A 57032-nucleotide genomic window follows, 5' to 3' on the forward strand; every position below is an offset into this window, starting at 1 on the left:
GGCTTCACTCAATTGCGTTCTTAAGCGACGCGGCGTGATATTCAATTGTGCAGCAACCGTTTCCAGTGTCGTTTCACCACTTTCCAAGGTTGAGCCAATGGCACGGCGCACTTCACCGACCAGATCGTATCGCGCCAGTTCCTGTAATTTTTCAATCGCCAGTTGCTCATGCAATTGCAGTAATTCTGGCTCAGCTTGCCACAATGGATAGTCCAGCACGGCAGCATCAAAATAAAGACGTGTTTCTTTTTGTCCTAAGCTGACTGGGCAACCATAGACCCTGAAATATTCATCATCAGCAGCACCTTCACTGAAATTAAAATCAATGTAGATTGGCTCAAACTGCCCTTCGGTAATAAATTTAAAGAAACGTAAAATACCCGACATGGCACATTCGGAAAAATGGCGATTGACCAAATTATCTGGCCAGAACTGTTCACCATTGGTCAAATAGCAGCGGCCATCTTCAATAATCAGCTTGGCATCAAAGGCATCACTAATCAGACGCTGGTAGGCTAAAGCGCGCTTTAATCCTTCACCAAAAGTTTCACTACTGATAAAAAGGTGTTCAATCACCTGACCACGATATAAAGGTAGATGCTCGCCAAGGTGCAATCCGATATCCGGATCCTTGCTCACGTCCTGTGCCGCAATCCAGAAGGCATTTTGTGCACTCAGGGGCGTTCTCGCATTGGTATCAACCTGATTTAGCGCCACGCCGGCTTTTGTTAAAATCTCTTCGGTTGGTAATCCTGCTTTACGAATTGCCTGATAACCAAAGCGCAATACAACTGATGCATCTGTTAGCTGACCCACGCAGTGCCCTTCCCTGTAGATACGTTATTATGACAATGAACAACAATTTTAGATTAACGTTGATTGACCAAACTGACAACAATATTCTGCTTATTTTGTTAAAAAAAATCCTAAATTGTCTGACAGTTTCTTTCGGTTAATATGTGACAGCCTTACCGCGACTTGATCTTGTAAATTTTAAATAAATTGACTATAATTTGCGCCTTCCCAATTTGATCATCAGGTAGGCTATGGCCAATAAAGAGGAACTCATTGAGTTCGAAGGCGTTGTCACCGAAACGCTTCCTAATACGATGTTCCGTGTACGTTTAGAAAACGGTCACGAAGTTATTGCTCACATTTCTGGTAAAATGCGTAAACACTATATTCGTATTTTGACAGGTGACAGTGTAAAAGTTGAAATGACACCTTATGATTTAACCAAGGGTCGTATCACTTATCGTGCACGCTAAGTCAGATTAGTGAATGCAAAAAAGCCACATTTGATGTGGCTTTTTTTATATCCGGGGATTTGTTTACTCACTCAAACGCGTGGTTTTACATGCGCCCGCTTCACATTCACGCAGGCGCTCTTGTAGCCAGTTGTTGCGCTCTTGGGTCATGCTTAAACGACATTGAATATTCGCCACGCTCTTCAGGTCCTCACTACACTCGACATCGCGATAACGGATCCATGCCAGCTGGGATTTCTTCAAGATTTTTTGTTGGGTTTCATTCAGGTATTTGCGTAATAGCTGATAGTTTTTATTTAAGTCCGTATCTGCACTCAGATAGACTTTATTGGTACAGAAAACATCATCATAACCATCACGCGTTTTATCACAATTATCCGCATAACTTAGTGTCGCCATCACACTACCTATCAATCCGAATATCAACCTGTGCATGAAACTTTCCACATCTTTTAACTTTCGGGCCCATCTAAGCATATTTTGACGCTGTTTAATATTACCCAAAAGTAGACAAGTTTGTACATTTTTGTCTTTATCCACGCTATGATGAGAACAGAAAGGATGCCGCATCATTCAGGAAAATAACATGGCAAATTATAAACTCTATCTAACCGCTTTCATGCTGGGCTTATCAGGATGTGCAACCTCAGGATGGCAATCCGTGCAACTGCAAGACTATTTACAGCCCTATGTGGGCCAATCCGCCGACCAGATCCAGCAGAACCTGAACTTGCGAAGTTTAGGCTTCCAGACCTTAAAACAACCCCAGCGAAGCAAAGAAAGTTTGGTTTTTACTGTACTTCGTCCGATTAATATTCCCGTTCCGATTGCACAGGCTTATGGAGATCCGAGTTCACCGGCCAGTGGCTCGGTACGATTAGGATCGATCTCAACCAGTCAGCAATCTTATGACGTGAATTTCTATTGTCATATTATTTTCGAGCTGGATCAGCAGCAAATCGCCCGTGCTATCCGTTATGAAGGTAAGGCCTGCTAATTTCCACCATAAAAAAACGCAGCCATTGCTGCGTTTTTACTTGCAATACCACTTAGTCCAGCGCTGAAACAACCGCTGCACCCATCGCATCCGTACCCACTTTGGTCATGCCTTCAGACATGATGTCAGCGGTACGTAAACCTTGATCCAGTACCTGACCGACCGCATCTTCAATTGCCTTAGCAGCCGCTTCTTCGCGGAAGGTATAACGCAACATCATCGCAACGGACAGTACCGTCGCCAATGGATTGGCAATGTTCTGTCCTGCGATATCAGGTGCAGAACCATGGCACGGTTCATACATGCCTTTGCCATTTTCATCTAGAGAAGCCGAAGGCAACATGCCGATCGATCCCGTCAACATTGCTGCTTCGTCAGACAAGATATCACCGAACAGATTACCGGTGACGATGACATCAAATTGCTTTGGTGCACGCACCAGCTGCATCGCGGCATTATCCACATACATGTGCGATAACTGGATATTTGAATAGTGGGCTTGCTGTAAATCAGTCACCGTTTGCTTCCACAACTCAGTCACTTCAAGTACGTTGGCTTTATCGACCGAACATACTTTGCCGCCGCGTAATCCCGCCAGTTCAAAAGCAACCTTAGCAATACGCTTGATTTCGCTTTCTGAGTAAACGTCAGTGTTATAACCCTGTTTCTCACCATTTTCCAGTTCACGAATACCACGCGGCTGACCAAAATAAATCCCGCCGGTTAATTCACGAACAATGAGAATATCCAGACCTGCAACAATTTCTGGCTTCAAACTCGAAGCATCGGCCAATTGCGGATATAGAATGGCTGGACGCAGGTTGGCGAATAAATTTAATTCACTACGGATTTTCAATAAACCACGTTCAGGACGGATTGCGCGCTCGATCGTGTCCCATTTAGGTCCACCCACCGCCCCCAGTAGAATGGCATCGGCTTGTTTTGCCTGTTCACTGGTCACCGCCGGATACGGCTCGCCATGTGCATCAATGGCTGAGCCACCCAGTAAACCATGTTCCCATGTCAAACCTAGATTAAATTTATCATTGACCTTGGTTAAAACCTGTTCTGCTGCAGCTACGATTTCAGGACCAATGCCATCACCCGCTAAAATTAAAATATGTTTAGACATCTACTTTTCCAGTTTTCATATAAGCAGTGTTGCCACTGCGAGCCGATTAAACCTTTTTCTCAACAAACTCGCCCAGACCTGTACTCACGTCAAAAGGACGACAGAAACGGCGAATGGTATGTTGCTCTTGCTGTAAATCTACACATAGCGGATCAGGTACAGAAACGTTGAGTAAACTGCCCGATGAGCGATGTGTTCTGTCTCGATACATTTTAAAGGTATAGCGCACATGCGGTTTGAACGCATGAATGACATGGAAAGTTTCTGCGCGATCTGGAGAAATAGGATAGAAACGAATAACCACTTCATATTGCTTGGCAGGTACACTTAAATACACCTGCTGTTTTCGGCTGAATACCGAACCATGCAATCGTACAATTCCCCGTCCCATCGCCTGCTGGCTGATCCGGTGAGTCTTTGCATCGATCACGGCAATATCTCCGATTCGTTCAAACTCACAATTCTCAACGCCCGAACAATATAAAGTTGTGTTGTCCGCCTTACTTTCCAGCATGTTCTGTGCAATACGAACCTGATCGACCACGTTCGGTGCATTTTGACACGCGGTTAAGGTCGTACCAACACATAGACACAGTAAAATACTGCGAGCGAGTCTTCTTCTCATTATTCAAGCCCAGTCCTCATGCCTTGTTAACATGGAAGCAAAAAATTAGTCGCTAGCATGTTAACAAGAGTTCAATGTCTGCGCTATGGCTATGTTAAAAATGTCCAAGACGAAGTGTAATTTCGTCCACTCAACTTAAGCCTGAATGTCCTGAAACACCCAAGGACGCGCCTGTTTGGCTTTCGCTTCATAGGCACGAATATCATCTGCAACCTGTAAGGTTAAGCCGATATCATCCAGACCATTCAATAAACAATGTTTACGGAATGGATCAACTTCAAATTTAAATGCCTGACCTGATGGCGTACGAACTTCCTGTGCATCCAGATCAATGGTTAACTGATATCCTTCGGTTTCAGCACATTCCTTAAATAACTGATCCACAATCTGTTCAGACAAGATCACAGGTAACATGCCATTTTTAAAGCAGTTATTAAAGAAAATATCGGCAAAGCTTGGCGCAATCACGGTACGGAAGCCATATTCGCTCAAAGCCCACGGCGCATGCTCACGACTTGAGCCACAACCGAAATTGGTTCGTGCCAATAAGATGCTCGAACCTTGATAACGCGGCTTGTTTAACACGAAATTAGGATTTTTTGGACGCTTGCTAATGTCCTGCCCCAAATAGCCTTCATCCAGATAGCGCAATTCATCAAATAAATTGTCACCAAAACCTGTCCGTTTGATTGATTTCAAAAACTGTTTTGGAATAATCAAGTCGGTATCGACATTGGCACGATCTAAAGGTGCAACAATACCTTGCTCTACAGTATATTTTTTCATGATTGTTTCCTAGAAAATCTGTAACCTCTCCCTACCCCTCTCCTTAAAGGAGAGGGAACTCCTTCTCCCTTTGGGAGAAGGTTGGGATGAGGGGGTATAAAGGCTTTAATTAAAATGAACGAACATCAACAAAATGGCCTGCGATTGCTGCCGCAGCCGCCATTGCCGGACTGACCAAATGGGTACGTCCGCCATTGCCCTGACGACCTTCAAAGTTACGGTTTGAAGTCGAGGCACAATGCTCACCGGGTTGCAATTTATCAGCATTCATGGCCAAGCACATTGAACAACCAGGTTCACGCCATTCAAAGCCTGCTTCCAAGAAAATCTGATCCAAACCTTCCTGTTCCGCCTGCTGTTTCACCAAGCCAGAACCTGGAACGATCATGGCCTGCTTGATACTCGCAGCCACTTTACGACCTTTTACCACGTCGGCAGCTGCACGGATATCTTCAATCCGCGAATTGGTACACGAACCGATAAAGACGCGATCCAACTGGATATCAGCCAAGGCCTGTCCAGCGGTTAAACCCATATATTGATAAGCACGGGTCCAGTCATTGCGTTGTACCTCATCTTTAGCTTGCTCTAAAGTCGGCACGGCTTGTGTCACCGGGATCACCATCTCCGGTGAGGTGCCCCAAGACACTTGCGGTTCAATCTCGGCACCGTTCAATACCACTACCGCATCAAATACTGCATCTTCGTCTGAATGCAAGGTATTCCAGTACTCAACCGCCTGATCCCACTGTTCGCCTGTTGGGGCATAGTTACGGTCTTTGACATAGGCAATGGTTTTGTCATCAACAGCCACCATGCCTACACGTGCACCCGCTTCAATCGCCATATTACATACCGTCATACGGCCTTCGATTGACATGTCACGGAATACTTGACCACCAAACTCGATGGCATAACCTGTACCGCCTGCAGTACCAATCTTGCCGATAATCGCCAAGACCACGTCTTTAGAGGTTACGCCCTTGCCCAATACGCCATCGACACGCACCAACATGTTTTTCGACTTCTTCTGTACCAAGCATTGCGTTGCCAAGACATGCTCAACTTCTGAAGTTCCGATACCATGTGCCAAGCAACCAAAGGCACCATGCGTTGCGGTATGCGAGTCACCACACACGACGGTCATACCCGGTAAAGTCAAACCCTGCTCTGGCCCAACCACGTGGGCGATGCCTTGGCGAATGTCATTAATACCGAATTCAACGATATTAAATGTTTTACAGTTATCGTCTAACGTCTGAACCTGGATACGCGAGGTATCATCCTCAATGCCGGCAATCCCCTGTTCACGCTCTTTTTTAGAGGTCGGTACGTTATGGTCAGGCGTTGCGACATTGGCACTTAAACGCCACGGCTGGCGTCCGGCAAGTTGTAAGCCTTCAAATGCCTGAGGACTGGTGACTTCATGCAATAAATGACGATCAATATAAATCAGGCTAGAACCATCATCACGTTGTTTTACTAAATGGTCATCCCACAATTTGTCGTACAAAGTTTTGCCTGCCATGTCGTCGCTCTCCATCGTGCTTGCCATCGGACTGGGTATTTTTTATCTTGAATTGATTATAGCAACTGCTTCACATAAATCTAATTTATCATTTTTATAAATTAAAAAACTTTTTGGAATGATAAATTTCTGCCAAGTTCAAAATTGTGTTTATTCAATGAAAAGCATGCCAAATCAATCTGATCCGGTCTTATCTTAGCGTTAATATGGTTTTTTTGATCAAATTTAAGTGAATCTTCATTCTATTTATAAAAACAATCGTCATAAATTGAAATTTCTTTTTTACATTTTAAATGATAATGATTATTATTTAATTAAATAGAGATTTATTCGGGTGACGACAATGGCCAATATCCAACAATTTGTACTCAACAATCGGCGGACTTTGAAAAAAACCTTGAGTTATTACATTATGCATATTAGTGTGGCGATGATGGTTGCCTATGTCATTACAGGGAATCTGATGATGGCAGCAACGTTGAGTTTAATCGAACCGACCGTACAAGCCTTCGCTTTTTTCTTTCATGAGAAAGTCTGGAATTATTTCTAATTCAAAAAAAATTGCACATAAAACCAATTTAAAATCTCCCTCTGGATAGGCGTGTATGAACCTCGCAGCTTTTGAAGCATTTGTAAAAGTGATGGAAACCGGTTCCATTTCTATTGCAGCAGAACAATTATTTATTACCCAGCCTGCAGTCACTAAACGGATTCATAGTCTTGAAGACTACTTTGGCGTCAAGCTCTTTGAGTCCGCAGGCCGGGGCATTCAACCGACCCATGCGGCACACTCACTTTTGCCCAAAGTTCAAAGCTGGCTGAATAATCTGGGAGAGATTCACCATACCTTGAGCCATGAGCAGGCGCAGGTACAAGGTCGTCTCAAGATTGGCACCAGTCACCATATCGGTTTGCATCATCTGGCCGAGCCACTTAAAAACTTTGTGCAGCATTTTCCCCAAGTCACTCTCGATGTGCATTTTGTCGATTCTGAACAGGCGCATGAACAGGTGCTGGCAGGTGAACTGGAACTGGCCTTTTTAACCTTACCTCCAGTTGGGGATGACCGGCTCAACTATGTCACCATCTGGAATGATCCATTGGTATTTGTGGCTGCCCCCTTCCATCCCTTGGCACAGCAAACCCAGCTCAAGCTCGAAGACCTGATTGCTTACCCGAGCTTATTGCCAGCCGCACAAACCTATACCAGCCAGATTACCTTGGCAGAATTTGAAAAGAACAATCTCAAACCTAAAATCACCATGAGCAACAATCCGTTAGAGTCCATCCGCATGTTGGTTTCGATCGGTTTAGGCTGGTCCGTTTTGCCCAAGACACTGGTCAATCAGGATTTAAAACAACTGGATTTACAGCTGGATATGCAACGTCAGTTGGGTATGGTCTGGCATCCAGCCCGTATCCAGTCTAAGGCGGCTGAGGAGCTGATTCGGATGATGCAGGTAGGATAAGTAATCCATCCTTTGCTGTAGAAACATTCGTAATATAAAAAACCTCCATGGCTAGGAGGTTTTTTTATTGTCTTCAAAACAGACACAGATAAGGAGGTTTTAGATTGACCAGTCCTGAATGTCCCAAGCCTGGACTTGCGCCAGTTTTTCTAAACGATCATCTGGATTGACCGCAATCGCATGGGTGGCGTATTCCAGCAAGAAACGGTCATTGATCGAATCTGAATAAGCCCAAGACTCATCCACCGTACGTCCAGCCAGCCATTGATCCAGACGGGCCAGCTTGCCTTGTTGATAACATGGGATTCCTGTGACCTTACCTGTGTACTTACCATCAACGACTTCAGCACTGGTGGCAATAATTTCGGTAATACCAAATTCCCGGAAAATTGGCGCGGTAATAAAATCACTGGTCGCGGTGATCCCTACAATCGCATGCCCTAGATCCTGATGCTTTTTAATCGCCTCAGATCCTTTTGGACGCATTTGTGGACGAATGACTTTTTGCATAAACAACTGATGTAACTCAGTTAAATAGGCATTGTCGTGTTGGGTAAGAAATTCAAATACAAATTCATTATAAGCAATCGGATCAAGTTGCCCGGCTTTATAGTCTTCATAAAACTTGTCATTCATTTGACGATGATGAACCGGATCAACCAACGCTTCACTGACCAGAAATTCACCCCAGGAATGGTCAGAATCGGTATTTAACAGGGTATGATCTAAATCAAACAAAGCCAATTTCATATAAATGCTCATTTAAATGCAAATTAAAGAAAAAAAACGTAAATCTATTTCCGTAAGTCACTAAAAATTCGTTAAGATCATAGCAATTTAAACATTTTACTTTGACCTTTTTCGAGTTGGACATGGAAGATAGTCTGTCCCCGAGATCAAAGTCAACGATATAGATAAAATTTAGGTAGCCAAATGATCGACTCAGAAGGTTTCCGACCCAACGTCGGGATCATTTTGGCAAACGATGATGGACAGGTTTTATGGGCAAAACGCATTGGTCACAATGCTTGGCAATTTCCACAAGGAGGGATCCAATTTGGTGAAACCCCTGAACAGGCACTTTTTCGTGAACTGAGAGAAGAAGTCGGTTTATTGCCCGAACACGTCCAGATTATAGCGCAAACAAAAGGTTGGCTGCGTTATCGTTTGCCACATCGGTACATTCGGTCAGATTCAGATCCGGTATGTATTGGACAAAAGCAAAAATGGTTTTTACTGAAGTTAACGGCCTCGCCTCATCATATTCAGTTGAACCTGTCAGACCCACCCGAGTTCGATGAATGGCAATGGGTGAGTTATTGGTACCCATTGGGTCAAGTGGTCAACTTCAAACGTGATGTTTACCGTAAAGCCATGATGGAATTATGTTTACAACTACCTCAGCGTTAATTGTCATAAAATCATCATTTTAAGCAATGATTTTTGACAAGAGAGCTGTTATAACTAGGCCTATAACGATTCAATAAACTGGAGTAAACATCCATGTCAAACATGCAGCTCGACACCCTTAGACGCATTGTGCAAGAAATCAATGCGTCCGTCAGTTTGCATGATTCTCTGGACATTATGGTCAATCATGTGGCCGAAGCCATGCATGTGGATGTCTGCTCGATTTATTTGCTGGATGAACGCAATCGCCGGTATGTGCTAATGGCATCGAAAGGCCTCAAACCAGAAGCCGTCGGCAATGTTTCCCTGAATATTGGTGAAGGTCTGGTTGGTCTGGTCGGGCAACGCGAAGAGATCGTGAACCTCGATAATGCGCCAAAGCATGACCGTTTCGCCTATTTACCAGAAACTGGCGAAGAGCTGTTTAACTCATTCCTTGGCGTTCCGGTGATGTATCGCCGTAAGGTAATGGGCGTACTGGTGGTTCAGAATAAGGAATCCCAGGACTTTAGCGAAGCTGCCGAATCCTTTTTAGTGACGCTATGCGCACAACTTTCTGGTGTGATCGCCCATGCCCATGCGGTCGGGAATATTGATGTATTCCGCAAGCCAAGCACTGGTTCAACCTATAAGACTTTTCAGGGCGTTTCAGGGGCCGGGGGTATTGCACTGGGCCGTGCCATCGTGCTCTACCCGCCTGCCGATCTGGCTGCCATTCCAGATCGTGAAGCAGAAGATATCAGCGAAGAACTGGATTTACTGGATCAGGCCATAGCCTCGGTTCGTCAGGAAATCCAGTCTTTAGATGAAAAAATGCAAGACTCTCTCATGTCGGAAGAACGCGCGTTATTTAGCGTGTTCTTACGCATGCTGGATGAAAATGCCTTACCCAATGAAATTAAAGATCATATTCGTGCTGGAAGCTGGGCCCAGGGCGCAGTACGTAAAGTCATCGACAAGCATGTGGCGCTATTTGCGCAAATGGAAGATGACTACCTGCGTGAACGTGTTTCTGATCTGAAAGATCTGGGCCGTCGCATTCTTGCCTGCTTGCAGGAAGCGGATTCCAGCCATCGTGAACTCAGTCCTGACAGCATCCTGATTGGTGAAGAAATCAGTACCGCCGCGTTGGTAGAATTACCAGTAGATAATATCGCGGCGATTGTGACTTCTGAAGGCGCTGCCAATTCGCATATGGTGATTGTGGCAAGAGCCTTGGGCATTCCAACTGTAGTCGGTGTAACCGAGTTGCCAATCACCACACTGGATGACATTGAAATGATTGTCGATGCCTACCAAGGTCGTGTCTTTGTCAATCCACCGCGTCGCTTACGCCAACGTTATAAAGAAGTCCAGAAAGAAGAAGAACAGATCGCCAAAGATCTAAAGCAATATGAAACCAAAGATGCGATCACGCCTGATGGCATCTCTATCCCGTTATTCGTCAATACTGGTTTAATGATTGATGTGGTGCGTGGCGTTCAGCGCGGTGCCAAAGGCGTAGGCCTATACCGTAGCGAGATTCCCTTCATGCTACGTGAGCGCTTCCCTGGCGAAGAAGAACAACGTGCCATTTATCGTCAACAGCTTAGCCATTTTGCCAATAAACCGGTGATTATGCGTACCCTGGATATTGGGGCGGATAAAGACTTGCCGTATTTCAGTATTGAAGAAGAAAACTCGGCGCTGGGCTGGCGTGGACTGCGTTTTACACTGGATCATCCTGAGATTTTCTCTGCGCAAATCCGTGCCATGCTCAAAGCCAGTATTGGCCTGAATAACCTGCATATCCTGCTGCCGATGGTGACCAGTGTCAGTGAAGTGGAAGAAGTGCTGTATCTGCTTGAGCGTGACTGGGTGGCGGTACAGGAAGAAGAACAGGTCAAGATTACCAAGCCGAAAATCGGAATTATGGTCGAAGTTCCAAGCGTGCTACTGCAAATTGATGAGTTTGCCGAACTGGTCGATTTCTTCTCGGTGGGCTCGAACGATTTAACCCAGTACTTACTGGCGGTGGATCGTAATAATCCACATGTTGCCAACGTCTATTCACACTTCCACCCATCGATTCTACGGGCCTTGAAACGTCTGGCTGAAGACTGCCATACCCACCAAAAGCCGGTCAGTGTCTGTGGTGAAATGGCCGGTGATCCATTGTCTGCGATTTTATTGATGGCGATGGGCTTCAATACGCTCTCGATGAGTTCCAGCAATATTTTGCGTGTCCGCAAAGCCATTTGCCATGTGCCAATGAGCGACGCCAAAAAACTGCTGGAAGATGTGCTGCAAATGAACAATCCGCTGGTGATTAAAAGTTGGCTGGAACACTATTTCAGAACCCATGGTCTTGCCGATATGGTGAAATCGAATCGACTGGTCAGTGTGTAAACAATATATACACTGCCTATAAAAAAGAGCGACTCTCTGCAAGCGTCGCTCTTTTTTTACAGATAATTTTTTATTTTAAATAAACCTGTTGCTTTCCTTGCCCCAGACTCACCTTCGGAAATTGACGGTCATAATCAATCGCAATCGCATCTTTACCCGTTAAATTTTTGGCATCGGATTGCCAGGTCACATAATAGCTCACTTCGGCATCATCACGGACCTGTGGCTGAATACGCTGACGATGGTCTGCTGGAATGATAAATTCAACCCGAAAAGGGACTTGAGAGACTTGCACTGTCTTTTTCTCAATCAATGTCGCAGGCACATCGGCCATACGACTTTCCACAGCATATAAGCTGATTGTGCCCTGTTGCGGCTGCACCGCATGGTTGCCTGCTCCCACAAACTCAACGGTCAAGGGTATGGCTTGATTGGCTTTAAGTTCAGTATCCTGCGGCATGGCTGTACAACCTGTCAGTACAGTTAAAGATAAACCAAGACCGGTGACTATTTTTTTCATTGTTTTTTATCTCATCAAGAAAGAACTCAAACATAGCATGCCCTGCATTAAAATCATGCTCACTTACATATTTTCAACCCAATCGCCTGGTTCAGTTCTCTCAATCCGAAAATTCACTTAAGCATGAGCACGCAAGTCTTGATGAATATGCATTTTTTTTGCGACTCAATGCTATTTTACATAACTGCAACAGGCCATTGCTCCAATTCCTGTCTCAACTACCGCCATTTTTCATTTCTTGTTTCGAGGCCGTGCATTCATTGAAATACCAACAACAAATTATAATAAAACTTATATTTTTCATAAGCTTTCTTGTTTTTTTAACAATTTTTATATCTACAAACACTCAGCTCAAGCTTAAGCTATAAACAGCTTCAATCGAATAAAGCATTTATGACATCAACTTTAATCCATTGGAAAAAAAGCTTTCATCAACCTAGAGTAAAAATACAAAGGCTGAACTGATTCATTGCAAATCTCACTTAGGCATCTGAAATTTTGATACCCAATTTGTATATGTCCCAGCGAAGCACTCATATCTTTGAACGGTCAAATGATTGAGATGACCTCACTTACAGGTCCTCTTGATGGAGATAGAACATGAGCCAAGACGAAAAAAAATGTCCATATAGCCACCTTACCACTGATTTTGGTGCGCCAGTTGTCGATAACCAGAACAGTATGACCGCGGGTGCGCGAGGACCATTATTAGCCCAGGACTTATGGCTAAATGAAAAACTTGCCAACTTTGTCCGTGAAGTGATTCCTGAGCGCCGCATGCATGCCAAAGGTTCTGGTGCATTTGGTACTTTCACCGTTACCCATGATATTACCCAATATACCCGCGCTAAAATCTTTAGTGAAATCGGCAAAAAAACTGAAATGTTTGCCCGTTTTACCACCGTTGCCGGTGAACGTGGTGCAGCAGATGCGGAACGTGATATTCGTGGTTTTGCCCTGAAATTCTATACCGAAGAAGGTAACTGGGATATGGTCGGGAATAACACCCCGGTCTTCTTCTTGCGTGATCCACGTAAATTCCCGGATTTAAACAAAGCGGTCAAACGTGACCCGAAAACTAACCTGCGTAGTGCCACCAATAACTGGGATTTCTGGACGTTATTGCCAGAAGCATTACACCAGGTCACCATCGTCATGTCAGACCGCGGTATCCCTTCAAGCTACCGTCATATGCATGGCTTCAGTAGCCATACCTATAGTTTCATTAATGCCGCCAATGAGCGTTTCTGGGTGAAATTCCACTTCAGAACCCAACAAGGTATCCAAAATCTGACGGATGCAGAAGCCGGCGAGCTGGTGGGTCAGGATCGTGAAAGCCACCAACGTGATTTATTCGATGCCATTGAACGTAAAGACTATCCAAAATGGACCCTTTTTGTTCAGGTTATGCCAGAACAAGATGCGGAAAAAGTCCCATATCATCCGTTTGATTTAACCAAAGTATGGCCTCACGGCGATTATCCGTTAATTGAAGTGGGTGAGTTTGAACTGAACCGTAATCCTGAAAACTTCTTCCTTGATGTAGAGCAATCTGCTTTTGCACCAAGCAATCTGGTGCCAGGAATCAGTGCTTCACCCGACCGTATGTTGCAGGCGCGTTTATTCAACTATGCCGATGCACAACGCTACCGTTTAGGTGTGAACTACCAGCAAATTCCAGTCAATGCGGCACGCTGTCCTGTACACAGTAATCACCGTGACGGTCAAGGCCGTATCGATGCCAACTATGGTGGTTTACCGCACTACGAACCAAACAGCTTTGGTCAGTGGCAAGAGCAAGCTCAGTATAAAGAGCCACCATTAAAAATTAATGGTGATGCCGATTTCTGGGATTACCGTGAAGATGACAATGATTACTTCAGTCAGCCACGTGCCTTGTTCGAACTGATGACACCAGAGCAACAAGACGCTTTATTTGGCAATACAGCACGTGCCATGGGTGATGCGCTCGACTTCATCAAGTATCGTCATATCCGTAATTGCTACGCTTGCCACCCGGCCTACGGTGAAGGGGTTGCAAAAGCATTGGGCATGACCGTTGCTGATGCACAAGCTGCGCGTGAAACTGATCCGGCGCGTCATTTACCAAGCTTTCTTTAAGCCAGCAAATACTTAATAAAAAAGCCATCTTCGGATGGCTTTTTTAATGCCTTTGAGGGACAATTTATTCAACACCGGATAAGAAGAATAAATATGTCAAAACCTTTACAACACTTGATTCAAAACCATAACATCATCCTGTTCGATGCGGTATGTGTACTCTGTTCAGCCTGGGCAGATTTTATGATCAAACATGATCGACGCTGTCAATTCAAACTGGTGTCGGTACAATCCAGTCTAGGGCAGCAATTGTTAAAGTATTACCATTTCCCGACCGATCATTTTGAAACCATGCTATTGCTGGAAAAAGGTCAATGTTATACAGAATCGACGGCCTTTTTGCGTATTATTCAGCGGCTGGATTTTCCTTATAGCAGCTTAAAATATGCCCGTCTTGTTCCTAAAACCCTCCGTGATTTTGCTTACCGGCGCATTGCGTTAAATCGCTATGATCTGTTTGGTAAAACTGAACAATGTTATGTGGTGACTGCGGATATTCAGCAACATTTCCTTCAGGATGATGTCTTGAGATGAAGCAGCGTCACCCGACCATCCACAGGATTTTAAAATTTTGTCAGTCGATGATCGCCTTGCTTTGGATCTATCAAGGCCTAATTCCTAAACTGATTTTTCAGTCACCGACTGAACAAGCCATTTGGCAACAATTACCGATAGCTCATTTCTATATAGGATGGCTGGTCATGCTGTCCGGAATCAATGAAGTCATTTTTGGTGTTCTGTTTCTGTTCATCAAACATCCCTGTTTACACTGGCTCAGTATCATGAGTTTGACCGGGTTATTTATTTTTATTCTATTCATTGACCCGAATCAGCTTTACCAAGCGTTTAATCCTGTGGTCATGAATATTGCACTAGCCAGTCTTTCATCTGGTGCCTGAATGCCGAGGCTGATGCTAAGCCCTTAAAAAGTGCCCTTCGCGAATGCAATAGAAAGGATTGACCAGTTTCGAAGAAGATTTCATGGCATGCTGCAATTCATGTTCAGGCGAATCGCGCTCTTCATCTGTCAACTGGAAGGTACGATAATGAATCGCCAGTGAGCGATGCGCATGCAAGTCTAAATGTGCATGAAAGGCATCTTGTGGATTCATATGCACATAACGCATCAACATCCGCGGTTCATAAGCCCCGATCGGTAATAAGGCAATTCTGGCATCGCCATAGCGCTCATGGATTTGCTTGAAATGCCCTGAATAACCGGTATCACCTGCAAAGAAACAGTGTCCGGTCTTGGCAAGCACGGAAAAACCGCCCCACAAGGCACGATTCTGATCGCGCACGCCTCGCCCGGAAGTATGTTGTGCAGGTGTATAGGCAATCTTTAACTCATCATGAAACGGAATTTCCTGCCACCAGTCCATTTCAATCACATGCAGATGTTTCGGCAGATAATAGCCATTGCCTAAACCGGTATAAATCGGCATTTCAAATTTCTGATGTAACCAATCCAGCGTCGCCAGATCCATATGGTCATAATGATTATGACTGAGCAAGACCCCGTGAATGGTCGGAAGATGTTCCAGCGCAATACCTGCGGGACAGACACGGCGTGGTCCATTGCCCTGTTTCGGACTGGCATATTCAGACCAGACCGGATCGGTGAGGAAATTATAAGGGCCGATTTGAATTAAAATTGTGGCGTGTCCCACAAACCAGATTTGCCAGTCATTTAAGTCGGCATGCGGTCGGTTTTGGGGCAGTTCCAGCATTTGGTTGCGTAAATTAGACTCATGAACACGGTCAACATTCCAGGTATAGGACTGACGGGTCGCCAGCCACTTTAATAGCCCTTTACGATCAAACGGGGTTAACGGTTTCTGCAAATTATAGAACCGGTCTATGCCGCAATGATCAGAAGCCTCATGTGGAAACGGCGGTTTCACCCAAGTATGACTCAAGCAAGATTGTGTCGGCAATTGATAGGTTAATGTCGGCTTATCTTTCATGTACTTCTTCTGTGGTGGAATCTAATCGCATGAGGTCCATTATGTTATATCCCTGAGATTACGGCGTGTTTTCAATGTTATCGCGTTTTAAATCATCATGATTTTTTGACTAGAGCTTAGACATTTCATCACAGCATAATCGGACCTTGATCCTAACATAAGGTATTCAGTTATGCTGATTTTCTAGAGCTGAGTCAACACAATTTTACTGAACTAATAAGGCTCAGTGACAATTGTAGTGAAAGGTTAAACCAGACGTTTTTGCTTCACGTTTTTCTGTCTTGGATTGAAGATTCATCGGGATGACAAAATAAAAAAGCCGAACAAGTCGGCTTTTTATAGTGATGAAATCTTAAACATTGCTAAAAAAGGCAGCAAACTTTTGATAGCTCGGACGCTGCTTAATATTGTCCAGATAGCGTTCAATCGCAGGATGAGGCTCAACTTCTCCCATCTTGAGCTGCCAGAACAGCATGGCAGCAACGGTCACATCCGCAGCAGTAAACTGTTTGCCACATAAATACGGATCAGCTTCACTCAGGCCTTGTACAAAGGCATTGTAGGCATCGTGGTAGTCTCCATATCCCACAGAACCTTTCTGGTCTGGTTTGACCTCGACACCCAGCATTTTATTGGTTGAAGCTGCTTCCCAAGGCCCTGAAATAAAGAACAGCCAGCGATAATAAAGACCGCGTTTCGGATCATTGAGTGCAGGTGCCAGACCTTTGTCTGCGAACTTATCGGCCAGATAGGCACAGATCGCATCCAGCTCATACACCACAATATCATTGTCCACCAGCACAGGGACTTTGCCAAAGGGATTGATTTTTAAATATTCAGGCGCTTTCATTTCAGTTTCAAAGGCCACTTCGATGCGCTCACATTGCACGCCCAGTTCAATCAGCAACCAGTCCACTACAACGCCACGTGAGAAATTATTGGTATAAAGTTTAAGTGCCATGTTGATATGTCCTTAGTGAGTTATTCTTATTTCAATGTAATTGTCTGGATTGTCAGTTTCTGTCAGTAGTCGAACATACCTCTTGCCTCCACCATTGTTGAAACAGTTGCTGCTTGAATTGCGGATAAAGCTCCTGACACAGGCTGAGCTGCTGGATACGGTCAATCCGGAAGTGTCGAAAACTCTGTCGCAATTCGCACCATGCGGCCAGCACAATCCGATCATTAAAATACCCTAGGGCAAAAGGCCACACGGTACGGGAACTGATACGCTGCTGCTCATCGGCATAATCCACCACAATTTTGACTTGCTGGCGGATAGCCAGACGTACCAGCTCCACCAGTTGTGCATCTACAGGAAGCCAGGCATTGATGGAACGTAAGGTGGTGTGTTGAAGTAAATGTCGGCAATGTTCAGGCAATACTGCATTGAGCTTGGCCAGAACCGACGTGGACGCTGATTTTAAAGCCAGATCAGGAATTTCACTCAACCAGTTTAAGGCCAGAAAGATGGCCTCGATCTCGGTTTCATTCAAGCTCATTGGGGGTAACAGGAAATCTTCTTTGAGCTGAAACCCCAACCCTGCTGCCGCATCAATACTCACACCTTGGGCGCGTAATGTCTCAATGTCCCGATAGACACTACGCTGACTAATCTGCAGTCGCTCCGCCAATACCTGTGCAGTGACGGGATAGCGATATTCTCGGAGTAGTTGTAATAAATTGAGCAAACGGATCGATCGGCTCATATAGTCCCTATTGTTATTATGGATGACGGGAAAGCGAACTCTCCCCTCATTGTCATTTTATCTTCAGTGGATTAACTTTCGGTTAAATCAGCAACCTTGAGCAGGCTTTGTAAATAATGATGCAAGTCCTGCACGTGATGTGCAATGGTTAAAGGCTGATATTGCTGTAACGTTTCAATACTGTGCACTCCATAACTGACCCCGATACGCGGCATATTCAGATTTTGCGCCATTTCCAGATCGTAGCTGGTATCTCCCACCATAATCGCATGTTCAACCGCCACATCCATCTCGGCCAGAATTTCCTGCAACATCAGTGGATCTGGCTTGGACTTGGTTTCACTCGCGGCACGGGTAATATCGAATAGTGCATGACTATTGGTTTGTGCCAATACACGATCCAGCCCCTTACGGCTTTTCCCGGTTGCGACCGCAAGCTTGAGACCTTGCTGCTTTAAATCCATCAATAGCTCTGCGACCCCATTGAACCAGACATCGCCTTTCGAGTTCGCCACATAATGATCGGCATAACATTGCAAAAGCTCCTGATGCAAATGCGGGACTTGCGGAAACAGAATCTGCATTACCTCTGGCAAACCTAAACCAATAATGCTTTTCGCGGCTTCATCCGTCAGTGGCTGTTCAAATTGCTGCGCTGCATATTGCAAACTCGCCACAATCTGGCCCACCGAGTCGAACAGGGTGCCATCCCAATCGAAAATGACGAGTTCAATCTTCTGCTTCATTTCTGCTTTCTCAATTCGTCTATCACCTGCTGCATATCTTCAGGCATCGGGGCTTCAATCACTGGATAATTCGGAATTTCCAGACGCATGGCATGCAGGCACAAACGGCGTGCTGCCGGGCCGTTATACACCGTATTGTGTCCATATTTATCGTCCCCCACCAATGGATGACCAATACTTAAACCATGTACCCGGATTTGATGGGTACGGCCTGATAAGGGTGAAGCATGAACCAGAGTGGCTGTTTTAAAGCGCTCAACCACTTTCCAGTCAGTCTTACTTGGCTTACCTTCAGAAGTCACACGGACACGACGCTCGCCATTGGCCAGTTCATAACGCAATAAAGGCGCATCAATCATTTGGCGATCCAGACTGACCTGACCTTTAACAATAGTGACATAGGTTTTCTGGATCTTATGTTCACGTAGCAGGTCCTGTAGCAATTTTAAGGTACTGCGCTTTTTACTGACCATCACCAGACCTGAGGTATCACGGTCAATCCGGTGAATCAGTTCCAGATATTTTTTGCCTGTCGCCGCACGTAATGCTTCAATCAGGCCATAGGCCACACCACTGCCGCCATGCACGGCAATTCCCGAAGGCTTATTGATTACCAGCAAGCCTTCATCTTCATACACCACTCGGCTCAACAGGCTTTGCGCGACGCTATCGCTGACAGGTGCAGCCGTTTCATCCTTCTGTTCATAACGGATTGGTGCGACACGAATCTGGTCGCCAATGTTCAAACGTGTTTCTGCTTTTATTCTTTTTTTGTTTACGCGTACTTGTCCTTCACGAATCAAACGGTAGATGCGACTTTTTGGAACACCTTTTAATCGGGTAAATAAAAAATTATCTATTCGCTGCCCGTCTTGATGCTCATCCACGTCAAACCAAGTGACACTTTGCCATTGTTGTGTAGAATTCATACGCTCGATTAATCCAAGATTTGCTAAATATGATTAAAAAATGATCATTTAGCTAAGTTATTTCACAAGAAACCTAAACTTAGCCCATAGGCAGATGCTGCAAGGTTTGGTATATTCAGCGCACGGATACCACCGTAAGTGAGCATCAAATCAGAAATTTTATTTAGATAAAATTTTAAATCGATGAGATATTCACCAATAACTCGGATAGGTCCTAAAGAATTATGCCGACGCCGAAGGCTTATTATATCGGCAAAATGGCAAACTGTTGCGTTTAATTGTGCATCAGCACATACAGTTTGTTCAGAAAAAATATGTCGCCAGCAATTTGCTGGTTATTAAACGTAAACTGATCCACATCAGACAATTTGCTCCCTGATGTCGCATTCAGGCTAAAGCGTTGATGCATTGGAACTGCCAAGCAGAGATACGATGATCATTCCGTATCAAGACTTCCAGATGGATCGACTTCAATGCTTAATGACAGTGAAAGTCACCATCCAATGCACCGCTCACCCGCCAGTGAAGCGTACAGGAAACTTTGATTATGTCGGATCTAGTGATATTTCACAGATGTCAGACATGCCATGAAATATCAACGGATTCAAGATTGAAGCAGTATTGCTAACATCGAAATAACCGGATCAAAGCCTCCAGCTGGATACTTACAGCCAGTGGTTTCAGAGCTTGCTACACAACGTTGCTTCTGAGTCTTGATCGTGCCAATGAGATGTTTGCTCAAAAATATTGGGCTTATTGTTTGTGTGCATCACTATTAGGTGTCACACCCATGAAACGTATGTTGATTAATGCAACCCACGCCGAAGAAGTTCGCGTTGCACTTATCACTGGTAATCGTCTTTACGATTTCGACTTAGAGAATCGTACTCGCGAACAAAAAAAATCAAATATTTATAAAGGTCATGTCACTCGCGTTGAGCCCTCTTTAGAGGCGGTTTTCGTTGAGTACGGCGCACAGCGTCAAGGCTTTTTATCTATGCGGGAAATTGCAAACTCGTATTTCAAAGCTGACCCTCGTCAAACTTCAAATATTCGTGAACTGATCACTGAAGGCACTGAATTACTGGTTCAGGTTGAAAAAGAAGAGCGTGGCAACAAAGGTGCTGCCCTATCGACTTTCATTTCACTTGCAGGCCGTTATTTAGTTTTAATGCCGAACAACCCGAAAGGTGGCGGTATCAGCCGTCAGATTTCAGGTTCTGTCCGTGAGGAACTCAAAGAAATTTTAGCCTCGTTAAATGTACCGCGTGGCATGAGCGTCATCGTTCGTACCGCCGGGATTGGCCGTACTCAGGAAGAACTGCAACTCGACTTGCAACACTTACTTGACCTGTGGGCACAAATCCAGGGTTCGGCAAGTTCAGGTCCATCACCAATGCTGGTTCATCAGGAAGCAGGCGTGGTAACACGTGCCATTCGTGATTATTTACGTGATGATGTTGCTGAAATTCTGATCGATAGTGAGCAAGCCTACAACGAAGCCTATAACTTCGTAAAAGCAGTGATGCCACGTCAGCTCGACAAATTAAAAACCTACACCATGAATGAGCCTTTATTTGCTCACTTCGGAATTGAAAGCCAGATCCAGACTGCCTATGAGCGTGAAGTCAAACTTCCTTCTGGTGGTTCAATCGTCATCGACCAGACCGAAGCCTTGGTATCGATTGATATTAACTCGGCGAAATCAACTCGCGGTCATGATGTTGAAGAAACAGCACTCAACACCAACCTGGAAGCAGCCGAAGAAATCGCACGTCAACTGCGTTTACGCGATATCGGCGGTTTGGTAGTCATCGACTTTATCGACATGACCAAAGACCGTAACCAGCGTATGGTTGAAGCCAAATTACGTGAAGCAACGCAAAGCGACCGTGCACGTATCCAGTTCGGTCAACTGTCTCGTTTTGGCCTGATGGAAATGAGCCGTCAACGTTTACGCCCTTCTTTAGAAGAAGCGACAGGTTATGTATGCCCACGCTGTCATGGTACCGGTATGGTGCGTGACTTACGTTCATTGTCACTTTCGATCATGCGTAAGGTTGAAGAAATTGCATTACGCGAACGTCAAGGTGAAGTTCAAGTTGAAGTGCCTGTTGAAATCGCAGCATTCTTATTGAATGAAAAGCGTCACAGCCTGGTGTATTTGGAACAAACCTCAAATGTTCGTGTAACGGTATTACCGCATCCGCACTTGGAAACGCCACACTATCAAATCCAGTTCAATCCGGATGGTTTTGCACCGTCTAGTTATGAACGTACTGAAGCAACCCGTTCAAGTGAAAAAGAACTCGGTTACGAGTCTTCTGACTGGCATCTGGAAGATGCAGAGCATCACCATGCACCTGCACAAAATCAAGCAGCTGCGCCACAGAAGAAAGCTGCTCAGCAACAGGCTGCGCAAGCAAAACAAACTCAACAGGCTGTTGCGCAAAAGTCAGCAAGTCCTTGTGCATGGTTAGAAAACCTGTTTGTTCAAAAACAGGCACAAACTACAGATCAATCGCGCTCGGCACAAAATGCGGCAGCTGCGATTGAGCAAATGGTCAACAATGGCGCAGTAAGCCGTGGCCAGTTTGGTCAGGTCAATGCACCTGTTGCATCTGTTGCCGCTGAAACTGCTGCACCAGCGGCTAACAATGCCTATATTTCACAGAATCCTGTGAAACAGGAACCGCGTGAAACGTTTGAGAAAGACGAAAAACCACATCGTCCAAATCAAAACCAGAAGAAACGCAAGCACAAAGAGCAACGTGAACAACACGCGCATGCACATGAACAACAAAATCAAGTGCACGAAGAAGTCGTTCAACTGTCACGTCAGGAACAGCGCCAAGAGCAACGCGAACTGAAACGTCAACAAAAACGTCAGCAGTCGCAAGAGCCTCAAAACCAGCAGCAACATCATGAGGCTGCGCAAGCGAATGACAATGCGCCATTACCACGTCGTGACCGTAACCAGCAACGTCCGAACCGACCAAACCGTCACCGAGACCAAAGCGTGTTGAATGACGCACCCGCTGCAACTGCAGCGCCTGCGAACCCGCAACAGGTTAAAGTTGATGTGGTGGATGCACCACGTCCAGAGCCAATGAACACGGCATTGATCGTGAACATTGATCAAGGTCAAAGTGAGATCGTGGCACTAAATCCACAACAAGCTACTGCACCTGCCGCAAAAGCGGAAGTTGTGCCTGCTGTTGTAGAAAAAACCGAGAGCAAACCTGCGGCTCAAGCAGAACCAGTGGTTGCGAAAGAAGCACCTGCTGCAACTGCAGAAGAAGCAGCCCAAGCGCCGGTAAAACGTGCCAGCAATGACCCACGTTCGCGTCGTCGTCAACGTGGTGCTCAAGCACCGCAGAAAGCAGCAGCACCAAAAATTGCACCATCGCAGATTCCAGCGCTGGGTCAATACACGATCGGTAGCCTGATTCGCCATGTTTATGGTGAAGACTGCACTATCCTGATTGAGCAATTTGGTTTAATCACTACGTTTAACCGTGCCCTACAAAAGTTTGCCGAGCAATATGCCAGCACGCTAGTGGTAGACACCGTGGTTGAAGAAGAAAAGCGTCCGGTAACACGTGATGCTGAACTTCCAAGCAAAAAAGTAGCGGAAGAAGCTGAACCAGCGCCAGTGTTAGCATTAACACCACCTGAAGCTGCTACTGTTCGAGTTGCAAATGACCCGCGTGAACGTCGTCGTTTAGCCAAACTTGCTGCAGAGCAAGCCAAAGAAGCGCATATTGCTTCAAACGCAACGCCTGCTCCTGTTGAAAATACTGAATCGAAAGAAGAGGTGAAAACAGAAGAAGTCGCTAAGCCAGCAGAAGAAACTGTGGTTGCAGCGCCAGAGCAACAACCTCTAGAACTTGCTCAAGAAGCAGTGGCTGCTCCGGCAGAAGTAGCACCGGTTGAAGCGGTGAAAGCACCAGCGGCTAAAGCTGAAGCCAAGCCTGAAGCTGCGAGCAAAGCTGCTGAGAAAGCTCAAGCTGCTGAAAAAGCAGAACAGGCAACAGCTGCAACCGAAGCGGAATCAGAAGATGAAGCTGCAAAAGCAGAGAAAGAAAAATCAAGCCGCCCGCGCCGTCCACGTGGACGTCCACCGAAAAAGGCTGCAGCTAGCAATGAATAATTTGCTAAATTGCACTCAATAAGGCTAAGCCTAGTCATTTCGGTGACTAGGCTTTTTTGTTATTTTGTCAAATTAGGTTGATTGCTCTAGGAACTTACCATTACAAAACAGCATCAACGACAATGGTGTGAATGGTTGTGTTCTTACGGATAGCCATTTTTGGATTGATCGAAAAATAAACAGGATTGATATGAGCCAAACTACGCAGACCGATATTATTACCCTTGGTGATGTCGCTACTCGACTTCCAAACTTCATCACTAAAGTACCTCATATCCTTAATGGTCTTAAACAGGCATATTTACGAACGCCATCTTCTCCTGCTGGTTTAGGTATTGCCTTTGAAAAAGCAGTCAAGCGTAACCCTCAAGGCATCGCTCTGTTATTTGAAGATCAAAGCTACAGCTATCAGGCTTTAAATGAGTGGGCCAACCAGATTGCCCATTACTATTTATCTCTGGGTGCAAAAAAAGGTGATGTGATTGCAGTGATGGTTGAGAACCGTCCTGAATTAATTGCCAGCATTGTGGCTTTAGCCAAAATTGGGGTCACCATTGCGCTAGTCAATACCTCACAAGTGGGTAAAGTACTTGCGCATAGCATTAATCTGGTCAATCCGATTGCAGTGATTGCCGGCGAAGAAGTCCGTGCTGCAATCGATGAAGCACGTCAGGATTTAAAAGTTGCTCAAGACCGTTTCCACTGGTTTGCTGATCAGGAAACCCGTAAAAATGCGGGCACAGCACCAGAAGGCTACGTCAATCTTGCCCTGCAAATTGACCAGTTTCCGAAATTTAACCCATCAACCACACGTACCGTGGCGGGTAAAGATGGCCTGTTCTATATCTATACCTCAGGCACCACTGGTTTGCCAAAAGCCGTGATTTTTACGCATAGCCGCTGGACACTGGCATACGGTACCTATGGTCACATTCTCAATCTTGGTAAAGATGATGTGATGTATGTCACCCTACCGCTTTACCATGCCACAGGTGTGGTGGTGTGCTGGTGTGGTGTGATTGCAGGCAGTGCGACACTGGCAGTACGTCGTAAATATTCAACCAGTGCCTTCTGGAAAGATGTACAGAAATTCAATGCTTCTGCGATCGGTTATGTCGGTGAACTATGCCGTTACCTGATTGATGCACCAGCAACTGAACTGGACCGTGCGCATCGCGTGACCAAAATGATTGGCAATGGCATGCGCCCAAATATCTGGGGCAAGTTCAAAGAGCGTTTCGGGGTGGAAGAAGTGCTTGAACTGTATGCTTCAAGCGAAGGTAATGTCGGTTTCAGTAATATCTTTAACTTTGACAATACCGTCGGCTTCTCTCCTACGCCTTATGCCATCGTTGAGTTCGATAAAGAAAAGAACGAACTGGTCCGCGACAAAAAAGGCTATTGCAAGAAAGTCAAAACCGGTGAAGTTGGCCTGTTAATTGGCAAGATCACCAGCCGTTCGCCTTTTGATGGTTATACCGACCCTGAAAAGAACAAGTCTGTGATCATGAAAGATGTGTTCACCCAGGGCGACTCATACTTCAATACCGGTGACCTGGTCCGTGATATCGGCTTCCGTCATGCCCAGTTTGTGGACCGTCTCGGCGACACCTTCCGCTGGAAAGGTGAAAACGTGTCGACCACCGAAGTTGAAAACATGGTCTGTGAGTATGAAAAAATCGCAGAAGCCGTGGTTTATGGCGTAGAAATTCCAAATACCAACGGACGTGCTGGTATGGCAGCCATTACCTTGGTGGATGGTGCAGCGCTGAATGATGCAGATTTGAGCGAAATGGTGAATGTATTTAAAAAATGTTTACCTTCCTATGCCATTCCGGTGTTCTTGCGCGTTCAGGAAAAGGTTGAAACCACCGGTACATTCAAATACCAGAAAAATAAACTGAAAGAAGATTCGTTCGATCCGAGCAAAACCTCTGAACGTTTACTGGTGTTATTGCCTGGTGCAAGCAGCTATTGTGATGTAAATACTGAGATCTTTGACAATATTCAAAGCTATCAATACCGTTTCTAGTTTATTTTTTAGCTAAATAAGAGGAAATCGTGCTTTTTATAAACAATCATGCACATGTTTTTAAATTTCCTCTTGTGTTAGCTGAATAACTTGCTAGAATACGCAACATCAAAACGAAGACGCATTTAGAACTGATTAGTTTTTCTTGCGAAGCCAGTTGAAATACTTGCTTAGGGTCGTTAGCTCAGTTGGTAGAGCAGCGGACTTTTAATCCGTTGGTCCCGCGTTCGAGTCGCGGACGACCCACCATCTAATGTTTTGAGAGTTTGTGAAATGTATTTTACAAACGCCTGTAAGAGGTTAAGCTACAGAAAATCATAGATTTTCTCTTGCGCTCAGGTAAAACGTTGTTTTACTTCTCCTCGCTCAGGGTCGTTAGCTCAGTTGGTAGAGCAGCGGACTTTTAATCCGTTGGTCCCGCGTTCGAGTCGCGGACGACCCACCAGATTCGAAAAAGCCTCATCATTTGATGAGGCTTTTTTATTTTGTCATCGATATCTTTCCAAACGATGACAAAAACCAAAACTAGTGCTTTAAGCCTCTCTACCCAAAGCACACATAATTTTTAAACTATAAAAATCTTTCCAGCACCGAATTTAAAAAGATATGTCCCTGCTCGGTACAGGCAATTCTGTTCTGATCAGCGATGAGAAGTTTTTTCTCACGCAAGTCATGCAATGTCTCATTCAAATCTTGCAACGCAAGTCCTGTACGCTGGGTATACGACTCGGTCGCCACACCTTCATTTAAACGCAATGCATTCATCATAAATTCAAAAGGCAATTCATCTGCTTCAATGCGTTTCATTTGCACATGTTCAGCAGGGACTTTGGCTAAATAATCTTTAGGTAAACGGGTTTTCTGGAAACGGTAAATCCCGTCAGGACACGTGACCTTGCCATGCGCACCGGCTCCAATCGCCAGATAATCACCAAATTGCCAATAATTCAGATTATGTGCCGATGGCTTTTCCTTACGCCAGGCCGAAACTTCATAATTGACATAACCATTGGCTTTTAAATACGCCTCACCTTTCTCCTGAATCTGCTCTAGCACCTCGTCTTGCGGCAATACAGGCTGGGTACGGAAGAACACCGTGTTGGGCTCAATAGTCAGCTGATACCAGCTAATATGCGTTGCACCATGCTCTACCGCCAATTGAAGATCGGTTAAGGCCTGTTGTTCTGTTTGCTGAGGTAAACCGTGCATCAAGTCCACATTTACACGCTCAAAGCCGGCCTGGCGTGCCTGCTGAATCGCATCCAGTGCATTATTGGCGGTATGAATCCGTCCTAAACGCTGTAAATGCTCGGGATCAAAACTTTGTACGCCTAAGGATAAGCGGTTAATCCCTACCGCCAGATAATCCGCAAATGGATCATGTTCAACGGTTCCCGGATTGGCTTCCAAGGTAATTTCACAATCTGGCTCAAACACTAAACGTGCTTTCAGTTGTTCAAATAACCATTGATAACCTTGTGCAGAAATCAGTGAAGGTGTTCCACCACCAATAAAGACACTGTGAATCGATCTGCCTTGCGCCATTTCAATCTGAGTTTCAAAATCTGCCACCAAGGCAGCCAGATATTGCTGTTCCAGTTCCAAGGACAACTGACCATCAGGCACCGCATGGGAGTTAAAGTCACAATAAGGACATTTACGTACACACCACGGCATATGGATATACAGGGAAAGTGGAATATTTGCAGGGTTTAAATGACTCAAAATCGCAGCTCAATGACAGAACCCCGCCATTTTAACATGACTCGCCCGTTCGGCTTATCATCATCTACGTATTCAGTTAGACTGGGGACAACCAACAACAATTAGACCGATAATATGATGAAAATTTCTAGCCAGTTACTGTTTATTCTTCCCCTGACTCTAGGCATTGGTATTGCCATGGCCTTTCAAACCGCAATCAATACACAACTTCGAGAGTATCTGAATTCTCCCCTGCAAGCGGCGCTATTGTCTTTTTTCATTGGCACCATTGTGCTGGCGCTACTGGTCTGTTTTCAAAGTGCCAGTAAACCCAGTATAAGTGAAATTTCACAAATTCCCTGGTTTCTATGGCTCGGCGGCTTTCTTGGGGTTTATGCGATTAGTTTGAGCATTTATACTGCTCCCAAACTCGGATTATTAACGTTTTCAGGTTTAGTGATTTTCGGGCAACTGGTGATCTCAATGTTTATTGATCACTTTGGCTGGTTAGGTACAGAAAAAACACCGATTAACTGGCAACGCCTGCTCGGCAGTATTGTGATTTTTATTGGGGTGTTATTGACCCTGCAACGCTGATTCTTCCTCATTTTAATAAGAGTATTTTTTGTGTCCCATGTCACAACCAAGCGGTTTGAACTCAAACAGCTATTTCATTTGATGTTTCCAATCCTGATCACCCAGTTTGCCCAGGCAGGATTAGGTTTGATTGATACCATTATGGCCGGGCATCTTTCGGCAACTGATCTGGCGGCGATTGCTGTAGGCGTTGGCCTATGGATTCCCATTATGCTGTTATTTGCAGGCATCATGCTGGCAACCACGCCCTTGGTCGCTGAAGCACGCGGCGCAAAAACACCGGAGAAAATACCGACCATTGCCCGCCAGTCGTTATGGGTTGCCGTGATTCTGGGCATTGTAGCGATGTTGATCCTGCAGTGCATGCCCCAATTTTTGCCGTTATTTGGTGTACCTGAGAGCTTATTACCCAAAGCCAGCCTGTTTTTACATGCCATCGGCTTTGGTATGCCGGCAGTGATGATGTATGCCGCATTACGCAGCTACTCTGAAGCCTTGGGCCATCCACGCCCTGTCACTGCTATCAGCCTGATCGCCCTGCTGGTCCTGATTCCACTCAACTTTATCTTTATGTATGGCTTCGGGCCAATTCCGGCACTCGGCAGTGCAGGTTGCGGTTTTGCAACAGCCATCTTGCAATGGCTGATGTTTATTACACTGGCCATCTATGTCTCCAAAGCCAAAGCCTATAAGCAGGCGCCTATTTTTACAAAATGGGAAAAACTTGATCCGGTCTGGATCAAACGTATTTTAAAACTGGGCTTACCCATTGGTCTGGCGGTGTTCTTTGAAGTCAGTATCTTTAGTACAGGCGCAATTGTACTCAGCCCATTGGGTGAAAATGCCATTGCAGCGCACCAGATTGCGATTTCAGTCACTTCGCAATTATTTATGATTCCGCTGTCTTTGGCGATTGCCTTAACCATTCGTGTCGGCATGTATTACGGCGAACAGAACTGGCACGCCATGCGTCAGGTTCAAACCGTAGGACTGATCAGTGCCACCATTTTTGCAGCTTTGACTATGACGCTGATCGCTCTGGCACGTCCTTATATCGTGGCAATCTACACCACGGATGTGGATGTGATTCCTGTGGCCATGTATCTGCTCTGGTTTGCCATGGCTTATCAGTTGATGGATGCGTGGCAAGTGAGCGCGGCAGGTTGCCTACGCGGCATGCAGGACACGCAAGCGCCAATGTGGATTACATTAATGGCGTACTGGGTGATTGCCTTCCCGATTGGTTTATATCTTGCCCGCTACACCTCTTGGGGCGTGGCGGGAGTCTGGCTTGGCCTGATTATCGGGTTAAGCATTGCCTGTGTCTTACTGATCAGCCGTTTATACCTCAATAATAAACGTTTGGCCAAGATGTCCCTTCCCGTTTCCTAGCGAATCGTCTTCATCCAATCAAGCAATGCTTTGGGGGCATGGATGCCCCCCGAACTTGACTTGACCTGTCCTGATTTTAAATATTTTTTTATTCATAGGCAGCATAGGACGAGTAAATACGCAGGTGACAACCCGATAAAACGCTTTGCTTAGCCCCTATCACCTTCACCCAGTAAAGTATGGATAACAGCTCGCTTATACATGCTTACATCACTTAACATTTTGTTATAGGCAATTTAAGTTTTGTCACCTATGATCAAGGCATCACTTTAAAACTAGATCGTATGAGGTCAAGTCCTGATGGCAAAACATGCAAGCTCTCCCAGTAAGCGTTTTCTCAAACTGGCTGGTATGACCGCAAGTATTGCCAGCAAAAGCGTAGCGAATTCGATCCGCAATTTTACCGCTGATGAAGAACAGAAAAATGCAGCGCGTAGCCAGCTGTTTCAGGACATCGGCCTACAGATTGCCGATACCCTCGGAGAAATGAAAGGCGCGGTGATGAAAGTCGGACAAATCGCCTCGCAATATAAAGATATTTTCCCACCAGAAGTCGCTAAGGCCATTGCCAAGCTGCAACGTCAGGCCCCTGCAATGCCTTTTTCCGCGATTCAGCAACAGGTTGAGAAAGAACTCGGCAAACCGTTAAAGCAGATTTTTAGCTCTTTTGAAACAGAACCTTTTGCTGCCGCGTCAATCGGACAAGTGCATCGTGCAGTACTACCAAACGGCCAAGCCGTTGTGGTCAAGGTGCAGTATCCGGGTGTCGATCAGGCCTGTGAAAGTGACTTAAAACAAGTGCGTCTGGCTTTACGATTGATGGGTGTTTTAAAGATTGACAAGAAGCTGCAAGATCAACTGTTTCAGGAAATTCAGGACAGTCTCTCAGCCGAACTGAATTATGAAATCGAGGCACAAAATCTGGAAGTCTTTAAAACCTTCCATGAAAAGCTTGATTCTCAAGTGATTATTCCAGCCGTTTATAAAGACTATTCCTCTCGTCGCGTCCTGACCCTGAGTCTGGAACAAGGTGAATCCATCGAAACCGCAAGTACATGGTCAGTCGAGACTCGCAATCAGATTGGACGCCGCCTGATCCGTGCCTTGGGACAGGAAATGTTTTTCTTAAAACGCTTCCACTGCGACCCACATCCGGGCAATTTTGCTTTTCGTGAAGATGGCAGTGTGATTATTTACGACTACGGCAGCGTCAAAACCTTATCGCCTGAAATCGTTCAGCACTTTAAGGCGCTGGTGAATGCGGCGCGTCAGGAAAATATTGCCCAAGTTGAAGACTTACTGGCAGAACTGAATTCCATTGCCGAAAAACACAAGTTCCCAACCGAGCTGTATACCCAATGGATTGAAATTCTATTGCGTCCACTAACCACCAATTATGATTTTGCCGAAAACTCATCACATCATGACGGTATGTTACTGGTGAAAAAATCGCTGAAATACTGGGATGTGTTTAAACCTTCACCAGATACGCTTATGGTCAACCGAACCATTTCCGGACATTACTGGAACCTGATTCATCTCAAAGTACATGACAATCTCAATGATTTATTTGAAGAATTAGTTCCAAGTTAATCTGTCTGATGCCCTCTTGTCTTGTCACAACAAGTCAGAAGGCTATCTACTTTAATCAATTTATATACAACTGACTTGAAAAGACATGAATTGACTTCATATATTGTTATGTTATAACATTTCTATTAACAATAGGAGTCATTCAACATGCGTAAAGATATCCATCCTGCTTATCAACAAGTCTTATTCCACGATACCAATGCAGATGCCTACTTTTTAATTGGCAGTACCCTACAAACCAAACAGACCAAGGAATATCAAGGCAAAGTTTATCCCTACGTGACGCTTGATATTTCAAGTGCATCCCATCCTTTTTATACCGGTGAGCAACGTCAGGCCAGCAATGAAGGTCGTGTTGCAAGCTTTAATAAGCGCTTTGCACGTTTTAACCGCAAAGCTTAATTTTAATTTAAGTTTCACCCATTAAGCTGAAAGCATTAGAAGTCTAAGGTTAACTCTCCTCCACTTAGACTTCTTTTTTTTATGTCTTGATTCCAGCTTTAGGAGTCTGTCTTTTGCTGTCCCACCACCCCGAACTCAATCGGTGTTTTCACATAGAACAGTGAAATCTCTTTACTATTGAGATAGCTCAATAACTCGGTCGCCTGCTCCTCTGTAACCGCAAATTGAATCTGTACCGGTCGATCCGCCAGTTCAAAGAAACTGGCCGAATGAAATAGACCTTGATGGTCAACACCTTCCAGCCCCGCCAAGACCGTTGCCCCACGTAAATTCATCTGTTTTGCCACAGTCAGCAACCACTCGCTGATCGGCTGTCCCTGATAGGAACGATTTTGCGCGGTATAAAAGCTCATTAAAAATCCATTCATTACGATAACTCCCCAACTATGCAGCACTGAGCCATTGATGCAGGCTCATACCTAAAATCGTAAACAATAGCGATCCAAGTACATGAATCATGATCGCGGCACAGGCATAGCCCAATTTACCACTTTGCAATAAGGCAATGATCTCGGCAGAAAACGTCGAAAATGTCGTAAGCGCGCCACAAAAACCTGTAATCACAAACAGCTTGTAATTGGGACTCAATGAGCTTTGAGAAAAATATGAAATGGCAAAACCAATAATAAAGCCACCAACAAAGTTGACCGTGACCGTACCCAAAGGAATATTCGGGAAAATAGGATTAAGTTTTAAACCCAGAAACCAGCGCAACCATGCACCTAATACTGAACCTAAAGCAATTGAAAGTAATGGATAGTACATGATTTACTCCAAGGGCAAAGTTGGAGCGAAAGAATGATGAGACATGGATATATAGCAATTATTCTGAAGATTTTTCATGGGCGAACTCCAAAAATGGGAACAGAGCACGCACGAACCTACGTCCCCTGTTCAGGGTAACGTAGGCATCATTAGCCATTCTGGCGGTTTGTAATAGGAGGAATGCCATCTCCTTTGCTCTAAAATAACATATTTTTTAGGCAACTCAATCGCTCTTTTTAAGCAGAATCGCACTGTGTATAAACATGAAGTTATCCACAATTCAGCCAGCTGTTGCGAAAACTTTTCCCCAGCCCCATCAAAATTTCAGGCAGATGCGACAAAAGCAAAAGCGGGGATCTATACATGATTCGTCAATACATAAATGACGACTTTGAGCATAAACGGCGAATACACCAACGACTTCTCTTCTGCATTTTCAATGTTATGATGCTGCTATTGATTCAATCAACATGGAATTTTAGACATGACTCAAAGCTTATTGGCACAACTTAAAGATGGCTCGGCAAAGTTTGCAGATGTATTGGCCTTTATCGAAGCGCGTTATCAACATACCCCAACTGCATTTCAAAACGGCGCGCAATCAAATGCTGCGACTGAAAACCAAGGCAGTGCCAAAGTACTCAGCTTTGCTAAAATTGAAGGCTTAAATCAAGCGGACACACTCAGTTTATTTGCAGAACATTATGCCTCTGTGTTGGCAACGCCTGAAGCAACAGACCATCAAAATATCCGTCAGTTTATGCAAAATGGCTGGGATGGAGTTAAGTTCGAAGGTGAAGCTTTAACTGCCAAATAATAGAAAAAGGAGGTATTTAACCTCCTTTTTTATGCTCACCAGTGGATGACACGACCGGTCGGGCAAGTTTTCGCAGATCGGTGGTTAAACTATAAAAATCGCCACCCATTTTGCCAACACTATCCAGTTGTTGCTGGTCGATCATCTGTCCATCCCAAAGTCGATCATCGACATAGATTGATTTCACATCCAGCAAAGCCACAGTACCGCCCGATGGAAGCGTACTCAGTTGCAGAACCTCTCTTAACTGACATTCATAACGAATCGGTGCATGTTTGACAGATAAAGCGGCAACTGAATGGCTTGGTTCGGACTCAATCTCGGCAAACTCAAATTCGCTTTGCGCTGAAGGCAATAACGCACAAGATAAATTCATCTTTTCTAGCAATTGTGAATTCACGATATGCACCACGCACTCTCGTGTATCCATCAGATTGCGAATGGTATCTTTATCTTGCCCATTTCTGGGGTTGACCTGTGAATACCATAAAATAGGAGGATTACAGCTGGCAACGTTAAAAAATGAATAAGGTGCAATATTGGCTACGCCATCCGCAGAGACGGTGCTAATCCAGGCGATCGGCCGAGGTGAAATTCCACCGACCAAGAGTCGGTAGATATCATTGGGCTCTAAATCTGAGGTTTCAAAAATCATCGCAACATTACATCCTGTTTAAGGACGTTCAGCATATTGCGGTAAATCATCCGCGATACAGTCCCACTCTGCTTTCGATGCAGCAAAAATATGCATGCTTGGTTTTTGCTGTAATGGCGTATCCAGCGTCCCGATTCTTAAGCGATACAGCTCAGGCTGTGCATCCCGTGAACTGATCAGTGGAGAGCCACATTCGCCACAGAACCAGCGGTACACGCCAGAGGCAGCAAACTTTTTAACCAGCGCTTCACCTTGCACAATTTTAAACGCTGCACTGCTAATTGGCGCATTGGTGGCATAGGCCGTACCATTGGCCTTACGGCAACGCTGGCAGTGGCACTGTATGATCTCGCCGATTTCACCATGAATCTCATAATGAATTCCATCACATAAACAACTGCCGCGATACACCGGTGAAGCTTGAGACATTTCCCTATTCCTGATGAACTTTTACTCAAAACTAGCATTTTTAAATGCCGGATCACAAGGCAAATCTGCTCAGGAAATATGATGGGATTTTAGTGGAAATCAGACAACCCTTTTAAAATCAACTGATGAGGGCCGTAAATGCACCAATGATTAAAATATAGAACAGAATCGGCAGGCCTAAGAACCACAGTTTTGCCCAGCCATTAGTTTTAAATACCTCAGTTGCCCCGCGATAACTGACCCAACAAGACCAGAATAAAAATGGCACCGGAATAAGACCTAACACGGTAGAGTAATGGTAGGCCTCTAAATAATTTGGATATAAAAACGTTTGAATTACAGTGGTAAGTACAATCGGCAGTACAAAGACTAAAGATTGTAATACAAACACATGTCGGGCAAGTTGTGGATCCGCCTCCTTGGCGCCTGAAAACTGCAGTCTTTTCTTATACCACCAGCCTTGAATCAGCCATGCAAATGCAGCAGAAATAATCCCCATGCCTAATACCCATAACCAGTAACCTGACCAAGTGTCGGCAGCTGAACTCAAAAAACCCGTTCTATTGGAGGTCTCGGCCCGTAAAAGATGCTGATCGATTCGATCCATCACACTGACCATACCAATCAGATAGGCAATCACGATAATGCTTTGATGATGATAGCTTTTAGACTGAGAAAAAAACCTTTTCGGTTGAAAAAACAAGCTGAATATCTGCTTGGGCTGAAATGGTTTGATGATCTCGTGGCTTTGTGTTTCCACTGTTGGTTGAATATTCATATACTCTCTTAACAATTTGATTGAGTTTGTTTTTATTTAAGTCATATCGCTTATTTTACTCGCGGATCAATGCATTGACTCCTGCTGCTGCTGCTCTTCCTGTCGCAAAACAGGCCGTTAGCAAATAGCCCCCCGTTGGTGCATCCCAATCCAGCATTTCGCCACAGCAAAATACATAAGGGTTAGATTGCAATTGTAGCTGTGGAGATAACACCTCTTGCTTCACCCCCCCTGCACAGCTAATCGCCTCTTCAATCGGGCGAAAGCCTGCCAAAGGAATACTGAGCTGTTTGATCTGCTGTGCCATTTGCTTGGCATCTGACCACAAGCTTTTTTCAACGATTTCCCGCAGTAGATTAATTTTGACATGGTCTAACCCGGCTTTACGCCAAAGATTGGTCAAGGACTGCTTTTTATTACCCTGTAGCTTCTTTTCTAATTGATCAATACTGACATCGGGCAATAAGTCCAGATACAATTGTAAATGCTGCTGTTGAGCAAGCTGTGCTCTGAGATCACGTCCCAGTTTATAAATCACACCACTCTCAAAACCATAGTGGGTAATGATGATATCGCCATGGGTTTGCTGTTCAGGGCTTACCCAGGCATTGACGCGTTTTAATGGCTGACCAAAGCAATCCTGCATAAACGGCGACCATGTTTTCAAAACCCCGGCATTACTGGCCTGAAAAGGCTCGATCTCATTTTTTGCGAGCCATTGTTGCCAGGCCCCATCACTGCCCAATTGCGACCATGACACCGCACCACAGGCCAATATAATCGCATCATAAGTGGCATGAAAACGTTGCGTCTGGTTTTCCAAAGTGAGTTGATTACTGGATAAATCCACACAACGATGGCGATAGTGAAACTTCACGCCAGCACTCATCAATCGCTTTAACCATGCACGGAGTAACGGCGCTGCTTTCATTTCTACGGGAAAGACACGTCCTGAGCTGCCCACATAGGACTCAATGCCCAGACCTTGCATCCAGCTCTGAATCCATTGAACATCCCATTGCCTGACCCATGGGCCTAACCATTCAGGTTGATCATAACGCTGGATAAACTGCTCGACTGGCTCAGCATGAGAGATATTTAATCCGGTTTTACCTGCCATTAGGAACTTGCGTGCTGCCGAAGGTTTCTGCTCAAACACGTCAATTTCATAATCATACTGACTCAGCACCTCGGCAGCCATCAAACCTGCTGGGCCTGCACCAATAATGGCAACCCGCTTAGGCATCGCGGTTCTCTTGGGCATTTTGACCTTGCAACGGTGCAAAATCATCAAAACGGGTTGCGTAACCTTCTGGCTTGCCAATGATCAATTGCTGGCAAAGTTCGCCACGTTCCAGATATTTAATTTCAAAATGGGTACGGGCCGAGTCCGCTGCAATTTTTTGTTTTTCATAAGGTAATTTCCATACCTCAAGCAGCTGTTGCTCTGCTTCATCAATATATTCGGGAATATTACTGGCTAAGGTAATGGTTCCATTCGGTTGCAGGCGTGAAAGCAGGAATTCGAAAAATGGCATATTGAGCCAGCGCTGCGCCGGGTTATGCGGTTCTGGATTCGGATAGAGAATAAAAAATTGTTGTACCTGGGCTGGAAACAAGGCGTGCACCACCCAAGGTAAAGCATCGGCATGAACCGGGTTTAAATAATCCCGCGGTTCCAGTTGATGCTGCTTTTGCATCGCCAAAAATTTTTCTTTGGTTCGCTCAATTGCATACAACGTGGTCTGCGGGTTTTGTCCCGTAAATAACAAGGCATGTTTACCTTTGCCTGCGCCGATTTCTACACAAATCGGGGTGTGAGGAATGGCCTTAAAATCACGAGGGGCTTGCATACGTTGTGCTTGAAATTGACGAATCGACATAATCTCATCAAACTATCTAGAAATCGGCATAAGTCTAACAAGTCACCTTACTTTTGCCTAATCTATTTAGGGTTTGTTAACATTTCACCTTGCGAGCTAAAGCTCTCATTGCGACAGAGAGCATTTTTTAGCTGATACAAGGCATGACTTATGAAGTTTAGCTATTCTAAATGAATAAGGCATAACACAGTAGCAGCAAAAAATGCTCCTGTCCCATAGGGTTATGGCTAAAACCTCCCTAAACTTCGTTATGAAACTTGACAAGAGAATCGCCATTGTCTACGTTTCATGCCTTGTTTATGTCGTTTTAGCTAATAACGCAATGCATGGTTGAAATGTCAACAAACTCTCTTTGTTTTAGGAATTTTCTATGCCACGTACATTCCCCTGCCCGCGTTGTGGAGAAACCAGCACTTGGGAAGGTAATGCATTTCGTCCATTCTGCTCAGAACGTTGCAAGATGATTGATCTCGGTGCCTGGGCCAGTGATGAATATAAATTACCGACGCAAGATGCACCGCAAGCAGATCTCAAACGCCATGAAGATGATTATGAAGATTAATCATCTTCTACTTTGCCGCTAAGCCCAGATTCGGTGCATGACCTTGAGCCAGTTGTTCCAGCAAATTTTCTCAATCAGTTCAGCAGAATAATGACGCTGTTGCATGGCGGCAATGAGCTGGGGCAAACCCGTCACATCCTGCAGTTCGGTACTGATCAGCGCGCCATCAAAATCTGAACCCAGACCGATATGGTCTTCCCCAAGACGATCCATCATATATTCCAGATGATCGAGAATGAGTGTAAGTGGTGTGTCGGCATTGCGCTGTCCGTCAGCGCGTAAAAAGGCCACATCAAAATTGACCCCGACCATGCCCCCACTCTCAGCAATTGCCTGAAGTTGCGAATCAGTCAGATTACGCGCTTGGGGGCATAAAGCGTGTGCATTGGAATGGGTGGCGACAATCGGTTGCTGCAAAATTTCTGCCGTGTCCCAAAATGCCCGTTCGTTCATATGCGATACATCCACCAGCATTTTTTTGTCAGCACAGCGTTTAACCAATGCTTTGCCTTGAGGAGTCAGGCCTGCACCTGTGTCAGGCGAATGCGGGAAACGCGCATTTAAGCCATGGCCAAATCGACTGACCCTGTTCCAGAGAGGACCCACACTCCGTAGGCCAGCCTGATAAAAAATATCGAGCAAGTCTGGATTATCCTGTAGGGCTTCTGCCCCTTCCATATGCAGCACCACCGCCAGCTGACCTTGAGCCCGACAATCTTGTATCTGTTGCACCGAGCTACATAGTCGAATCTGCTCAGAAGCTTGCACCATCTGCTGTGCCAGCTCGAGTTGCGCCAGACAAATCTGCTCAATTTGCGGTTGGGTAAAATCATCCGCATGGTGACCAAATAATTTAGCGGGATGATGCTGTTTTACATAGGCAAATGGCGGAAGAAAAATCGCAAACATGCCACCTGCAAAGCCAGCTTGCTGACAGCGTTTTAAATCCAGTTGTCCAGACAACTGTTCATGGATAAAAGCCTGCACGGGGTCTGTCTGATCGCTGAGCCATAAGCGTGTCAGCAGATCATTATGACCATCGAAAACTGCAACGTTGTGATGATTCAGACCACGCTTCATGAGGAGGATTCCCCCGTAATGCTTTGCACAGGAATTTTTTGCTGAAGCGCCAATCGTTTTGAATTTTTGCTATTGCGAAATACCAGTTGTTCAAGAGATGCAGCCTGTTCACTCTCGCTACGCGCCTGTTCAATCAGATGATGATACTCAGATTTACCACACACCGGATCGGCATTAGCCGCATCACCTGTGAGCATATAGGCCTGACAACGGCAGCCGCCAAAGTCCCGCTGTTTGTCTGGGCAACTACGGCAACTTTCCGGCATCCATGCATCGCCACGAAAATGGTTAAAACCCGCGGATGTGTACCAAATCTCCGATAAAGACTGGTCACGAACATTCGGAAACGCAATCGGTAGCTGACGTGCTGCATGACATGGCAATGCGGTGCCATCAGGGGTTACGGTAAAGAAAATTCTGCCCCAGCCATTCATGCAGGCTTTTGGTCGCTCCTCATAATAATCAGGCGCTACAAAGATCAACTTACAGGGATGGTTCTGCTGGCGCAGCTTTTCTCGATAGGCATTGGTCACCTGTTCGGCACGGATCAACTGTTCCTGCGTGGGCAATAAGCCCTGACGGTTTAAAAAGGCCCAGCCATAAAACTGGCAGATCGCCAGTTCAACCGTATCGGCATTCAGTTCCAGACATAGCTCAATAATCTGTTCAATCTGGTCAATATTATGCCGGTGAATCACAAAGTTCAGCACCATCGGATAGTCATATTGCTTGACCAGACGGCACATTTCATATTTCTGTTCAAAGGCATGCCTTGAACCTGCCAGAGCATCATTCACCACAGCATCGCTGGCCTGAAAACTGATCTGGATGTGATCCAGTCCCGCCTGTTTGAGCTGGGCAATACGCTGCTCGTTCAGGCCCATGCCCGAGGTGATTAAATTGGTATAAAACCCTTGCCGGTGCGCATGTGCAACCAGTTGTTCCAGATCTTGCCGAACCAGCGGTTCACCACCGGAAAAGCCCAGTTGCACCGCCCCCATCTGCCGCGCCTGATCAAATACATCACACCACTCTTGCGTGCTCAGTTCATTTTTATGTTGCGCATAATCTAGCGGATTAGAACAGTATGGACATTGCAAGGGACAACGATAGGTCAGCTCGGCCAGAAGCCAGAGCGGTAAACCGACACCTTCAGTCATTGCAATTCAATCCAGAATTGTTGCTGGGCAACCCGCATATAATCGACCACATCCTGCTCGATTTCGGCAATATCGCCAAACTGCTGTTTCAGCAGTGCCACAATGGCAGCAACCGTGCGTTGTCCATCAATATGCTGTCCGATGGCCCCTGCACTGTCATTCAGCTTGATCATGCCTTCCGGATATAAAATGACAAAGGCATTTTGTGCCGGCTCAAACTGAAAGCGGTAGCCCTGTCGCCAGATGGGAACCAGATTTAAATCAAATGCTGCATTACTCACGGAATAACCCCTTATGCCAGACCGGTTGGGTGGTCACGGTATGATACGGTGCCTGCTGATGCACATAGGCCAGCGTCAGTGCATCCAGAATACTCCACAGGATATCCAGCTTGAACTGCAAGATTTCCAGCATGCGCTGCTGCTGTTCATAGGTGGTAAACGAGTCTAGGGTAATACTCAGGCCATGCTCGACATCACGACGTGCCTGACTTAAACGCGAACGGAAATAATCATAGCCCTGATCATCGATCCACGGATAATGCTGTGGCCATGAATCAAGGCGTGACTGGTGAATCTGTGGTGCAAACAATTCCGTCAAGGAACTGCTGGCAGCTTCACGCCATGTAGCACGGCGGGCAAAATTGACATAGGCGTCCACGGCGAAACGTACACCCGGCAGTACCAGCTCTTCTGAAATGACCTGTTCACGGGTCAGGCCCACCGCTTCAGCCAGACGCAACCATGCTTCACGGCCTCCCCCGTCAGGATATTCGCCATCCTGATCCAGCAGCCGCTGAATCCATTCCTGACGCACACGCTGGTCTGGACAATTGGCCATGATCGCGGCATCTTTCAGTGGAATATTGATTTGGTAATAATAACGGTTGGCCACCCAGGCCTGAATTTGCTGCTGGGTGGCTTTGCCTTCATACATCATCACATGAAAAGGATGATAAATATGATAGTACTGGCCTTTATCCAGAATGGCCTGCTTAAACTGTTCAACACTTAATACATCAGTGGGCATCATCATTCACCTCAAAGTTCAATCTGCATGCCATCAAAAGCCACTTCCACACCGTGGGCCTTGAGTTCAGCACATTGAGCCGAGTTTTCATCTAAAATCGGGTTGGTATTGTTGATATGAATCAGCACTTTTTTAGGACGGCTGAGCTGATTCAGATAAGACAATGAACCACCCTCGCCACTAATATATAAATGTCCCATCTCACGTCCGGTTTTGCTGCCAACACCCGTCTGCTGCATTTCATCATCTGTCCACAGCGTACCATCAATCATGACACAATCTGAATCGCGCATGATCTGCATGACCTGCTCATCAATCTTTCCAAGACCCGGTGCATAGAACAACTGTTTTTGCGTTTGATGGTCGCGAATGATCAGCGCAATATTGTCACCCTCATGTGGATCGTGACGATGCGGAGAATACGGTGGTGCCGCACTCTGAATAATCAGAGGCATAAATTCCAGATGTTGGAAACCCGAAATCTTAAAGGCCTGTTTCGGATTGATTTGCTGATATTGCAGACCGCCGTTCCAGTGCTTCAACATATTAAATACCGGGAAACCTGTGGTCAGGTCCTGATAGACCATCTCGGTACACCAGACCTTGATTGGACAGCCTTCACGTAGAGTCAGCAGTCCGGTGGTGTGATCCAGTTGACTGTCCATCAGGATCACATCACGAATGCCAGTATCACGCAACTTGCGCGCAGGCTGAGCCGCCTTGAAATCAAATAATTGCTGACGGATATCGGGCGAGGCATTCAGCAGCACCCAATCAATGCCATTCTCGGAAACCGCGATTGAGGATTGGGTCCGCGCCTTGGCCTGAATGGTACCGCTACGCACGCCATGACAGTTTGGACAATTACAATTCCACTGCGGGAATCCCCCACCCGCAGCCGAACCTAGAACATGAATATACATAAGTTAATTTCTTGTTAGAAAAAGATAAGCCCTAGACATAACTAGGGCTTATCTTGAATTTGAATCGGAAGGATTAACGTACTTCAAAGTACATGGTCACTTCAAAACCAATACGTACATCGGTAAAAGCAGGTTTAGTCCATTGCATGAAATCGTCTCCAATTGGTTTTCATCAGATGAAATTAAGTAATTAATTCAACATCAATAAAGCGTTTCACATTTGATTCTAAATAAAAATAATCGCTTTGTAGACCTACCCAGCCCAAGATATTGTTCGATAATTGTGAGTTTTAACTAAATTTCAGTAATGAACATTCTATTTATACCCACCTCAAAGGGGCAGTCATGATGACACCCAGTATAAAAGCTGGTGTACAAGCCCTCGTATACACCAGCGAAAACATCCGATTAGCCTGCTTTACTGGCCACAAAAGGATTAAATTGCTTTTCATAACCAATGGTACTGATGGGGCCATGACCTGAAATAAACTGGGTCTCATCCGGCAAGCTAAAGCATTCGCGCTGAATCGAATCCAGCAACTGCTGGTGATTGCCTTTTGGAAAATCGGTCCGACCAATCGAGCCTTTGAACAGTACGTCACCTGTCCACAATAAGCCATGTTTGGCGTTGTAGAACATCACATGACCTGGGGTATGGCCTGGGGCAAAACGCACCTCGAACTCATCTTCACCCAGCTTTAAGACTTCACCGCCTTCCAACCATTGATCCACCTTGACCGGCTGTGGAATTGGAAAGCCATAACGCGCTGAGACTTCCTGAATCATGTCCAGCCAGAACTGGTCTTCCTTATGCGGGCCAATCACCGGAATCTGCCATGTTTCAGCCAGTTCGCCAACTGCACCGGCATGATCAAGATGGCCATGCGTTAACCACAAAGCTTTTACTTTTAGCCCCAAAGCTTCCACTTCTTTTTTCAGTAGCGCAGCATCACCGCCCGCATCAATCAAAATCGCTTCTTTACTTTCACTGTCCCACAAGATTGAGCAGTTTTGGGCAAATGCAGTAACGGGGACAATTTTGACTTGGAGCATAGCAACCTCTGGCGAAATAAAGCGTCGATTTAACGATGGGCTAAGGTATGGGTAAGTGCGTCAAGATTAGCCTGAACCAGACCGGCAAGCAAATCTATATGGGCCTGATCCGCATTCAAGGCTGGAATATAGGCATAGTCGCCACCACCCGCATGCTGGAAAATTTCCTTGTTCTGCATGGCCAGTTCTTCTAAGGTTTCCAGACAATCTGCTGAAAAGGCTGGACTAATCACCTGTACCGATTGGACTTTTTGCTCACCCCATTGTTGTAACAGTTGATCGGTATAAGGCTTGACCCATTCCTGCTTGCCGAAACGTGACTGGAAGCTGATCGCCCATTCATCCTCTTTCAGATGTAACGCTTCTGCCACCAGACGTGCTGTGATTCGGCAGCGGTCAGCATAGGGATCACCTTTATCGGCATACGGTTGGGGAATCCCGTGAAAGGACATCAACAGTTTTTCAGCTTTGCCATGCTGTCCCTGATAGTGCAGCACACTATCTGCCAGTGCCTGAATAAATAAAGGATGTTGATAATAATCCTTGATCATGGTCAGGCCAGGTAAATGACGTTGCTGTGGAATCCATCTAGCAAAGGCATCATAGAGTGGTGCTGTCGAAGTCGCTGAATATTGCGGGAACAACGGCAATAAAATCACATGTTCTTGTGGGTCCTTTGCCAGTTGCGCCAGCACATCATGAATACTCGGCTGGCCATAGGTCATGGCTGGCACAACCGTCAGATCAAACTGGTGATTTTCTTCTTGCAGGCGCTGTTTAACCAGCAGAGTTTGTTCCAATACAATTTCACGCATGGGTGAATCATTGGACCAGACCGAAGCATAAGCTTCAGCCACACGTTTTGGACGGAAGGTCAAAACAAAGAGGTGCAGAATGATCCACCATAATAATTTGGGGATCTCAATCACACGGCTATCAGATAAAAACTGTTTCAGAAAACGTCGTACTGCTGGCACAGTGGCTGCATCGGGCGTGCCTAAATTGGCCAGAATCACAGTCACTTTTGGTTTTTGTGTCGCTAACATAGACCGCATCCGCTTTTTATTGAGTTCATACAATTACTTTAGCAGTTTTAGTCACGTTTTATAAATTGGATTAGTGCATGGTTTTAAATTGGAAAACCCGATTGCTATCCAGCATATTACTTTCCAGTAGTTTTTGTCCTTTTGCAGTGAGCTGCCACAACATGCGCTGTCGATCATCTCGCCCGGTTGGCATAATCCATTCGTTTTGACGCATTTGTAATTTGATTTCATGCAAGGCACGAATATTGACCTGGGCACGAGATACGGCATGCGCCCTTGGCATTTCCTGACGTGCGTCGTCCAGGCCTGTCTCATTCAGGTATTCATTGATGCGCTTGGAAAAATATTCTTCAGGAGTCGGAATTACAAAGGCTGAGCCGAGCACATTCAGCAATTGCGCCCAGGTCATTTTGCGATGAGGTTTGACTTCCTTGAAGTTACCGTCCTGATAGGCATGCATACGATATTCAAATGAATAGAGTTCATGCATGGAAACTTTAGGGACATTGGTCAGCGGGTCCGCTTCACGATTACCCAGTTCAGTTTCCAGCTGTTTCACCTTGGCACGTAATGCGTCAATTTCATCACGCAGTACCTGTGTGTTTTGTGGACGTACCCAACCCACCACCGGGTAACGCTCGAGCATCTGCGGCATACTGGAACGTACCGCCAGCTCCAGATCTCTTAAAGTACGATAACAAAACACCTGATCCACTTCGTGTTGGAGCTGTTTTCTAAATTCTTTGAATTTTTCTTTCAGTTCTGGCTTGTGATCATGCAATTTAACATCACGCGACTCGGGGTCTTCATGCATAAATACAATCACAGGCTTTTGTTTGGTCATGGCATAAATATATTCCAGATGCATATAGCCCACACCTGAAACCGATTGCTCGCCATATTGGCTCCCCAGCAAAATCACCACATAATCACAATCGTCAATTTGCCGACGGGCAATCGAGGTACTGAGCGGGGTGCGCTGTTCCAGCCCCCATGACAGGAATCCCATTCCAACTAATGTTTGTGCCAGAACCGCTCGCTCTGGCTGCATTTCATTGCCAGAGGTAGAAATAAAGACTTGATAACGAGTATCTTGCATAGGCCAGGCCCCAATTCATTGATCAATAATATCAAGTATCTATCTTGATTTTTATTAACAACTAACCCCAATAAATATATCAATATGGCTCGATTTAGTGATTTCCTATCTCAATCTCGGCCAGATTTTGAATCTTCCATGTTAATTGTTCTGGTATAAGGTGCTGAAGAACAGGTTCTAGTTCTCGCGCATTGTTACCACTGACATAACATTGAATACGGGTAATGTTATGACGCAATTTGTCACATAATAACCCATTTTTAATTAAAAGATAGGCAGTTTGCCGCGCAACTGCTTGTCCAGAATCAATTAATTTTAATTTTTCAGCAAAAACCTGACGAATCGCATCTTTCAGGAAAGGATAATGGGTACAGCCCAAGACCAGAAAGTCAGCCCCCTGTTCCACTACAGGTTGCAAAACCTGTTGTAATACGTCGAGACAAGCTGGACTCATCTGCTGTCCGGCTTCAACAAATGGCACCAGTTCCAGACTAGTCACGGTCAACACTTTGACGCCCGCAGGCTGGGCAAAGTTTGCCATCACATCTTTAATTAACTGTCCACGAAAGGTGGCAGGTGTCGCCAGCACAGCCACAACCTTGGATTGGGTTTGGATCACGGCAGGTTTTAATGCAGGCACCAGTCCCACGATCGGAAAGCGCTCTCCATAGTGTTCACGTAAATAATCCAGGCTAAAAGCAGAAGCAGTATTGCATGCCACCACGGCAATTTTACAGCCCTGACGGTAGAGCCATTCGATTGCCTGAGCCGTCAGTTGACGGATTTCCTGATCTGAACGTGCGCCATAGGGCACATGCGCCGTATCGGCATAGTAAAGAATGCGTTCATTGGGTAAGTGTCGAGCAATCTCCTGTGCAACCGATAATCCGCCAATCCCCGAATCAAATACCCCGATCGGCGCATCAGCAGATGCATGTGGCATGGGATCAAGTAAAAGAGGCATGGATTGAACGGCTGTCATATTGCACATGGACACTGGTTTATTTACTCGTTTAAGCTTAAACCTCAGGTGCTCAAATGCAAGACCAAATCACCACTTTTTAGCGTCAAAACCGTTTCGCCCTGTGCATTTTCAGACAAAGTCCCATAGTTGACGAGATGATAAAAACTCTGCCGCTGGATCAAGGCATTCATGCCAAAACGGACGTGCACATACGGCCGTAACTCCCCTGCATATTCACGCATAAAAATCGGATGCTGCTCATCCACGATCACCACGTCCTGATTAGGTGTTATCAATTGCAGGTAGGTCTTGCCTTCAATTTCGACCTGATCCACCTGATTGATCAACAATGGTTCGTCTTCAACTTCGATTTCAATCTGTTCCACCGGGGTTTTGAGGTAGAATTTGCCGTCTTCTTTCCACAATACCCTACTGAACAGATCCAGCAGAGCCTGACGTTTGATCAATTGACCTTCGTGCCACCATTCGCCATTGGCTTTTATGCGTAAATCCATTTTGCCACAATGCTTTGGATGCCACTGCTCTAAAGGCGGTATTGACCTTTTGTGACTTTGCTGTACATCATTTAAGTATTGTGCAATGTTCATTAAGTTTTTATCATCAGAAAACATGACTTTTCCCTGATTTTCTAAAGAGTTTTGTGGAGAATCATTTTCATTTATCATAGTTTATGCCTTGCTGACGAGAAAATATGACCGCTCAGCCAATTGGCGAGATCAAGGTTTAAAACTATACTATCCCAAACGTTTGCAAGCACAATAGTATCATTTGTGTTTGGCAATTAAGAACACTCATGGCAGCGCCGAATCGCAATATTACGGTTGCCACCCTTAAAAATATGAGGAGTCCTACATGGAACACATCGAACGTGAAGCGATGGAGTTTGACGTAGTGATCGTAGGCGCAGGACCTGCTGGTTTATCTGCTGCGATTAAAATTCGTCAATTAGCGATTGAAAACAACCTACCTGACCTTTCTGTATGTGTTGTTGAAAAAGGCTCCGAAGTAGGTGCGCATATCCTTTCAGGTGCTGTACTTGAACCACGTGCCATCAATGAATTATTTCCAAACTGGAAAGAAGAAGGTGCGCCACTCAATGTTCCTGTAACAGGTGATGAAACCTACTTCTTATTGTCTGATACCAAAGCACAAAAAATGCCGTATTGGATGGTTCCAAAATCAATGCACAACGAAGGAAACTATGTGATTTCCCTCGGTAACGTCGTGCGCTGGTTAGGCCAGAAAGCAGAAGAGCTGGAAGTTTCAATTTTTCCGGGCTTTGCTGCATCCGAGATTCTGTACCATGAAGACGGTACCGTAAAAGGCATTCAAACAGGTGATATGGGCATTGGCAAAAATGGTGAGCCAACACATAATTTCACACCTGGTTATGAACTTCATGCCAAATACACCTTATTCGCTGAAGGCTGCCGTGGTCACCTCGGTAAACGCCTGATTGCAAAATATAACCTTGATAAAGATGCTGATCCGCAACACTACGGTATCGGGATTAAAGAACTTTGGGAAATCGATCCGGCTAAACATAAGCCAGGCTTGGTCATGCATGGTGCGGGCTGGCCATTGTCTGAAACCGGTTCATCGGGTGGCTGGTGGTTATACCACGCTGAAAACAACCAGGTCACTCTGGGCATGATCGTGGATTTATCCTATGAAAATCCGCACATGTATCCATTCATGGAAATGCAACGCTGGAAAACCCACCCAACCATCAAGCAATTCCTTGAAGGTGGCAAACGTATTTCTTACGGCGCACGTGCTGTTGTAAAAGGTGGCTTTAATGCATTACCTAAACTCACTTTCCCAGGCGGTTGCTTGATTGGTGATGATGCCGGTTTCTTGAACTTCTCAAAAATCAAAGGCTCACACACTGCAATGAAGTCAGGTATGTTGTGTGGTGAAGCAGTATTCGAAGCAATTGCTGCGGGTGTTGCCAAAGGTGGCGATCTGGCGATTGCACGTGTGCTTGAAGGCGATGATCATTTCGACAAAGAGCTCACCTCTTATACCGATAAATATAACAATTCTTGGTTAAAAGAAGAGTTATATAACTCACGCAACTTTGGTCCTGCCATGCACAAGTTTGGTCAGTGGATTGGTGGTGCATTTAACTTTATCGATCAAAACATCCTTAAAGTACCGTTCACCTTGCATGATCTTAAACAAGACTTTGCTGCACTGAAAACGGTAGATGCATCAACATTTAAGCCAAACTATCCAAAACCGGATGGCAAGCTCACCTTTGACCGTTTATCTTCAGTTTTCGTATCCAATACGGTACATGAAGAAAATCAGCCAGCTCATTTGAAATTGACTGATCCTTCAATTCCAGTGAACGTTAACCTACCAAAATGGGATGAGCCAGCGCAACGCTACTGCCCTGCGGGTGTTTACGAAATCATGGAAAATGATGACGGTTCTAAACGCTTCCAGATCAATGCTGCCAACTGTGTTCACTGTAAGACCTGTGATATTAAAGACCCATCACAGAACATTACGTGGGTAACGCCTGAAGGCGGTGGTGGTCCGAACTATCCAAATATGTAATTCAAAAACAAAAAATCCGAGTTTAGACTCGGATTTTTTTATGTGCCATGTAATTTAAAAGTCAAAAATCAAACTTAGCCTTTCTGCACCAGATAGCGGTATTCAGTATTGCTGTTTTCATCCAGGTTTTCTTCTTTGAGCAATAACTCATGTCCAAGATGCATACAGAATTTTGGAATATCCCATGAGGTTGACGGGTCTGTGGCAAGCACTTCAACCACATCACCTGACTTGGCTTTGCGAATGGCTTGATGCAACATCATCACAGGTTCAGGGCAACGTAAACCTCGCGTATTGATTTGAACAGCGGGAAGTTTTGGTTGTTCAGACATCATAAAACTCAAATATTCGAATTTTCACATTTTAGCATAAACTGTTCATATAAAAATCATCCGCCCTGTTTTGGAAAACTGTACGTTTTTTACATAGTATTGTTGATGCATATCCGCTTTATCTTCGGTATGATGAAAATCATCTAATTGATATAGAGAGTCTTTAGGAAAGATCATGGTCGAGGAATCCAGTCCGTCGTGGGGTATGCGTGGCTTAAGAAAATGGTTAGGTACCGCACCTGAAACCCGCGATGAATTACTCAAGTTAGTTCAAGACTCACGTCGCTTTTTAGAGCCAGATACTGTTGCCATGCTTGAGGGTGTTCTTGACCTGCCAGCAACAAAGATTCGAGAAGTCATGACACCGCGTACAGCGATCATCAGCTTGCAGGAAGACGATCAATTACTTGATATCCTGCATGTACTGATCGACTCTGCACATTCGCGCTTCCCGGTATTCTCAGCGGATCAAAGCGATAATGTGGTGGGCATCCTGTTAGCGAAAGACCTGTTACCCTTTTTAACTGAGCGTAATGTCAAAGTTGATATTCGTTCATTGATGCGCCAGCCTGTATTTATACCTGAAAGTGCACGTTCGGATCAGGTGCTGCGTATGTTGAAAAATACGCAAACCCATATTGCCATCGTGATTGATGAATATGGCTCAACCTCTGGTCTCGTCACCCTTGAAGATATTCTTGAAGAGATTGTCGGCGAAATCGAAGATGAACATGATATTGCCGATGAAGAAGCCTTATATATCGTTCCGGACAATGACCCGACCACAGCAAATACGTGGATTGTGCAGGCACTTACACCAATCGAACATTTCAACACTATTTTAAATGCAGATTTTTCTGACGATGAAGTTGAAACTATGGGCGGTTTACTGCTGCAAGAAATTGGTTTAGTGAGCGATTTACAAGGTCAAACCATTGAACTTGGCGATTGGCAATTTACCATTATTGAAGCAGATGCACGCACTATTCATCTGATTCGAGCTGTCCGTCAATGAGAACCTATTTTGAGAAGCTGTTAAATTCGTCTCAACCACAAAAACAGCTCCCTTTTATTTTTCCACTGTTGATTGCACTCATTTCGGGTGCAATCTTTAGTTTGGCGCTCGCCCCTTACTATTTCTGGTGGCTGGCAATTTTATCGCCTGCATTACTGTATGCCGTATTGCGCCAGCGGAGTCCCCGTCAGGCCTTTGCGCTCGGTTGGGCCTATGGCTTTGGTTTATGGTTTGTCGGCGCGTTCTGGCTCTACACCTCCATCCATACCTATGGCGATACCAATGCCTTTTTAAGCGTGTTGATGATTGCCTTTATGGCGGCGGCAATGGGCTTGTTTACAGCCTTTCAAACCTGGCTGTATCGTCGCTTTTTCCCCGAGACACCGCTTACATTTGCACCCCTATGGGTGTTGTTTGAGTGGGCCAAGACCTGGGTATTCACCGGTTTCCCGTGGTTATTCGCTGGTTATGCCTTTACTGAACGTCTATTAGATGGTTATGCACCACTGTTTGGTGTGTATGCAGTTTCTTTCGTGGTGATTGTACTGGCCTGTGCCCTGGTGGAGATCTTAAATCGTCGCTGGTTTTGGGCGGTGCCTTCCGCAGTTCTAGTTTTAGGTGCATGGGGTGCTGGATTGATTCAGTTCGTTCAACCCAAAGCCGCCAAGCCCCTGAGTGTGTCTTTAATTCAGGGCAATATTCCCCAAGACCTGAAATGGTTGACTGAATACCAGATCAAGACCTTAGAAATTTACGCCAACCTGACCCGTGCTGAATGGGGCCGTGACCTGATTGTCTGGCCAGAATCCTCCATTCCAATGTTCCAGACCGATATTCCGGAATTTCTGGATGCGATGGCTGCTCAAGCCAAGAAAACAGACAGCGCCTGGGTAACTGGCATTCCCTATTGGGATATGGCCAAGTCACAGCAGGTCGGTGAACCGTTGTATTACAACAGTATTATGGCCTCAGGCAGCGATTCGCATGGTTTGTATAAAAAGCAGCGTCTGGTACCGTTTGGCGAATATATTCCACTATCTGGCATGCTGAAATGGGTTCTGCCTGCAATGCAGAACGATGTCAGCATGAGTGGTTTTACTCGTGGTGAAGCCAATCAGAAACCCTTAGCCGTTAAAGGTCATGCACTGGCAGCCGCCATTTGCTATGAGGTGGCTTATCCCAACCTGACCCGCCGTAATGCATCGGATAGTGACTTTCTCATCACGGTATCCAATGATGCCTGGTTTACAGGCACTGCTGGACCTTGGCAACATTTGCAAATGGTACAAATGCGTGCCAAAGAAAATGGTCGCTGGTTTATTCGTGCCACCAATACCGGTGTGACAGCATTTATCGACCAGAATGGTCATATTGTGAAACAGGCGCCAATGGATGAGGAAGCTGTGCTTCGAGGTGAACTGCCTGCCATGCAGGGACAAACCTTGTATAACCGCTTAAGTGATTATCCAATCCTGATTTTCTCAGTGCTGTTATTGATCGTGGGCTGGATTTACCGTCCACGTAAAGTCGATATTTCCTTTAAATCACGTCGATAAATCACAACAACTTTGTGCCCAGAGGAACCTCAAACTCTGGGACGCAAAGTGCCACCTCTCCTTCCGCATTATGGAAACCTGTGACCAGACATTCTGATTGAATTGGACCAATCTGTTTCTTCGGAAAGTTCACCACAGCCACCACCAGTTTTCCAATCAAGTCTTCAGGCTGATAAAGTTTGGTAATTTGTGCACTGGATTTCCGGATGCCTAATTCCTCACCAAAATCGACCTGTAAGATATAGGCGGGTTTTCGCGCTTCTTTAAATACTTCAGTCTGTACAATCCGACCGACACGCAACTCCACTTTAGTAAAATCATTCCATTCAATTTGTTGCATCTAATTGTTCTCTTCGATTTTTTAGAGTCATATGGAATATAGAGGATCTCTATTTTTAAATAAAGATGCTTATTTTTTACCCACCATTTTAACCCTGCCTGTTTAATGAATTATGCTCTTTATAAAGCCGTATAGGTTTAGGTCAATTAACGTGCCAACATCTCTTCAACAATGCTTGGAACTATTTAATCAGGATATTTCATCTTTTGATCAGGCATTGGCGTTGGTCGCTTTAGAAAGTAAAAAATACAAAACTTCAAAAAGTCTTCTTTTGGTTTTTAACAGATTCCAAATTATTATGCCGTAGTTGTTTTAGCTTTGTTTCTATCGGTCAGCATAACCTTGAGGGTTCGTGCATGCGTATGATACGTCGCATGGGATTAGAATAATTTTCGCTGATATCTGGTTTTCTGTCTGGAGAATTTTCTGGCTGATTGCTTTTCCTGTTCTGCTGCTGGTCTTGCCCACCCTACGCAAAATTAGCTTTCTGTTTGTTTAGGCTGGCTAAATTCAGACAATAAAAAAACGTAGATTTAAAATCTACGTTTTTAACGCTTCAGTTTTAAATGATTTAAAAGCTGATCGAGAATTGCAGGCTTAAATAGGCCACTAGACTGGATAAAAATAGCATCGGAATATAACGATAAGCCTTAAATAAAAATTGCTCATATTTAGAAATCAGGTCAACCCGATGCCAGAGCGTGGTTTTTAAAGCACTTAAAAAGCACAGCACTAACCACGCACTGAACATGCTTAATGCAAAGAAACCAATCATAATCTGGCTACTGCCCTCAGTGGCTTGCCATAAGGTTAACGCACCTTCACTCATCGGCAATAACGCTAAAATGAGCAATACAGATTTAAGCATTGCCCAATGAAACTGATTCAGTTCATCCAACATAAAAAATGCTTTCATCTGATTTCTCACACTTGCGTTCAAAGGTCTGATTTATTATGCAAAGCTTTGATCTAAAGAAACAGCCTATTTTGCTGCATAATTTCTTTTTCTTGTAACTACTAAATATGGGAATAATTCTTATTATAACTCTCACATATTCAATATTTTATTCTATTTTTATTTTTCAACAACTTATAAATTAATTATTAATTAAGAAACATTATCACTTCACTCTCGATTTAATAACTCAAAAGTGAAGTGATATTTTTATTTAATCATTAAGGCTGATAATAAATATCGGCGTCATTACCTTCGCCACCTTCTTTACCATCCGCACCAAACGAATATAAATCAAATGGACGGCCTTCACGACCTGGAATGACATACTGCAAATCATTTTCCCAACTGTCTTTTGGATAGCCACCTTTCACGTAACCACCAGGTAACCAGTTTTTCGCTGTTGCTGGCTGGTTGACCAATGCATCTAAGCCACCATCTTGCATGGATGGGTAACGGCCATTATCTAACTTATATTGATCCAGCGCACCCGCAACACCTTTTAAGGTAATGCTGGTGGTATCGACTTTGGCTTTTTCACCACGACCCATCACGTTCGGAACGATCAGTGCAGCCAGAACACCAAGAATTACAATAACCACCATCACCTCAATGAGGGTAAATCCTGAGCGAGGGTTAACAAAGTGGAACTTTGTCCGAGCGCAAGACGAAGAGCTATGCTCTGAGTCACACGATTCCGCAAGACGAGAAGCTATGCTTTGAGTGCAAGGATTCAAGCTTTGTTCAACATTGTGCTTATTCATTGAATTATTCATATTCATCTCTTTCATGTCACTCATCAGATCATATTGTTCATATTAATAATTGGCAACATTACCGCAATCACAATCACCAATACAATTGCTGCCATAAAAATCAGCATCAAGGGTTCAAGCAAGGCTAGTAACGTAGAAATAAAGGTGGTCACCTCACGGTCCTGCATGGTCGATGCACGATCCAGCATACGATCCAGTTCACCAGAGGCTTCTCCACTTCGGATCATTTGTACCATCATCGGTGGGAAATAACCGCAACGTTCCAGTTGTGTTGCCAAATTCCCCCCTTCTGTTACACGTTCCATCGCCACTTCAATGGCATCACGAATGACCCAGTTATTACTGACTTCGGCGCCAATACGTAAGGCTTCCACCAAAGGTACACCTGAGCGGGTCAAAATGGATAAGGTACTGGCAAAACGTGCTGCATTTATACCACGTGAAAGTTTACCAAATAGTGGCAATCTGAGCGTTAATCGGTCAAATGCATAATGTCCTGCCGTCGTTCTTAAAAACCGGGTAAATAAAATAATGAATACGACGGCAAGAATGAGCATACCGATCCAGGTATGCCGGATAAAGGCACTGGCCTTCATCAAGGCGACCGTAATCCACGGCAAAGCTTCTTTACTTTGTTCAAAGGTCTTGACGATTTCAGGCACCACATAAGTCATCAAGCCCATCACAATGCCGAAAGACATCAACATCAGTACAATCGGATAAATCATCGCACCCTGAACTTTCTTCTGCATGGCAAAACGGTTTTCAGTGTAGTCCGATAACTGATCCAGAATCAGATCCAGGTGGCCTGAACGTTCGCCTGCCGCCACTGTTGCAATGTATAGTTCGGGAAAGCGTCCTGACTGCTGCATCGCTTTTGCCAGTGAATGACCTTCCAGAACTTTGGAACGTACCGCGATCAGTAGATTGCGGACATGCGCTTTTTCACTTTGTTTACTGACGGCACGGAGGGCCTCTTCCAGCGGAACCCCAGCCGCCACCAATACCGAGAGTTGACGTGTCATCAATGCCAGATCATAGGCACTAAAGCTTTTTTTAAACCACGAACGCTGTTGCTGTTTGTCTTTTTGCTCGACCGCATCGACCGCGATCGGGGTCCAGGCTTTATCGCGTAACTGTTGGCGAATCTGGCGTGCGGAATCCCCTTCCAGCACACCTTTATGTTGCTTTCCAGAGGCATCAAGCGCAGTAAATTGATAAGCAGGCATGGTTCTGTTCTAATTGTCCCAAAATAGTCGTTGTTAAGTGCATCCGTGTATGGCCTGAGGAATGTGGTTCCACATGAAATTCATCGACATAACGCATAGCACTTTAGCATAATTCTATGAGATGCCGTCATGCCTTATTTAAGTTGTTTTAAGCGATCATACAACTTAAAAGGCTGAAAATATCAACATACACTTTATATGAATGAAACCGATATGCCGACCCAAAATTCTAGCACTGTTGTTTACCGTATTCGCGTTGCCATACCGGTGTATCTGTATGATACCTTTGATTATACGGTGAGCGCAGCGCAATACGCTCAGGCACAGGTTGGCGCGCGTGTTGCGATTTCATTTGGGCGGCAAAACCTGGTCGGGGTCATCACTGAAAAAGTCAATCCGGACGAAGTCTTTACCGGTCAGTTCAAACTTAAAGCCATTACGGAATTACTCGATCAGGACGCGATTTTAGACCAACAAGTTTTAACTTTGTTGACATGGTCAGCCCAATATTATCAATTTCCGATTGGCGAGGTCATGCAAAGTGCCTTACCCACTTTACTCAGACAAGGTCGTGCCTTAGATATCCTGTTTCATCTATGGATAATCACACCCCATGATGACCCAGCCTCATTATTAAAACGTTCGCAAAAACAATATGATGCCTATCAGGTGTTAAAATTGCATCCGCATGGCACCACTGAAAATGTCTTAAACCTGAGCGGGGTGGAAACCTCGACCCTGAAAGCGCTGGAAAAGAAAGGCCTGGTTGAGTGCTGTCTGGAGCCACATGATTTTACCCCGACACCGGTACAACTGGCACAAGTTCCGTTAACGCCGAATGAAGACCAGAAAAAAGCCATTCAACACATTCTCAAGGCACAACATCATTATCAGGCTTTTTTACTCGATGGTTTGACGGGCAGCGGCAAAACTGAAGTTTATCTGCAAGTGATGCATGAGGTATTAAAACAAGGAAAACAAGTACTGGTGCTGGTGCCAGAAATTGGTCTCACCCCGCAAACCGTTTCACGTTTTAAGTCACGCTTTCATGGTGATATTGCCTTACTTCATTCAGGGCTGAATGACTCAAAACGGCTACAGGCATGGCAACATGCACAAACCGGCAAAGCCTCGATCATAATTGGGACACGCTCTGCAATTTATACTCCATTGCCCAATCTGGGACTGATCATCCTGGATGAAGAACATGACCTCTCGTATAAACAGCAAGAAGGCTTCCGTTACCATACCCGTGATGTTGCCTTATATCGCGGACATTTGCAGAACTGTCCGGTGATACTTGGCTCTGCGACGCCAAGTATCGATAGTTATCATCTGGTTGAATCTGGAAAGCTGGAACTGCTTGAACTGAATCAACGTGCAGGTGTGGCGGTTTTACCGAAAATGCATGTGGTGGATTTAAAGATTGCAAAAAAGCAGCATGGTCTCAGCCAGACCTTGATTCAGCAAATCAAGCAGACCTTAGAGCGTAAAGAACAAGTCCTGATCTTTTTAAACCGACGCGGTTATGCGCCGATCCTGATGTGTGAAAGCTGCGGCTGGCAAGCCAACTGCCCACATTGTGATGCGCACTTTACCCTGCATTCCCAGCCTTACCATTATTTGCATTGTCATCATTGCGGAACCATCAACCGTTTGCCAGACCATTGTCCGGCATGCCAGAAACAGAGTTTGAAAACCATTGGAGCAGGAACGGCGAAGCTTGAGGAACATTTACAGGAACTGTTCCCGCACAATGAGGTAATTCGGGTTGATCGTGACAGTACCAGCCGGGTCGGTAGCTGGCAGAAAATTTATGACCGGATCCAGCAAAACAAACCAAGTATCTTGCTGGGCACGCAAATGCTGGCGAAAGGCCATCATTTCCCGCATGTGACGCTGGTTGCGATTCTGGATATTGATGCGGGCCTGCTCAGTGTTGATCCGCGTGCGCCTGAACGGACTGCACAATTGATTGTGCAGGTGGCCGGACGTGCTGGACGTGGTGAGCATAAAGGCAGTGTCTATTTGCAAAGCTTACGCCCTGATCATCCAATGCTAACCACGCTGATTGAGCATGATTATCGTACCGTTGCCAAACAAATGCTGGCTGATCGCAAAATTGCCATGCTGCCGCCTTATCGTTATACGGTACTGGTTCGGGTGGAATCGAAAGATCGCGACTATAGCCAACACTTTCTAGCGGATATTGCCCAGCAACTTAGAACAATGGCTGGCGATCTGGTTGATATCTGGGGGCCAATCCCTGCACCGATGGAGCGTAAAGCAGGCCGTTATCGTGCGCACATGGTGATTTTATCTACCGATCGGGCAAAACTGCATTTTTATTTGCGTCAATGGTGGCAACAAGTGGTACATTTACCACGACAGCATCAACTCAGGCTTTCCATTGATGTTGATCCACAAGAGTTTAGTTAAGCTAGTTTAGGCGCACCTTATAAAAGCCCCATC

The 57032-nt window shown here is 45.2% G+C and carries 59 protein-coding genes, 2 tRNA genes and 1 riboswitch (1 of these 62 only partly in view); of the genes, 24 read left to right on the forward strand and 37 right to left on the reverse strand.

Annotation, left to right across the window (positions count from 1 at the left end; translation table 11 throughout):
• Positions 1-816 carry the 5' portion of an AraC family transcriptional regulator gene (locus ACINWC323_RS05445; protein WP_005226611.1) on the reverse strand. Its footprint begins 192 nt before the window's first position, so only the first 816 of its 1008 coding nucleotides appear in the window; the start codon lies at positions 814-816; its stop codon lies off the left edge, out of view.
• A 230-nt stretch (positions 817-1046) separates the two neighbouring features.
• On the opposite strand from ACINWC323_RS05445, the gene infA reads away from it, so the two are divergent.
• On the forward strand, positions 1047-1268 hold the full coding sequence (infA, locus tag ACINWC323_RS05440; protein ID WP_001284370.1) for a translation initiation factor IF-1: 222 nt from the start codon (positions 1047-1049) through the stop codon (positions 1266-1268).
• Positions 1269-1331: 63 nt separating this feature from the next.
• On the opposite strand, the gene ACINWC323_RS05435 is transcribed toward infA, so the two are convergent.
• Positions 1332-1703 (reverse strand): lysozyme inhibitor LprI family protein, encoded by a 372-nt coding sequence (locus ACINWC323_RS05435; protein WP_032876205.1) that lies wholly within the window; start codon positions 1701-1703, stop codon positions 1332-1334.
• 151 nt (positions 1704-1854) lie between these two features.
• Here ACINWC323_RS05435 and ACINWC323_RS05430 point away from each other — a divergent pair, with 151 nt between their 5' ends.
• A complete protein-coding gene (locus ACINWC323_RS05430; protein WP_009514201.1) occupies positions 1855-2265 on the forward strand; it encodes a hypothetical protein in 411 nt (136 codons plus the stop codon).
• A 52-nt stretch (positions 2266-2317) separates the two neighbouring features.
• Here ACINWC323_RS05430 and leuB read toward each other — a convergent pair whose 3' ends face one another.
• The 4 genes from leuB to leuC all read right to left on the reverse strand — a co-directional run bounded on the left by leuB (position 2318) and on the right by leuC (position 6336).
• Positions 2318-3397: a 3-isopropylmalate dehydrogenase gene (gene leuB / locus ACINWC323_RS05425; protein WP_009514196.1), complete on the reverse strand. Its 1080-nt coding sequence runs from the start codon at positions 3395-3397 to the stop codon at positions 2318-2320.
• A gap of 46 nt (positions 3398-3443) precedes the next feature.
• Complete coding sequence (locus tag ACINWC323_RS05420; protein ID WP_005226601.1) at positions 3444-4022, reverse strand: hypothetical protein; 579 nt, start codon at positions 4020-4022, stop codon at positions 3444-3446.
• A 135-nt stretch (positions 4023-4157) separates the two neighbouring features.
• Positions 4158-4808: a 3-isopropylmalate dehydratase small subunit gene (gene leuD, locus ACINWC323_RS05415; RefSeq protein ID WP_009514267.1), complete on the reverse strand. Its 651-nt coding sequence runs from the start codon at positions 4806-4808 to the stop codon at positions 4158-4160.
• A 109-nt stretch (positions 4809-4917) separates the two neighbouring features.
• Entirely contained in the window at positions 4918-6336 is a 1419-nt protein-coding gene (gene leuC, locus ACINWC323_RS05410) for a 3-isopropylmalate dehydratase large subunit (RefSeq protein ID WP_009514128.1), read from the reverse strand.
• 343 nt (positions 6337-6679) lie between these two features.
• Here leuC and ACINWC323_RS05405 point away from each other — a divergent pair, with 343 nt between their 5' ends.
• Both ACINWC323_RS05405 and ACINWC323_RS05400 read left to right on the forward strand, forming a co-directional pair.
• Positions 6680-6886 (forward strand): DUF2061 domain-containing protein, encoded by a 207-nt coding sequence (locus tag ACINWC323_RS05405; RefSeq protein ID WP_005226599.1) that lies wholly within the window; start codon positions 6680-6682, stop codon positions 6884-6886.
• A 55-nt stretch (positions 6887-6941) separates the two neighbouring features.
• On the forward strand, positions 6942-7805 hold the full coding sequence (locus ACINWC323_RS05400) for a LysR family transcriptional regulator (RefSeq protein ID WP_005226598.1): 864 nt from the start codon (positions 6942-6944) through the stop codon (positions 7803-7805).
• A gap of 99 nt (positions 7806-7904) precedes the next feature.
• On the opposite strand, the gene ACINWC323_RS05395 is transcribed toward ACINWC323_RS05400, so the two are convergent.
• Positions 7905-8555: an HAD family hydrolase gene (locus tag ACINWC323_RS05395; protein ID WP_009514243.1), complete on the reverse strand. Its 651-nt coding sequence runs from the start codon at positions 8553-8555 to the stop codon at positions 7905-7907.
• Between the two features lie 183 nt (positions 8556-8738).
• Between ACINWC323_RS05395 and ACINWC323_RS05390 the strand changes: the two genes are divergently transcribed.
• Together ACINWC323_RS05390 and ptsP are read left to right on the forward strand one after the other, a co-directional pair.
• Positions 8739-9215, forward strand: a complete 477-nt coding sequence (locus ACINWC323_RS05390; RefSeq protein WP_004656060.1) for an RNA pyrophosphohydrolase — start codon at positions 8739-8741, stop codon at positions 9213-9215.
• A 93-nt stretch (positions 9216-9308) separates the two neighbouring features.
• Complete coding sequence (gene ptsP, locus ACINWC323_RS05385; RefSeq protein ID WP_009514232.1) at positions 9309-11603, forward strand: phosphoenolpyruvate--protein phosphotransferase; 2295 nt, start codon at positions 9309-9311, stop codon at positions 11601-11603.
• Positions 11604-11673: 70 nt separating this feature from the next.
• On the opposite strand, the gene ACINWC323_RS05380 is transcribed toward ptsP, so the two are convergent.
• Entirely contained in the window at positions 11674-12123 is a 450-nt protein-coding gene (locus ACINWC323_RS05380; RefSeq protein ID WP_009514160.1) for a hypothetical protein, read from the reverse strand.
• Positions 12124-12723: 600 nt separating this feature from the next.
• Here ACINWC323_RS05380 and ACINWC323_RS05375 point away from each other — a divergent pair.
• From ACINWC323_RS05375 to ACINWC323_RS05365, 3 genes are all read left to right on the forward strand, one after another.
• Entirely contained in the window at positions 12724-14244 is a 1521-nt protein-coding gene (locus tag ACINWC323_RS05375) for a catalase (RefSeq protein WP_005280689.1), read from the forward strand.
• A gap of 93 nt (positions 14245-14337) precedes the next feature.
• Entirely contained in the window at positions 14338-14778 is a 441-nt protein-coding gene (locus ACINWC323_RS05370) for a thiol-disulfide oxidoreductase DCC family protein (RefSeq protein WP_009514112.1), read from the forward strand.
• Positions 14775-15143 (forward strand): DoxX-like family protein, encoded by a 369-nt coding sequence (locus tag ACINWC323_RS05365; protein WP_009514262.1) that lies wholly within the window; start codon positions 14775-14777, stop codon positions 15141-15143. Before ACINWC323_RS05370 ends, ACINWC323_RS05365 begins: the two co-directional genes overlap by 4 nt.
• Positions 15144-15158: 15 nt before the next feature.
• Here the strand turns inward: ACINWC323_RS05365 and ACINWC323_RS05360 are convergent, their stop codons facing one another.
• From ACINWC323_RS05360 to ACINWC323_RS05340, 5 genes are all read right to left on the reverse strand, one after another.
• Complete coding sequence (locus ACINWC323_RS05360) at positions 15159-16211, reverse strand: MBL fold metallo-hydrolase (protein ID WP_005280698.1); 1053 nt, start codon at positions 16209-16211, stop codon at positions 15159-15161.
• A 352-nt stretch (positions 16212-16563) separates the two neighbouring features.
• The gene (locus ACINWC323_RS05355) at positions 16564-17172 is read right to left on the reverse strand and encodes a glutathione S-transferase family protein (RefSeq protein ID WP_009514253.1); all 609 of its coding nucleotides are present in this window, start codon (positions 17170-17172) and stop codon (positions 16564-16566) included.
• Between the two features lie 52 nt (positions 17173-17224).
• Positions 17225-17920, reverse strand: coding sequence for a helix-turn-helix transcriptional regulator (locus tag ACINWC323_RS05350; RefSeq protein ID WP_009514210.1), 696 nt, complete (start codon positions 17918-17920; stop codon positions 17225-17227).
• A 71-nt stretch (positions 17921-17991) separates the two neighbouring features.
• Positions 17992-18666, reverse strand: coding sequence for an HAD-IA family hydrolase (locus ACINWC323_RS05345; RefSeq protein ID WP_009514226.1), 675 nt, complete (start codon positions 18664-18666; stop codon positions 17992-17994).
• Positions 18663-19595, reverse strand: coding sequence for an RluA family pseudouridine synthase (locus ACINWC323_RS05340; RefSeq protein ID WP_009514105.1), 933 nt, complete (start codon positions 19593-19595; stop codon positions 18663-18665). The genes ACINWC323_RS05345 and ACINWC323_RS05340 overlap by 4 nt, the downstream gene beginning before the upstream one ends.
• A gap of 790 nt (positions 19596-20385) precedes the next feature.
• Here ACINWC323_RS05340 and ACINWC323_RS05335 point away from each other — a divergent pair.
• From ACINWC323_RS05335 to ACINWC323_RS05320, 4 genes are all read left to right on the forward strand, one after another.
• Positions 20386-23748 carry an Rne/Rng family ribonuclease gene (locus tag ACINWC323_RS05335; RefSeq protein WP_009514125.1) on the forward strand — a complete coding sequence of 1121 codons (3363 nt, stop codon included), beginning with the start codon at positions 20386-20388 and terminating at the stop codon, positions 23746-23748.
• Between the two features lie 190 nt (positions 23749-23938).
• A complete protein-coding gene (locus tag ACINWC323_RS05330) occupies positions 23939-25780 on the forward strand; it encodes a long-chain-acyl-CoA synthetase (protein ID WP_009514239.1) in 1842 nt (613 codons plus the stop codon).
• A gap of 173 nt (positions 25781-25953) precedes the next feature.
• Positions 25954-26029: transfer RNA gene (locus ACINWC323_RS05325), tRNA-Lys, on the forward strand.
• A 120-nt stretch (positions 26030-26149) separates the two neighbouring features.
• Positions 26150-26225, forward strand: a tRNA-Lys gene (locus ACINWC323_RS05320).
• A 125-nt stretch (positions 26226-26350) separates the two neighbouring features.
• Here ACINWC323_RS05320 and hemW read toward each other — a convergent pair.
• Positions 26351-27505, reverse strand: coding sequence for a radical SAM family heme chaperone HemW (hemW, locus tag ACINWC323_RS05315; RefSeq protein ID WP_009514161.1), 1155 nt, complete (start codon positions 27503-27505; stop codon positions 26351-26353).
• 114 nt (positions 27506-27619) lie between these two features.
• Between hemW and ACINWC323_RS05310 the strand changes: the two genes are divergently transcribed.
• The 4 genes from ACINWC323_RS05310 (at position 27620) to ACINWC323_RS05295 (ending at position 31468) form a co-directional block, all read left to right on the forward strand.
• Positions 27620-28081 (forward strand): DMT family transporter, encoded by a 462-nt coding sequence (locus ACINWC323_RS05310; RefSeq protein WP_009514129.1) that lies wholly within the window; start codon positions 27620-27622, stop codon positions 28079-28081.
• 30 nt (positions 28082-28111) lie between these two features.
• Positions 28112-29473: an MATE family efflux transporter gene (locus ACINWC323_RS05305; protein ID WP_005226576.1), complete on the forward strand. Its 1362-nt coding sequence runs from the start codon at positions 28112-28114 to the stop codon at positions 29471-29473.
• 300 nt (positions 29474-29773) lie between these two features.
• The gene (locus ACINWC323_RS05300) at positions 29774-31066 is read left to right on the forward strand and encodes an ABC1 kinase family protein (RefSeq protein ID WP_009514168.1); all 1293 of its coding nucleotides are present in this window, start codon (positions 29774-29776) and stop codon (positions 31064-31066) included.
• Between the two features lie 147 nt (positions 31067-31213).
• Positions 31214-31468, forward strand: coding sequence for a type B 50S ribosomal protein L31 (locus ACINWC323_RS05295; protein WP_005226565.1), 255 nt, complete (start codon positions 31214-31216; stop codon positions 31466-31468).
• A 98-nt stretch (positions 31469-31566) separates the two neighbouring features.
• Here the strand turns inward: ACINWC323_RS05295 and ACINWC323_RS05290 are convergent, their stop codons facing one another.
• Both ACINWC323_RS05290 and crcB read right to left on the reverse strand, forming a co-directional pair.
• Positions 31567-31896, reverse strand: coding sequence for a DUF190 domain-containing protein (locus ACINWC323_RS05290; RefSeq protein WP_009514144.1), 330 nt, complete (start codon positions 31894-31896; stop codon positions 31567-31569).
• Positions 31897-31912: 16 nt separating this feature from the next.
• The gene (crcB, locus tag ACINWC323_RS05285) at positions 31913-32293 is read right to left on the reverse strand and encodes a fluoride efflux transporter CrcB (RefSeq protein WP_009514114.1); all 381 of its coding nucleotides are present in this window, start codon (positions 32291-32293) and stop codon (positions 31913-31915) included.
• A gap of 133 nt (positions 32294-32426) precedes the next feature.
• Positions 32427-32493: riboswitch (Fluoride riboswitch) on the reverse strand.
• A 284-nt stretch (positions 32494-32777) separates the two neighbouring features.
• Between crcB and ACINWC323_RS05280 the strand changes: the two genes are divergently transcribed.
• The gene (locus tag ACINWC323_RS05280; protein ID WP_009514235.1) at positions 32778-33110 is read left to right on the forward strand and encodes a HopJ type III effector protein; all 333 of its coding nucleotides are present in this window, start codon (positions 32778-32780) and stop codon (positions 33108-33110) included.
• A 16-nt stretch (positions 33111-33126) separates the two neighbouring features.
• On the opposite strand, the gene ACINWC323_RS05275 is transcribed toward ACINWC323_RS05280, so the two are convergent.
• From ACINWC323_RS05275 to ACINWC323_RS05255, 5 genes are all read right to left on the reverse strand, one after another.
• Positions 33127-33765, reverse strand: a complete 639-nt coding sequence (locus tag ACINWC323_RS05275; protein ID WP_009514145.1) for a flavin reductase family protein — start codon at positions 33763-33765, stop codon at positions 33127-33129.
• An 18-nt stretch (positions 33766-33783) separates the two neighbouring features.
• Positions 33784-34194 (reverse strand): GFA family protein, encoded by a 411-nt coding sequence (locus ACINWC323_RS05270; protein WP_009514150.1) that lies wholly within the window; start codon positions 34192-34194, stop codon positions 33784-33786.
• 118 nt (positions 34195-34312) lie between these two features.
• Positions 34313-34972, reverse strand: coding sequence for a hypothetical protein (locus tag ACINWC323_RS05265; RefSeq protein ID WP_009514158.1), 660 nt, complete (start codon positions 34970-34972; stop codon positions 34313-34315).
• A gap of 55 nt (positions 34973-35027) precedes the next feature.
• The gene (locus tag ACINWC323_RS05260) at positions 35028-36218 is read right to left on the reverse strand and encodes a TIGR03862 family flavoprotein (protein ID WP_009514315.1); all 1191 of its coding nucleotides are present in this window, start codon (positions 36216-36218) and stop codon (positions 35028-35030) included.
• Entirely contained in the window at positions 36211-36855 is a 645-nt protein-coding gene (locus tag ACINWC323_RS05255; RefSeq protein ID WP_009514258.1) for a class I SAM-dependent methyltransferase, read from the reverse strand. Before ACINWC323_RS05255 ends, ACINWC323_RS05260 begins: the two co-directional genes overlap by 8 nt.
• Positions 36856-37225: 370 nt before the next feature.
• Here ACINWC323_RS05255 and ACINWC323_RS05250 point away from each other — a divergent pair, with 370 nt between their 5' ends.
• Positions 37226-37417 carry a DNA gyrase inhibitor YacG gene (locus tag ACINWC323_RS05250; protein WP_005226540.1) on the forward strand — a complete coding sequence of 64 codons (192 nt, stop codon included), beginning with the start codon at positions 37226-37228 and terminating at the stop codon, positions 37415-37417.
• 18 nt (positions 37418-37435) lie between these two features.
• Here ACINWC323_RS05250 and ACINWC323_RS05245 read toward each other — a convergent pair whose 3' ends face one another.
• From ACINWC323_RS05245 to ACINWC323_RS05200, 11 genes are all read right to left on the reverse strand, one after another.
• Positions 37436-38497 carry a dipeptidase gene (locus ACINWC323_RS05245; protein ID WP_009514293.1) on the reverse strand — a complete coding sequence of 354 codons (1062 nt, stop codon included), beginning with the start codon at positions 38495-38497 and terminating at the stop codon, positions 37436-37438.
• Positions 38494-39657: a pyrroloquinoline quinone biosynthesis protein PqqE gene (pqqE, locus tag ACINWC323_RS05240; protein ID WP_009514178.1), complete on the reverse strand. Its 1164-nt coding sequence runs from the start codon at positions 39655-39657 to the stop codon at positions 38494-38496. Before pqqE ends, ACINWC323_RS05245 begins: the two co-directional genes overlap by 4 nt.
• On the reverse strand, positions 39654-39938 hold the full coding sequence (gene pqqD, locus ACINWC323_RS05235; protein WP_009514350.1) for a pyrroloquinoline quinone biosynthesis peptide chaperone PqqD: 285 nt from the start codon (positions 39936-39938) through the stop codon (positions 39654-39656). Before pqqD ends, pqqE begins: the two co-directional genes overlap by 4 nt.
• Positions 39931-40689 carry a pyrroloquinoline-quinone synthase PqqC gene (gene pqqC, locus ACINWC323_RS05230; protein ID WP_155758138.1) on the reverse strand — a complete coding sequence of 253 codons (759 nt, stop codon included), beginning with the start codon at positions 40687-40689 and terminating at the stop codon, positions 39931-39933. Before pqqC ends, pqqD begins: the two co-directional genes overlap by 8 nt.
• 8 nt (positions 40690-40697) lie before the next feature.
• A complete protein-coding gene (gene pqqB, locus ACINWC323_RS05225; protein WP_009514309.1) occupies positions 40698-41609 on the reverse strand; it encodes a pyrroloquinoline quinone biosynthesis protein PqqB in 912 nt (303 codons plus the stop codon).
• A 73-nt stretch (positions 41610-41682) separates the two neighbouring features.
• Entirely contained in the window at positions 41683-41757 is a 75-nt protein-coding gene (gene pqqA, locus ACINWC323_RS19880) for a pyrroloquinoline quinone precursor peptide PqqA (RefSeq protein ID WP_009514286.1), read from the reverse strand.
• Positions 41758-42017: 260 nt separating this feature from the next.
• Positions 42018-42662: an MBL fold metallo-hydrolase gene (locus ACINWC323_RS05220; protein ID WP_009514190.1), complete on the reverse strand. Its 645-nt coding sequence runs from the start codon at positions 42660-42662 to the stop codon at positions 42018-42020.
• Positions 42663-42691: 29 nt separating this feature from the next.
• Positions 42692-43708, reverse strand: coding sequence for a ferrochelatase (gene hemH, locus ACINWC323_RS05215; RefSeq protein WP_009514320.1), 1017 nt, complete (start codon positions 43706-43708; stop codon positions 42692-42694).
• Between the two features lie 70 nt (positions 43709-43778).
• Positions 43779-44807 (reverse strand): DUF4062 domain-containing protein, encoded by a 1029-nt coding sequence (locus tag ACINWC323_RS05210; RefSeq protein WP_005226528.1) that lies wholly within the window; start codon positions 44805-44807, stop codon positions 43779-43781.
• A 94-nt stretch (positions 44808-44901) separates the two neighbouring features.
• Positions 44902-45789 (reverse strand): glutamate racemase, encoded by an 888-nt coding sequence (gene murI, locus ACINWC323_RS05205; protein WP_009514302.1) that lies wholly within the window; start codon positions 45787-45789, stop codon positions 44902-44904.
• A 44-nt stretch (positions 45790-45833) separates the two neighbouring features.
• Positions 45834-46457, reverse strand: coding sequence for a DUF1285 domain-containing protein (locus tag ACINWC323_RS05200; protein WP_009514199.1), 624 nt, complete (start codon positions 46455-46457; stop codon positions 45834-45836).
• Between the two features lie 187 nt (positions 46458-46644).
• Here ACINWC323_RS05200 and ACINWC323_RS05195 point away from each other — a divergent pair, with 187 nt between their 5' ends.
• On the forward strand, positions 46645-48357 hold the full coding sequence (locus ACINWC323_RS05195) for an electron transfer flavoprotein-ubiquinone oxidoreductase (RefSeq protein WP_005280786.1): 1713 nt from the start codon (positions 46645-46647) through the stop codon (positions 48355-48357).
• A gap of 74 nt (positions 48358-48431) precedes the next feature.
• On the opposite strand, the gene tusA is transcribed toward ACINWC323_RS05195, so the two are convergent.
• The gene (gene tusA, locus ACINWC323_RS05190) at positions 48432-48689 is read right to left on the reverse strand and encodes a sulfurtransferase TusA (RefSeq protein WP_005226520.1); all 258 of its coding nucleotides are present in this window, start codon (positions 48687-48689) and stop codon (positions 48432-48434) included.
• Positions 48690-48864: 175 nt separating this feature from the next.
• On the opposite strand from tusA, the gene ACINWC323_RS05185 reads away from it, so the two are divergent.
• Together ACINWC323_RS05185 and lnt are read left to right on the forward strand one after the other, a co-directional pair.
• Positions 48865-49704 (forward strand): CorC family transporter, encoded by an 840-nt coding sequence (locus tag ACINWC323_RS05185; protein ID WP_009514186.1) that lies wholly within the window; start codon positions 48865-48867, stop codon positions 49702-49704.
• On the forward strand, positions 49701-51260 hold the full coding sequence (lnt, locus tag ACINWC323_RS05180; RefSeq protein WP_005226518.1) for an apolipoprotein N-acyltransferase: 1560 nt from the start codon (positions 49701-49703) through the stop codon (positions 51258-51260). The genes ACINWC323_RS05185 and lnt overlap by 4 nt, the downstream gene beginning before the upstream one ends.
• Before the next feature lies 1 nt (position 51261).
• On the opposite strand, the gene ACINWC323_RS05175 is transcribed toward lnt, so the two are convergent.
• Complete coding sequence (locus ACINWC323_RS05175) at positions 51262-51600, reverse strand: tRNA-binding protein (protein WP_009514180.1); 339 nt, start codon at positions 51598-51600, stop codon at positions 51262-51264.
• A gap of 352 nt (positions 51601-51952) precedes the next feature.
• Between ACINWC323_RS05175 and ACINWC323_RS19885 the strand changes: the two genes are divergently transcribed.
• Entirely contained in the window at positions 51953-52099 is a 147-nt protein-coding gene (locus tag ACINWC323_RS19885) for a DUF2798 domain-containing protein (RefSeq protein ID WP_349303596.1), read from the forward strand.
• 72 nt (positions 52100-52171) lie between these two features.
• Here the strand turns inward: ACINWC323_RS19885 and ACINWC323_RS05170 are convergent, their stop codons facing one another.
• The 3 genes from ACINWC323_RS05170 to gspF all read right to left on the reverse strand — a co-directional run bounded on the left by ACINWC323_RS05170 (position 52172) and on the right by gspF (position 54560).
• Positions 52172-52516: a hypothetical protein gene (locus ACINWC323_RS05170; RefSeq protein ID WP_009514344.1), complete on the reverse strand. Its 345-nt coding sequence runs from the start codon at positions 52514-52516 to the stop codon at positions 52172-52174.
• Between the two features lie 260 nt (positions 52517-52776).
• Positions 52777-53355, reverse strand: coding sequence for a type II secretion system major pseudopilin GspG (gspG, locus tag ACINWC323_RS05165; protein WP_081401860.1), 579 nt, complete (start codon positions 53353-53355; stop codon positions 52777-52779).
• Complete coding sequence (gene gspF, locus ACINWC323_RS05160; protein WP_009514274.1) at positions 53355-54560, reverse strand: type II secretion system inner membrane protein GspF; 1206 nt, start codon at positions 54558-54560, stop codon at positions 53355-53357. Before gspF ends, gspG begins: the two co-directional genes overlap by 1 nt.
• Positions 54561-54773: 213 nt before the next feature.
• On the opposite strand from gspF, the gene ACINWC323_RS05155 reads away from it, so the two are divergent.
• Positions 54774-56999 carry a primosomal protein N' gene (locus tag ACINWC323_RS05155; RefSeq protein ID WP_009514177.1) on the forward strand — a complete coding sequence of 742 codons (2226 nt, stop codon included), beginning with the start codon at positions 54774-54776 and terminating at the stop codon, positions 56997-56999.
• The last annotated feature ends 33 nt before the right edge of the window (positions 57000-57032 follow it).

The sequence above is a fragment of the Acinetobacter sp. WC-323 genome (assembly GCF_000314615.1).
GTDB lineage: Bacteria > Pseudomonadota > Gammaproteobacteria > Pseudomonadales > Moraxellaceae > Acinetobacter > Acinetobacter courvalinii.

Bases quoted from the DNA above. Each gene is read 5' to 3' on its own strand.
- ACINWC323_RS05390 (WP_004656060.1), top strand. From the start codon at position 8,739: ATGATCGACTCAGAAGGTTTCCGACCCAACGTCGGGATCATTTTGGCA.
- ACINWC323_RS05355 (WP_009514253.1), bottom strand. From the start codon at position 17,172: ATGGCACTTAAACTTTATACCAATAATTTCTCACGTGGCGTTGTAGTG.
- ACINWC323_RS05290 (WP_009514144.1), bottom strand. From the start codon at position 31,896: ATGAATGGATTTTTAATGAGCTTTTATACCGCGCAAAATCGTTCCTAT.
- leuB (WP_009514196.1), bottom strand. From the start codon at position 3,397: ATGTCTAAACATATTTTAATTTTAGCGGGTGATGGCATTGGTCCTGAA.
- murI (WP_009514302.1), bottom strand. From the start codon at position 45,789: ATGACAGCCGTTCAATCCATGCCTCTTTTACTTGATCCCATGCCACAT.
- ACINWC323_RS05220 (WP_009514190.1), bottom strand. From the start codon at position 42,662: ATGCTCCAAGTCAAAATTGTCCCCGTTACTGCATTTGCCCAAAACTGC.
- ACINWC323_RS05350 (WP_009514210.1), bottom strand. From the start codon at position 17,920: ATGAGCCGATCGATCCGTTTGCTCAATTTATTACAACTACTCCGAGAA.
- ACINWC323_RS05170 (WP_009514344.1), bottom strand. From the start codon at position 52,516: ATGAAAGCATTTTTTATGTTGGATGAACTGAATCAGTTTCATTGGGCA.
- gspF (WP_009514274.1), bottom strand. From the start codon at position 54,560: ATGCCTGCTTATCAATTTACTGCGCTTGATGCCTCTGGAAAGCAACAT.
- lnt (WP_005226518.1), top strand. From the start codon at position 49,701: ATGAGAACCTATTTTGAGAAGCTGTTAAATTCGTCTCAACCACAAAAA.
- ACINWC323_RS05310 (WP_009514129.1), top strand. From the start codon at position 27,620: ATGATGAAAATTTCTAGCCAGTTACTGTTTATTCTTCCCCTGACTCTA.
- ptsP (WP_009514232.1), top strand. From the start codon at position 9,309: ATGTCAAACATGCAGCTCGACACCCTTAGACGCATTGTGCAAGAAATC.
- gspG (WP_081401860.1), bottom strand. From the start codon at position 53,355: ATGAGTGACATGAAAGAGATGAATATGAATAATTCAATGAATAAGCAC.
- ACINWC323_RS05210 (WP_005226528.1), bottom strand. From the start codon at position 44,807: ATGCAAGATACTCGTTATCAAGTCTTTATTTCTACCTCTGGCAATGAA.
- ACINWC323_RS05340 (WP_009514105.1), bottom strand. From the start codon at position 19,595: ATGAATTCTACACAACAATGGCAAAGTGTCACTTGGTTTGACGTGGAT.
- leuC (WP_009514128.1), bottom strand. From the start codon at position 6,336: ATGGCAGGCAAAACTTTGTACGACAAATTGTGGGATGACCATTTAGTA.
- tusA (WP_005226520.1), bottom strand. From the start codon at position 48,689: ATGTCTGAACAACCAAAACTTCCCGCTGTTCAAATCAATACGCGAGGT.
- ACINWC323_RS05280 (WP_009514235.1), top strand. From the start codon at position 32,778: ATGACTCAAAGCTTATTGGCACAACTTAAAGATGGCTCGGCAAAGTTT.
- hemH (WP_009514320.1), bottom strand. From the start codon at position 43,708: ATGTTAGCGACACAAAAACCAAAAGTGACTGTGATTCTGGCCAATTTA.
- ACINWC323_RS05380 (WP_009514160.1), bottom strand. From the start codon at position 12,123: ATGAAAAAAATAGTCACCGGTCTTGGTTTATCTTTAACTGTACTGACA.
- ACINWC323_RS05260 (WP_009514315.1), bottom strand. From the start codon at position 36,218: ATGCCTAAGCGGGTTGCCATTATTGGTGCAGGCCCAGCAGGTTTGATG.
- leuD (WP_009514267.1), bottom strand. From the start codon at position 4,808: ATGAAAAAATATACTGTAGAGCAAGGTATTGTTGCACCTTTAGATCGT.
- crcB (WP_009514114.1), bottom strand. From the start codon at position 32,293: ATGTACTATCCATTACTTTCAATTGCTTTAGGTTCAGTATTAGGTGCA.
- ACINWC323_RS05255 (WP_009514258.1), bottom strand. From the start codon at position 36,855: ATGTCGATTCGTCAATTTCAAGCACAACGTATGCAAGCCCCTCGTGAT.
- pqqB (WP_009514309.1), bottom strand. From the start codon at position 41,609: ATGTATATTCATGTTCTAGGTTCGGCTGCGGGTGGGGGATTCCCGCAG.
- ACINWC323_RS05330 (WP_009514239.1), top strand. From the start codon at position 23,939: ATGAGCCAAACTACGCAGACCGATATTATTACCCTTGGTGATGTCGCT.
- ACINWC323_RS05245 (WP_009514293.1), bottom strand. From the start codon at position 38,497: ATGAAGCGTGGTCTGAATCATCACAACGTTGCAGTTTTCGATGGTCAT.
- ACINWC323_RS05265 (WP_009514158.1), bottom strand. From the start codon at position 34,972: ATGAATATTCAACCAACAGTGGAAACACAAAGCCACGAGATCATCAAA.
- ACINWC323_RS05175 (WP_009514180.1), bottom strand. From the start codon at position 51,600: ATGCAACAAATTGAATGGAATGATTTTACTAAAGTGGAGTTGCGTGTC.
- ACINWC323_RS05275 (WP_009514145.1), bottom strand. From the start codon at position 33,765: ATGATTTTTGAAACCTCAGATTTAGAGCCCAATGATATCTACCGACTC.
- ACINWC323_RS05435 (WP_032876205.1), bottom strand. From the start codon at position 1,703: ATGCACAGGTTGATATTCGGATTGATAGGTAGTGTGATGGCGACACTA.
- ACINWC323_RS05300 (WP_009514168.1), top strand. From the start codon at position 29,774: ATGGCAAAACATGCAAGCTCTCCCAGTAAGCGTTTTCTCAAACTGGCT.
- ACINWC323_RS05395 (WP_009514243.1), bottom strand. From the start codon at position 8,555: ATGAAATTGGCTTTGTTTGATTTAGATCATACCCTGTTAAATACCGAT.
- ACINWC323_RS05155 (WP_009514177.1), top strand. From the start codon at position 54,774: ATGCCGACCCAAAATTCTAGCACTGTTGTTTACCGTATTCGCGTTGCC.
- infA (WP_001284370.1), top strand. From the start codon at position 1,047: ATGGCCAATAAAGAGGAACTCATTGAGTTCGAAGGCGTTGTCACCGAA.
- pqqC (WP_155758138.1), bottom strand. From the start codon at position 40,689: ATGATGCCCACTGATGTATTAAGTGTTGAACAGTTTAAGCAGGCCATT.
- ACINWC323_RS05405 (WP_005226599.1), top strand. From the start codon at position 6,680: ATGGCCAATATCCAACAATTTGTACTCAACAATCGGCGGACTTTGAAA.
- ACINWC323_RS05375 (WP_005280689.1), top strand. From the start codon at position 12,724: ATGAGCCAAGACGAAAAAAAATGTCCATATAGCCACCTTACCACTGAT.
- ACINWC323_RS05420 (WP_005226601.1), bottom strand. From the start codon at position 4,022: ATGAGAAGAAGACTCGCTCGCAGTATTTTACTGTGTCTATGTGTTGGT.
- ACINWC323_RS05345 (WP_009514226.1), bottom strand. From the start codon at position 18,666: ATGAAGCAGAAGATTGAACTCGTCATTTTCGATTGGGATGGCACCCTG.
- ACINWC323_RS05335 (WP_009514125.1), top strand. From the start codon at position 20,386: ATGAAACGTATGTTGATTAATGCAACCCACGCCGAAGAAGTTCGCGTT.
- ACINWC323_RS05200 (WP_009514199.1), bottom strand. From the start codon at position 46,457: ATGATAAATGAAAATGATTCTCCACAAAACTCTTTAGAAAATCAGGGA.
- ACINWC323_RS05370 (WP_009514112.1), top strand. From the start codon at position 14,338: ATGTCAAAACCTTTACAACACTTGATTCAAAACCATAACATCATCCTG.
- ACINWC323_RS05360 (WP_005280698.1), bottom strand. From the start codon at position 16,211: ATGAAAGATAAGCCGACATTAACCTATCAATTGCCGACACAATCTTGC.
- ACINWC323_RS05365 (WP_009514262.1), top strand. From the start codon at position 14,775: ATGAAGCAGCGTCACCCGACCATCCACAGGATTTTAAAATTTTGTCAG.
- pqqE (WP_009514178.1), bottom strand. From the start codon at position 39,657: ATGACTGAAGGTGTCGGTTTACCGCTCTGGCTTCTGGCCGAGCTGACC.
- ACINWC323_RS05430 (WP_009514201.1), top strand. From the start codon at position 1,855: ATGGCAAATTATAAACTCTATCTAACCGCTTTCATGCTGGGCTTATCA.
- ACINWC323_RS05400 (WP_005226598.1), top strand. From the start codon at position 6,942: ATGAACCTCGCAGCTTTTGAAGCATTTGTAAAAGTGATGGAAACCGGT.
- ACINWC323_RS05270 (WP_009514150.1), bottom strand. From the start codon at position 34,194: ATGTCTCAAGCTTCACCGGTGTATCGCGGCAGTTGTTTATGTGATGGA.
- ACINWC323_RS05185 (WP_009514186.1), top strand. From the start codon at position 48,865: ATGGTCGAGGAATCCAGTCCGTCGTGGGGTATGCGTGGCTTAAGAAAA.
- ACINWC323_RS05295 (WP_005226565.1), top strand. From the start codon at position 31,214: ATGCGTAAAGATATCCATCCTGCTTATCAACAAGTCTTATTCCACGAT.
- ACINWC323_RS05195 (WP_005280786.1), top strand. From the start codon at position 46,645: ATGGAACACATCGAACGTGAAGCGATGGAGTTTGACGTAGTGATCGTA.
- ACINWC323_RS05250 (WP_005226540.1), top strand. From the start codon at position 37,226: ATGCCACGTACATTCCCCTGCCCGCGTTGTGGAGAAACCAGCACTTGG.